The sequence below is a fragment of the Paenibacillus sp. FSL K6-1122 genome (genome assembly GCF_037977015.1).
In the GTDB taxonomy this organism is placed as follows: Bacteria; Bacillota; Bacilli; order Paenibacillales; family Paenibacillaceae; genus Paenibacillus; species Paenibacillus amylolyticus.
On sequence record NZ_CP150272.1, the window covers coordinates 230,685 to 288,355 of the forward strand.

The 57,671-nt window shown below is 47.5% G+C and carries 43 protein-coding genes and 1 riboswitch (2 of these 44 cut by a window edge); of the genes, 34 read left to right on the forward strand and 9 right to left on the reverse strand.

Translation table 11 applies throughout. The annotated features are described in order from the left end of the window. The 5 genes from NSQ20_RS01085 to NSQ20_RS01105 all read left to right on the forward strand — a co-directional run. Positions 1–547, forward strand: partial view of a TPM domain-containing protein gene (locus NSQ20_RS01085; protein ID WP_340031633.1) — the 3' portion only. 254 nt of this gene lie to the left of the window's left edge; the window shows 547 of its 801 coding nt (coding positions 255–801); its start codon lies beyond the left edge, outside the window; its stop codon occupies positions 545–547. 46 nt (positions 548–593) lie between these two features. Next, positions 594–1,637 (forward strand): SPFH domain-containing protein, encoded by a 1,044-nt coding sequence (locus tag NSQ20_RS01090; RefSeq protein WP_036674710.1) that lies wholly within the window; start codon positions 594–596, stop codon positions 1,635–1,637. Positions 1,638–1,826: 189 nt separating this feature from the next. Continuing rightward, entirely contained in the window at positions 1,827–2,054 is a 228-nt protein-coding gene (locus NSQ20_RS01095) for a DUF896 domain-containing protein (RefSeq protein ID WP_076254330.1), read from the forward strand. Between the two features lie 86 nt (positions 2,055–2,140). Beyond that, entirely contained in the window at positions 2,141–3,097 is a 957-nt protein-coding gene (locus tag NSQ20_RS01100) for a ring-cleaving dioxygenase (RefSeq protein ID WP_340031634.1), read from the forward strand. A 233-nt stretch (positions 3,098–3,330) separates the two neighbouring features. After that, on the forward strand, positions 3,331–4,419 hold the full coding sequence (locus NSQ20_RS01105; protein WP_340031635.1) for a low temperature requirement protein A: 1,089 nt from the start codon (positions 3,331–3,333) through the stop codon (positions 4,417–4,419). A gap of 121 nt (positions 4,420–4,540) precedes the next feature. Here NSQ20_RS01105 and NSQ20_RS01110 read toward each other — a convergent pair whose 3' ends face one another. Beyond that, on the reverse strand, positions 4,541–5,221 hold the full coding sequence (locus NSQ20_RS01110; protein ID WP_340031636.1) for a PBECR4 domain-containing protein: 681 nt from the start codon (positions 5,219–5,221) through the stop codon (positions 4,541–4,543). Between the two features lie 674 nt (positions 5,222–5,895). Here NSQ20_RS01110 and NSQ20_RS01115 point away from each other — a divergent pair. The 16 genes from NSQ20_RS01115 (at position 5,896) to NSQ20_RS01190 (ending at position 31,842) form a co-directional block, all read left to right on the forward strand. Then, positions 5,896–8,679 (forward strand): glycoside hydrolase family 3 C-terminal domain-containing protein, encoded by a 2,784-nt coding sequence (locus tag NSQ20_RS01115; protein WP_340031637.1) that lies wholly within the window; start codon positions 5,896–5,898, stop codon positions 8,677–8,679. Positions 8,680–8,868: 189 nt separating this feature from the next. After that, positions 8,869–9,060 (forward strand): hypothetical protein, encoded by a 192-nt coding sequence (locus NSQ20_RS01120; RefSeq protein ID WP_017691199.1) that lies wholly within the window; start codon positions 8,869–8,871, stop codon positions 9,058–9,060. A 450-nt stretch (positions 9,061–9,510) separates the two neighbouring features. Beyond that, positions 9,511–10,275, forward strand: a complete 765-nt coding sequence (locus NSQ20_RS01125; RefSeq protein ID WP_340031638.1) for a copper homeostasis protein CutC — start codon at positions 9,511–9,513, stop codon at positions 10,273–10,275. Between the two features lie 30 nt (positions 10,276–10,305). Then, positions 10,306–11,766, forward strand: coding sequence for an alpha-L-fucosidase (locus NSQ20_RS01130; RefSeq protein WP_340031639.1), 1,461 nt, complete (start codon positions 10,306–10,308; stop codon positions 11,764–11,766). Between the two features lies 1 nt (position 11,767). Then, positions 11,768–13,537: a beta-galactosidase gene (locus NSQ20_RS01135; RefSeq protein ID WP_340031641.1), complete on the forward strand. Its 1,770-nt coding sequence runs from the start codon at positions 11,768–11,770 to the stop codon at positions 13,535–13,537. Between the two features lie 105 nt (positions 13,538–13,642). Continuing rightward, positions 13,643–14,509: a sugar phosphate isomerase/epimerase family protein gene (locus NSQ20_RS01140; protein ID WP_036616325.1), complete on the forward strand. Its 867-nt coding sequence runs from the start codon at positions 13,643–13,645 to the stop codon at positions 14,507–14,509. Between the two features lie 293 nt (positions 14,510–14,802). Continuing rightward, positions 14,803–15,861 (forward strand): Gfo/Idh/MocA family oxidoreductase, encoded by a 1,059-nt coding sequence (locus NSQ20_RS01145; protein ID WP_338707511.1) that lies wholly within the window; start codon positions 14,803–14,805, stop codon positions 15,859–15,861. Between the two features lie 887 nt (positions 15,862–16,748). Beyond that, positions 16,749–18,161 carry an alpha-L-fucosidase gene (locus NSQ20_RS01150; protein ID WP_340031643.1) on the forward strand — a complete coding sequence of 471 codons (1,413 nt, stop codon included), beginning with the start codon at positions 16,749–16,751 and terminating at the stop codon, positions 18,159–18,161. Between the two features lie 347 nt (positions 18,162–18,508). Continuing rightward, positions 18,509–19,453: an ABC transporter permease subunit gene (locus tag NSQ20_RS01155; protein ID WP_143781513.1), complete on the forward strand. Its 945-nt coding sequence runs from the start codon at positions 18,509–18,511 to the stop codon at positions 19,451–19,453. 15 nt (positions 19,454–19,468) lie between these two features. After that, positions 19,469–20,377 carry a carbohydrate ABC transporter permease gene (locus tag NSQ20_RS01160; RefSeq protein ID WP_017691189.1) on the forward strand — a complete coding sequence of 303 codons (909 nt, stop codon included), beginning with the start codon at positions 19,469–19,471 and terminating at the stop codon, positions 20,375–20,377. Between the two features lie 129 nt (positions 20,378–20,506). Beyond that, positions 20,507–22,144 (forward strand): extracellular solute-binding protein, encoded by a 1,638-nt coding sequence (locus NSQ20_RS01165; RefSeq protein ID WP_017691188.1) that lies wholly within the window; start codon positions 20,507–20,509, stop codon positions 22,142–22,144. A 179-nt stretch (positions 22,145–22,323) separates the two neighbouring features. Beyond that, complete coding sequence (locus NSQ20_RS01170; RefSeq protein WP_340031645.1) at positions 22,324–24,543, forward strand: helix-turn-helix domain-containing protein; 2,220 nt, start codon at positions 22,324–22,326, stop codon at positions 24,541–24,543. A gap of 45 nt (positions 24,544–24,588) precedes the next feature. Next, positions 24,589–26,901, forward strand: a complete 2,313-nt coding sequence (locus tag NSQ20_RS01175; protein WP_340031646.1) for a glycoside hydrolase family 3 N-terminal domain-containing protein — start codon at positions 24,589–24,591, stop codon at positions 26,899–26,901. After that, entirely contained in the window at positions 26,898–30,044 is a 3,147-nt protein-coding gene (locus NSQ20_RS01180; protein ID WP_340031647.1) for an alpha-mannosidase, read from the forward strand. The genes NSQ20_RS01175 and NSQ20_RS01180 overlap by 4 nt, the downstream gene beginning before the upstream one ends. Positions 30,045–30,081: 37 nt before the next feature. Continuing rightward, positions 30,082–30,957, forward strand: coding sequence for a sugar phosphate isomerase/epimerase family protein (locus tag NSQ20_RS01185; protein ID WP_340031648.1), 876 nt, complete (start codon positions 30,082–30,084; stop codon positions 30,955–30,957). Between the two features lie 12 nt (positions 30,958–30,969). Next, positions 30,970–31,842, forward strand: coding sequence for a sugar phosphate isomerase/epimerase (locus tag NSQ20_RS01190; protein WP_340031649.1), 873 nt, complete (start codon positions 30,970–30,972; stop codon positions 31,840–31,842). Between the two features lie 58 nt (positions 31,843–31,900). Here NSQ20_RS01190 and NSQ20_RS01195 read toward each other — a convergent pair whose 3' ends face one another. Continuing rightward, entirely contained in the window at positions 31,901–32,662 is a 762-nt protein-coding gene (locus tag NSQ20_RS01195; RefSeq protein ID WP_036616348.1) for a MerR family transcriptional regulator, read from the reverse strand. A 16-nt stretch (positions 32,663–32,678) separates the two neighbouring features. Further along, complete coding sequence (locus NSQ20_RS01200; protein ID WP_340031650.1) at positions 32,679–33,554, reverse strand: CPBP family glutamic-type intramembrane protease; 876 nt, start codon at positions 33,552–33,554, stop codon at positions 32,679–32,681. Positions 33,555–33,731: 177 nt separating this feature from the next. Here NSQ20_RS01200 and NSQ20_RS01205 point away from each other — a divergent pair, with 177 nt between their 5' ends. The 3 genes from NSQ20_RS01205 to NSQ20_RS01215 all read left to right on the forward strand — a co-directional run bounded on the left by NSQ20_RS01205 (position 33,732) and on the right by NSQ20_RS01215 (position 35,194). Next, positions 33,732–33,959 carry a hypothetical protein gene (locus NSQ20_RS01205; protein ID WP_017691180.1) on the forward strand — a complete coding sequence of 76 codons (228 nt, stop codon included), beginning with the start codon at positions 33,732–33,734 and terminating at the stop codon, positions 33,957–33,959. Positions 33,960–34,038: 79 nt separating this feature from the next. Beyond that, on the forward strand, positions 34,039–34,599 hold the full coding sequence (locus NSQ20_RS01210; protein WP_282319709.1) for a hypothetical protein: 561 nt from the start codon (positions 34,039–34,041) through the stop codon (positions 34,597–34,599). Between the two features lie 166 nt (positions 34,600–34,765). Continuing rightward, positions 34,766–35,194 carry a VOC family protein gene (locus tag NSQ20_RS01215; protein WP_047841503.1) on the forward strand — a complete coding sequence of 143 codons (429 nt, stop codon included), beginning with the start codon at positions 34,766–34,768 and terminating at the stop codon, positions 35,192–35,194. Positions 35,195–35,296: 102 nt separating this feature from the next. Here the strand turns inward: NSQ20_RS01215 and NSQ20_RS01220 are convergent, their stop codons facing one another. Beyond that, positions 35,297–36,154, reverse strand: a complete 858-nt coding sequence (locus NSQ20_RS01220; protein WP_127546473.1) for a hypothetical protein — start codon at positions 36,152–36,154, stop codon at positions 35,297–35,299. Between the two features lie 454 nt (positions 36,155–36,608). On the opposite strand from NSQ20_RS01220, the gene ytxJ reads away from it, so the two are divergent. From ytxJ to NSQ20_RS01255, 7 genes are all read left to right on the forward strand, one after another. Beyond that, the gene (gene ytxJ, locus NSQ20_RS01225) at positions 36,609–37,148 is read left to right on the forward strand and encodes a bacillithiol system redox-active protein YtxJ (protein WP_340031652.1); all 540 of its coding nucleotides are present in this window, start codon (positions 36,609–36,611) and stop codon (positions 37,146–37,148) included. Positions 37,149–37,571: 423 nt separating this feature from the next. Then, entirely contained in the window at positions 37,572–39,245 is a 1,674-nt protein-coding gene (gene kdpA, locus NSQ20_RS01230) for a potassium-transporting ATPase subunit KdpA (protein ID WP_340032975.1), read from the forward strand. Between the two features lie 208 nt (positions 39,246–39,453). After that, complete coding sequence (gene kdpB / locus NSQ20_RS01235) at positions 39,454–41,454, forward strand: potassium-transporting ATPase subunit KdpB (RefSeq protein WP_340032976.1); 2,001 nt, start codon at positions 39,454–39,456, stop codon at positions 41,452–41,454. A 61-nt stretch (positions 41,455–41,515) separates the two neighbouring features. Beyond that, the gene (kdpC, locus tag NSQ20_RS01240) at positions 41,516–42,076 is read left to right on the forward strand and encodes a potassium-transporting ATPase subunit KdpC (protein WP_340018917.1); all 561 of its coding nucleotides are present in this window, start codon (positions 41,516–41,518) and stop codon (positions 42,074–42,076) included. Positions 42,077–42,166: 90 nt separating this feature from the next. After that, complete coding sequence (locus NSQ20_RS01245) at positions 42,167–44,506, forward strand: histidine kinase (RefSeq protein ID WP_340031653.1); 2,340 nt, start codon at positions 42,167–42,169, stop codon at positions 44,504–44,506. Between the two features lie 7 nt (positions 44,507–44,513). Next, positions 44,514–46,106 (forward strand): ATP-binding protein, encoded by a 1,593-nt coding sequence (locus tag NSQ20_RS01250; RefSeq protein WP_340031654.1) that lies wholly within the window; start codon positions 44,514–44,516, stop codon positions 46,104–46,106. Position 46,107: 1 nt separating this feature from the next. Then, entirely contained in the window at positions 46,108–46,809 is a 702-nt protein-coding gene (locus NSQ20_RS01255) for a response regulator (protein WP_340031656.1), read from the forward strand. A 117-nt stretch (positions 46,810–46,926) separates the two neighbouring features. Here the strand turns inward: NSQ20_RS01255 and NSQ20_RS01260 are convergent, their stop codons facing one another. After that, positions 46,927–48,228, reverse strand: coding sequence for an alpha-glucosidase/alpha-galactosidase (locus NSQ20_RS01260; RefSeq protein ID WP_036616368.1), 1,302 nt, complete (start codon positions 48,226–48,228; stop codon positions 46,927–46,929). 203 nt (positions 48,229–48,431) lie between these two features. On the opposite strand from NSQ20_RS01260, the gene NSQ20_RS01265 reads away from it, so the two are divergent. After that, on the forward strand, positions 48,432–49,259 hold the full coding sequence (locus NSQ20_RS01265) for an AraC family transcriptional regulator (RefSeq protein ID WP_091038719.1): 828 nt from the start codon (positions 48,432–48,434) through the stop codon (positions 49,257–49,259). Positions 49,260–49,336: 77 nt separating this feature from the next. After that, positions 49,337–49,530, forward strand: a riboswitch (cobalamin riboswitch). 691 nt (positions 49,531–50,221) lie between these two features. Here NSQ20_RS01265 and NSQ20_RS01270 read toward each other — a convergent pair. The 4 genes from NSQ20_RS01270 to udk all read right to left on the reverse strand — a co-directional run bounded on the left by NSQ20_RS01270 (position 50,222) and on the right by udk (position 56,292). After that, entirely contained in the window at positions 50,222–53,125 is a 2,904-nt protein-coding gene (locus NSQ20_RS01270) for a DUF5704 domain-containing protein (RefSeq protein WP_340031657.1), read from the reverse strand. A 478-nt stretch (positions 53,126–53,603) separates the two neighbouring features. Beyond that, a complete protein-coding gene (locus NSQ20_RS01275) occupies positions 53,604–54,884 on the reverse strand; it encodes an S-layer homology domain-containing protein (RefSeq protein WP_340031659.1) in 1,281 nt (426 codons plus the stop codon). 334 nt (positions 54,885–55,218) lie between these two features. Beyond that, positions 55,219–55,548, reverse strand: a complete 330-nt coding sequence (gene csaA, locus NSQ20_RS01280; RefSeq protein ID WP_062837691.1) for a chaperone CsaA — start codon at positions 55,546–55,548, stop codon at positions 55,219–55,221. A gap of 111 nt (positions 55,549–55,659) precedes the next feature. Next, positions 55,660–56,292, reverse strand: coding sequence for a uridine kinase (gene udk / locus NSQ20_RS01285; protein WP_017691162.1), 633 nt, complete (start codon positions 56,290–56,292; stop codon positions 55,660–55,662). 312 nt (positions 56,293–56,604) lie between these two features. Between udk and NSQ20_RS01290 the strand changes: the two genes are divergently transcribed. Together NSQ20_RS01290 and NSQ20_RS01295 are read left to right on the forward strand one after the other, a co-directional pair. Next, complete coding sequence (locus tag NSQ20_RS01290) at positions 56,605–57,450, forward strand: PRD domain-containing protein (protein WP_340031660.1); 846 nt, start codon at positions 56,605–56,607, stop codon at positions 57,448–57,450. Positions 57,451–57,589: 139 nt separating this feature from the next. Then, positions 57,590–57,671: the 5' portion of a beta-glucoside-specific PTS transporter subunit IIABC gene (locus NSQ20_RS01295; RefSeq protein ID WP_340031661.1), read on the forward strand. The gene runs 1,847 nt beyond the window's last position; the window shows 82 of its 1,929 coding nt (coding positions 1–82); it begins with the start codon at positions 57,590–57,592; its stop codon lies beyond the right edge, outside the window.

Genomic DNA, 57,671 nt, shown 5'->3' on the forward strand with positions numbered 1-57,671 from the left:
AACTGAAGATTTTTATGATGAGCAGAGGCTAGGATACGATAAAGAACATGGTAATGCTGTCATATTGACGATGGATATGAATAATCGTGAAGTGTATCTGGCTGGATTTTATAAGGCAAAAGAATATCTGAGCGATCAGCGGCTTGATGCTATCCGTACCCGAATTACCTCTGAATTGTCCAGTGGGGATTATAAACTCGCATTTGAGAAATATATTGAGCTCTCTTACAAATATATGGGGTATGAACCTGGTGTGAATCCAAACAATATTTTGTTCAACGGTTGGTTTCAGTTGGGAGTATCTGTAGTTCTTGGCGGTATTGTTGTTGGTATTATGACCTATCGATCCGGGGGACGTGTCACGGTCAATCGTGCGACTTATGAGGATTCAAGCAATTCCAGTGTAATTGATCGTCAGGATCGTTATATCCGTACAACCGTAACCAAGCGCAAAATCGAGAAGAACAATAACAACGGTGGCGGAGGAGGAGGCGGGGGTACCTCGCGAGGTGGTCACTCACACAGTGGAAGTAGAGGGTCGTTTTAGTAACTGAGTAATCGGATTACGTTAAATAGAAGGGATGGAAACGAATATGGGATTTTTCAGAAATCAGTTTTCGAATGTGGTGGAATGGGAAGAGTTTAGAGATGACATGATATTTTGGAAGTGGAGCAACCGGGAGATCAAGAAGGGGAGTAAACTGATCATCCGTTCGGGTCAGGACGCCATTTTCCTGAATAACGGTAAAGTGGAAGGGATTTTCGAGGACGAAGGATCATTTAATATCGATTCCGAGATCATTCCGTTTCTTTCTACATTAAAAGGATTCAAATTTGGATTCAACAGCGGCATGCGGGTCGAAGTCTTGTTTGTAAATACAAAAGAGTTCACCGTGCGGTGGGGCACACAAAGTCCGGTGTTGATTCCAACACCACAACTGCCGGGCGGGATGCCGATTCGGGCCAACGGTACATTTAATTTTAAAGTAAGTGACTATGTCACCCTGATTGATAAGATTGCAGGGATCAAGCAGAGTTATCTGGTGGAGGATGTCAAAATCCGAATCACTTCCGTGCTGGATCAGCTTCTAATGAAGTGGATTAGCCGCGAAGGGAAGGATATGTTCAACCTGCAGGCCAATGCATCGGATATTGCCAAAGGGATTCAGGAAGATCTGGATATGCAGATGATGGACATCGGCATTGGGATTACCGGTTTCCAGGTGATGAGCTTCAACTATCCAAAAGAGATTCAGGATATGATTACAAAGACCGCTTCGCATGAGATGATTGGTAATCTGCAAAAGTATCAACAGGTCAGCATGACAGACGGCATCTCATCCGGTAAAGTACAGGGCGGCGGCGCGGCTTCGGATATGGCGGGCATGATGATGGGTATGAACATGGCCAATGAAATGATGAAAAACATGAACCAGAATCAAGGCCAAAACCAGAACAATAATTCCAATTCGTCTCAGAATCAGAATAACGATCAGAAACCAGCGGGAAATAGCAACGGTGATTCAGGTAACTCTTCATCTACAGAAGGCAACAAGAAGCCAAACTTCTGCCCGAACTGTGGAGCCAAAAATGAAGGAGCCAACTTCTGTCCGAATTGTGGTCAAAAGCTGGGCTAATCAAATAAATAAATGTTGGGCTAGGTTCGTAGTAAGTGAAATTACTGCGGAGCTAGCCCTTTTTACTTTTGATAAAAGAGTTGACAACAGATCACAAATCATTTATCTTTAACTTAAGATATTTAATTTGAATATAAATAACAATCAAACAAATATCTTTAATCCATTACACAAGGAGAGATCAAGATGATGATCCCAACATTGACCAGAATAAATGAACTTTCAAGAAAAGCCAAAGAGGGCGGATTGACGGAGATGGAGAAAGAGGAACAGGTTCGTCTTCGCCAGGAATATCTGCAAACTTTTCGCGGTTCGGTCAACGACATTCTGCTGAATGCAACCATCTATGATCCAAACGGCGATGACGTGACTCCTGATAAATTGAAACAAGAACAGGCCAATCAAAATAACAACTAGAATATAATTCGCTAGATCATATATCTTAATTTAAAGATAATACAAACTTACTATAAATCACTTACCAAACCAAGGAGGAATTAATCATGACTATTCAAACAGCAGGTATTCACCATATTACAGCTTTCGCAGGAGATCCACAGGCCAACGTTGATTTTTATGCCGGAGTTCTGGGACTTCGTCTGGTGAAAAAAACAATCAATTTCGATGCACCTGATGTATATCATCTGTATTTTGGAGATGAACACGGAAGCCCAGGTACCATCATTACCTTCTTCCCATCGGCTGGATCACCACGGGGCAAAATTGGCGGAGGTCAGGTCGGCATCACTTCCTATGTCATTCCTCCTGGGTCGATTGGCTTCTGGCAGAATCGGCTGGAACAGTATAACATTGAGGTAACCAAAACAAGTCGCTTCAATGAAGACCTGCTTCAATTCGAAGATGGCGAAGGCTTGCGGCTTGAGCTTGTTGAACGGGAAGAGGGAGCAACCAGCACTTGGGCGCACGAGGGCATTCCAACAGATAAAGCAATCAAAGGCTTCGGTGGTGCTGTCCTGTTCAGTGTTAACCCGCAAAGAACGATGGATGCTCTTGAGAAAATTTTGGGATTTGTCAGAGTGAGTGAAGATGAAGAGTATGCCCGTTTCCGGTCCAGCGGGGATATCGGTAATGTCGTAGATGTTCCAGTGACCCGTATGGCTCTGGGTATGGGCGGGGCAGGAACCGTGCACCATATTGCATGGCGCGCTACAGACGATGAGGAGCATGCACAGTGGAGCGAAGCTGTACGTGATTACGGGTACCAACCGACTCCAGTGCGGGATCGTCAGTACTTTAACGCAATCTACTTCAGAGAAGCTGGCGGCATTCTGTTTGAAATTGCTACAGATCCTCCGGGCTTTGCCAAAGATGAACCTGCTGATTCGCTTGGACAAAAATTGATGCTGCCTGAGTGGTTTGAGAAATACCGCCCTCAAATTGAGGACAATCTGCAACCAATCGTGGTAAGAACGCTCGTACCTGCTACAGCTGCGAACTAATAAGAGTTCTAGAAAAAACCTGAAAAAGCGAAGCGTTCGCCTAAAAGCTTTCTGAAAGAAAGCTACATCGGAAGTATACGCTATCCCCTGATTTTCCCTTAGGAAAAGGGAAAATCAGGGGATAACAGCGATTGGAGGGTTATTCGGTCATCGAAGTGTATGTGTGAATCATCTTTAGTTCAACTTATATAGCTGACGTTAGATTATGAGAAAAACCAAAGGAGCAACGAAGGATGATGGAGAAAAAGGTTACCTGGCTGGAGCTGTTTTACGATCTGCTCTTTGTAGCAGCGGTCGCCAAAGCGGGTCATGTCTTGTTACATGCCGAACATGGAGTAATTACGTTTGAATATTTAATGAAGTTTGTGCTTATTTTTATCCCTGTTTGGTGGGCATGGGTCGGTCAGACCTTGTTTATTAACCGTTATGGTCAAGACATCCTGATCCATCGAATATTCCTCATCCTTCAGCTTCTGTCCGTTATGGTCATGACGGCGAGCCTCTCTACCCATTTTGACCAATACTATCTGTCCTTCTTCATTGGATATATCGGCTCACGGGCATTTACGGCGATTCAGTATCTGACGGCTCACAAGTCAAAAGGCGAGCATCAGCAGCAAGCGGCTCGTTACTTGGGTATCTGTTTCCTTATTGGCATATTGATCTCATCGGGTTCTTTGTTCTTCGATTCCTGGTTACGCTACGTGATTTTGTATGCGGGGATTGCTGTGGACATCATACTTCCGTTGATCGGACGCAAAAACCTGGTAAAGGTACCGGTTCAGACCCATCACTTGTTGGAACGTTTCGCGCTCTTTACACTTATCCTGCTGGGTGAATCGGTGGTAAGCATTATCGCTGTGCTGCAAGCCGATCATTGGGATATGAAATCCATCTTGTTTGCCGCCTTTACGTCCATCTTTGTCATTGCGATATGGTGGCAATACTTCGACAACGTAGAGAAAAAGGTCAGCAAAGAGATTCAGACTGCCGGGCAAGCGATCATATACGGCCATCTGTTCATCTACATCTCCATGAGTATGATCGCTGCCTCAATTCAGCTGTTATATCAGAATCAGTTAAACTATGTGTTCATGCTGGGGTTTGTATTTGGATCAGCGTTACTGTATTTCTTGTCGACATCACTTGTGTTCCACCGTTACAGACACGCACATCTACGACTCCGGCCACGTCATCTGGCAGTCATGGTGGGCTTACTGGTGGCATTTGTCCTTGTTGATCTGGTCTACCGGGTTCCTGCTTATGTGATCATGGGCGAAGACATGTTATTCTTCTTGGTGTATGCGAAACTTACGACTTAATATATCAAAGGAATTCTATAACCTTCTAGGTAGCAAAACCAACTAAATAACCGTTTTCCAGTAGTATACCGGAGAACGGTTATTTAGTTTATACCTGAAATTGATCCCAGATGAGCCACCATTAATAGTTATCTGATGATTCAGAGATGGTGATAGCAGTAGAGGCTGCTACTTGTGTATCTGGTCTTAACATTTTTAAAGTCTTAACAATGGGTATGGGTCCTTTTTGACCATCAATGAACGTAGTGCCCGAATTTTTTTGTGTTATCGGTTCGATAAGAAACGTTCTTGCTACATATGTTCCTTCCACTATTTTATCTATTCCAAGATGGATGTAAGCATTGTGATACACATCAAATATCAACAGGGCACAATTAATACTATTAACCGGTTGAGTGTAGTAAACGACTTGTGTTGAAGACATAAGTAGCTTGGGAATGAGATGGAAATTAACTAATTTACTTTTTACACTATTGAATCCACCCTTGTTTTTCTTTTTTAAATCGTCAAACGTAATTATACCGTTCATAACACCATTGAAACCTGGCATGCCCCTATATTTTGAAGCTGCGCGTTCCTTCAAAGTTTTATTGACAATACTTTGTAAGCCTACAAGATGACAAAAGTTTTCTTTGTTAAAATCTAAGTGAAGTACGGAGCCGTCTTCCAAGTGGTATGTAAATCGATATGGTAATAGATAGCTGATGTAGTAGTCGAGGAGCAATTTTAGGTTAATCTGATCTATTCTTGGTTTTACATCTAGTGAGTGTAAGTCCTGGACATGTGATATCCTTTCGAGCATATAGGTTCCCTCACAGTTTCTATTTACAAACTAAAAAAGACGCTAGGTAGATAGAACCAGCGCCTTCACAATTAAAATATGGTGGCGACTAAAAGCTCTGTTCCGCATCTTGTTTAAAGTCCACCGCGGAGTGGAACTAGGGGTCGCCTTCCCCAGTGACCCTAGGGGTCCAAATATAGTATATTCCGTATTACCTTGTGTTATGCAACTAATTACTCTATTCCGCATCTTATTTAAAGTCCACTGCGGAGTGGAACCAAGGGTTGCAACCCTGGTGAGCACAGTACGCTCCAAATTTGTTGATATCACTAGTATACCACAAAAGCCTTTTAGTTCAACGAAATAGGAGGTATTATCCATACGTTTATCGGAAATAATTCCCTAAATATTATCCTTGAATCATTGTATTCTTAACGAATAATTGATTGAATGAGCGTGTTCTTACATCGTGGAACGGCGTAATTGTGTCTGCAACTTTTGACGTTAGGGTAATTTCTTCTCAAAAGCACAAATCTAATTTAATTTCTTCTATAGAATCTGTTAATATGAGACTATGAACAAGTGAATCTACCAGATCATAGAATATCTTTTATATCAAATGAGCGCACGTTTTGTTAGTTCATTTTGTATATAGCGATTCGTAGATATGGGGATGACAATCAGGAGGGAAATCATTGAGCACACATCAAATCGGAGTTCCATTGGAAGGGTTTGCAGAGTTTAGTCGTACGGTTGCCGCTGAAGGAGCCGTTTTACTCAGAAATGAAGGCCAAGTGCTTCCACTTCGTGAAAACGAAAACGTTTCAGTTTTTGGACGGATTCAAGTCAATTATTATCGTAGCGGTACAGGTTCAGGCGGTAGTGTACATGTGGCTTATACAACGAATCTATTGGATGGTCTTCGCAGCAAAAAGAATATAACGGTCAATGAAGAGCTGGCAGCTGTCTATGAGAAGTGGATCGAGGAAAATCCATTTGATGATGGCGGAAAAGTATGGGCGGCCGAGCCATGGAATCAGAAAGAAATGCCTTTGACGGATGAACTGGTTGCACAGGCTAGAAGCAAATCCAGCAAAGCCATTATCGTGATTGGACGTACAGCAGGAGAAGACCAGGATAATGCGGATGCGCCAGGAAGTTACCAACTGACAGAAGATGAGAAAGCGATGTTGAAGCAAGTTACTTCGCAATTTGAACACACAATCGTTGTGTTGAATGTCTCAAATATCATCGACATGAGCTGGTTAAACGAAACGTATCTACATCCGATCCAAGGCGTAATTTACTCATGGCATGGCGGTATGGAGGGTGGTAATGCGATTGCCGATGTGCTGGCGGGGGACGTTACACCAAGCGGTAAACTGACAGATACGATTGCATATTCCATTGAAGATTACCCTTCGACAAGCAACTACGGCAATGAGTTCAAGAACCTGTATCAGGAAGATATCTATGTAGGTTATCGTTATTTCGAAACGTTTCGACCTGAGCGCGTTCAGTTTGAATTCGGTTACGGCCTGTCTTATACGACGTTTTTGGCCCAACACGAAGAAGCAAAATCAGTGTCCAAAGACGGCGAAACCTACATTGAAGTTCGTGTAAATGTGACCAACTCAGGTACAACATATGCGGGCAAAGAGGTTGTGCAAGTCTATTATGAAGCACCACAAGGCAAACTGGGACAACCGGTGAAGGCTTTGGTGGCTTTTGGTAAAACAGGATTGTTGCAGCCGGGCGAGTCAGAACTTCTGACGATCAGCTTCCCGATCCATGCCATGGCATCTTACGATGATGCAGGCGTTACAGGTTTTGCTTCCGCATATGTTCTGGAAGAAGGCACATACCGACTGCATGTAGGAACCAGTGTGAAACAAGTGCAGCATATCAGCATTGATGGCCAGGATGGCTATAGTATTGAATCTCTTCAATTGGTGGAGCAATTGCAAGAAGCGATGGCCCCAACTGAAGATTTTACACGGATGAAACCAGGTAAGCGCAAGGAAGATGGATCTTATGAACTGACTTATGCAGAAGTACCGAAACGTAAGATATCCATGGCGAACCGGATCGAGCAGAATCTCCCGCAAACGCTGGAGCAGACAGGTAACCAGGGCCACAAGCTGAGTGACGTTAAGGCTGGCAAAGTAAGTCTGGAAACCTTCATCGCTCAACTGAGTGATCAGGATCTGGCGGCGATTGTCCGTGGCGAAGGCATGAGCAGTCCGCTCGTTACTTCGGGGACGGCATCTGCATTTGGTGGTGTCAGCGACAGCCTGTTTAACTACGGTATTCCGGTAGCATGTACGGCAGATGGCCCGTCCGGTATTCGTATGGATAGTGGCGAGAAGGCAACACAGGTATCCATTGGTACGTTGCTTGCCGCGACATGGAACAAGGATCTTGTTGAAGAGTTGTATGTGATGGAAGGACAGGAATTGCTGAGAAATCAGGTAGATACCCTGCTCGGACCTGGACTCAATATCCGCCGGAGCCCGCTCAATGGCCGGAACTTTGAATACTTCTCCGAAGATCCACTGATCTCGGGTGTATTTGCCGCAGCATGTACGAAAGGTATCATGAAGGGTGGTTCCAATGCCACACTGAAACACTTTGCCTGCAACAACCAGGAGAAACACCGCAGTAAAGTAGATGCTGTTGTGTCCGAACGTGCACTGCGTGAAATTTACCTGAAAGGGTTCGAAATCGCTGTAAAAGAAGGCGGAGCAAACTCCATCATGACTTCCTACAACCCGGTTAACGGACACTGGGCGGCATCCAACTACGACCTGAACACCACGATTTTGCGTGGCGAATGGAATTTCGAGGGAATCGTAATGACCGACTGGTGGGCGATTATGAATGATGTGACCGAAGGTGGAGAAGCTGATCGCAAATACACCAACTGGATGATTCGTGCGCAGAATGATCTCTACATGGTTGTACCGAACTACGGCGCAGAGATTAATGGCTGGGACGATAACACGATTGAATCCTTGGAAAATGGAACACTCACGCGCGGAGAACTGCAACGCTCGGCGATCAACATCTGCAAGTTCATCATGAATGCACCGGTGTCCGGCAGAAAACACGAGATAGTGGAGAACGTCGCTTCGTTCCAAGCGAATGCATCCCTATCTGCTGCACAAGCTCAGGCGCTGGTTGAGAACGCACAGGTGAAACCTGCGGTAGCTGAACCCGTCTACATGAAAGTGGACGAGGCAGGTCATTATCGGATTATCGTACAGATCATGTCCCCTGAGCCGGAACTCGCTCAAAGTGCATGTAACCTGCTCCTGAATGATCAGTTGGTAACCACCATTCAAACAAATGGTACGGAAGGTAAATGGATCAGACAGAAACTTGTTAAAGTAGATCTTGAAGCAGGACTGTATGAATTGAAACTGGACTTCACGAAACCAGGCCTCCAGATTGACTGGATCGAATTCAAGCAGGTGTAGAAGATAATCGGAAATATCAGGTGGTAAGAGCAATCGAAAGGTTGTTCTGTCATCCAAAGCAGAATACGTGGGTATATGACAAAGGACACTGTACGCAGGTGTCCTTTGTTGTAACACAGAATAGCTACTGTTATGATAGTGTTATGAGATTCGTAGTTCTGAACAATGGGGTCAGGGGTGTTGCGAGGAATGAGAAATTATAATTTTTTGAGTCCAATCTTGCTGGTTGTGGTGGCGCTGATTGTAAGAGGCCTGGTGACTAACCTGGGAGTTCTTTTCGGATTATCACAAGAAGTGGCGAGTAATATTGCCATGATAGCCATGATTATTGCTGCGCTGATCATGTTTAATCGAATGACGAAGGCTCGGCGTAGAAAATAGAAAAAGCTCGGATAACCAGAAGGTTATCCAAGACACGAAGACATCCTCCGGGTGTCTTTTTTGTATTGACGTTCTGATCCTAACGTTTTAGACTATTGCTAATAAATGATAACATTATAAATAACAAAAATAACAAAACTCATCAAACAAAGTATATGATATCCGTTGCACTCTCTATTTGCTAGCCCATTCCGGTCCCCAAAGGAGAATCCAATCATGAAGATCATTGCCTACAAAAAATATATCTTTCAGGAAGGTCAGCCTATTCGGATTGAGTTCCAGGAAGCTGACCGTCGCCCATAATGATGAAGAAGGACCGCAGGAGCGCTGATGAAGTGTTCAGTCGGTCCTTTATGTCATGGATCAGGCTGTGTGCAGTTCGAGTGATGTCTATCGATAAGGGTTAACGGTTCTGGAATAATCTACGATGAAGTGAAGGGAGCGATCCTTATGAAGAGACAGCCTGTATTGGAAGTCATTGCTGTGGATGTGGAAGATGCCAAGGCAGCTGAGGAGGGAGGGGCTGATCGGATTGAGCTGGTGTCTGCGATGTCTGAAGGAGGGCTTACTCCCAGTTATGGCGTCATGGAGCATGTGCTGTCTCAAGTCTCCATCCCAGTGTATGTCATGATCCGCCCGCATAGCCGCTCGTTCCGCTATAGCGCAGATGACATCCACGCCATGACCCGGGATGTACGCGTGGCGAGGGAACTTGGAGCCACTGGCATCGTAATCGGCGCCCTCACTGGAGATGGTGAAGTCGACCTCATATCCTTGCAATCATGTATGGCCGAAGCTCAGGGTTTGGGGGTTACGTTTCATCGTGCAATGGATGTGAGCGCAAGTCTGACTGAGGCGCTCAAGGCCATTAACACATTGGGAAACGTGGAGCGTGTGCTTACATCGGGAGGGAAACAGACAGCGCCTGAAGCCATACTGGAACTGAAACAGCTTCAGGAACTTGGGCAAACCTTGAACATCGCTGTCATGGCAGGGTCGGGGGTCACCATAGAGGGAATTCAAACGCTAGTGAGTCAGACGGGTATCACAGAGATACATATGGGATCAGGCGTGAGGTACAAAGGCAGCTTTAATTATCCCATTAATCCACATTTGGTTGAAGAAGCTAAGCAGCAGTTATTGCTTGCATCACAGCCATTCATGGACAGTAGTGTACTGAGTAGCGGTCCAAGCAAGGGTGGTCCAATGATATAGGGATGCGCTAAATAAAAGGAGTGATACGCCATGAATTATGAACTGCAACCAGCCGAATGGATTAAGTCCGCAGCACAGGTCAGCCCATCCGAACACCAGCTGAGATGGCAGGAGATGGAGTTCTACGCGTTTATTCATTTTACGGTAAATACATTTACGTATCAGGAATGGGGCACTGGGGAGGAAGACCCAGCGATTTTCAATCCTTCTGAACTGAGCGCAGCGCAATGGGTGCAGGCGTGCAAGGCTGCGGGGATGAAGGGGCTGATTCTGACATGTAAGCATCATGATGGATTTTGTTTGTGGCCAAGTCAGTTTACAGCGCATACGGTCGCGGCTAGTCCGTGGAGGAACGGTACGGGGGATTTGGTTCGGGAAGTCGCCGATGCCTGCCGTGAGGGTGGATTGAAGTTTGGCGTGTACCTGTCTCCTTGGGATCGGCATGAAGCCACTTATGGAGATTCCGAGAGGTATAACGAGTTTTTCCTCCATCAGTTGCGCGAGCTACTCACGAATTATGGCGACATCTTCTGTGTATGGTTCGATGGTGCATGTGGTGAGGGTCCGAATGGCAAAAGGCAGGTCTATGACTGGGACACCTATTATGCGCTTATTCGTGAACTTCAGCCCGAAGCTGTCATCTCGGTATGTGGCCCGGATGTACGTTGGTGTGGCAATGAAGCGGGACACACACGGGAATCGGAATGGAGCGTTGTGCCAGCGCATATGCAGGATAATGAGAAGATTCAGGAGCAATCGCAACAGGTGGATGATGGTGAGTTTGCCACAAGGATCAATACGCAGGACAGTGATTTGGGAAGCCGAGAGGTCATTCGTTCCCAAGGTGACCAACTGATCTGGTACCCTGCCGAGGTGAATACCTCAATTCGCCCGGGATGGTTCTATCATGCCAGTGAAGATGATCAGGTCAAAACACTGGAAGAACTGCTCGCCGTCTATTACGGCGCAGTTGGGGGCAACGCCACCTTTTTGCTCAATCTGCCACCGGATACGCGTGGTCTCATTCACGAAACGGATGTCGAGCGACTACAGGAATTGGGAGATTCGCTGCGTACCATTTTTCAGGAAAATTTCGCCTTGCAGGCGCTGGTAAAAGCATCGCAGACGATGGATGAACAACATGCTGTATCGGAAGTGCTGACGGAACGACGGGATACGTATTGGTGTCCTCACGAAGGAACAGAGCAGGCTTGGATCGAGCTGGATTTGCAGGAAGAAAGATCGTTTGACCGGGTGGTGCTGATGGAACATATCCAGACAGGCCAACGGATTGAACGTTTTACACTGGAGTCGCAGAGGGCAGATGGTGGTTGGGAAGAGTTTTACAAGGGGACGGTGGTGGGGCATAAGCGAATTTGCTGTTTCTCACAGGTTACATCGAGAAAGATGCGTTTAAGCATTCATGAATCCAGATGGTGCCCTACGTTGTCCGGGTTAGGCATATATCTGAGCGAGCGGGGAGGGTTGTAATATGGCCGTGCTAACGTATAAAGGTTCACAATTTATGTATGATGGCGAGCCCATTCAGATTTTGTCGGGTGCCATTCATTATTTCAGAGTGGTCCCCGACTATTGGGAGGATCGGTTACTCAAGCTGAAAGCCTGCGGTTTCAATACGGTGGAAACGTATGTGCCGTGGAATGTTCATGAGCCCCAGCCGGGCCAGTATTGTTTTGAAGGCATGGCTGATCTGGAACGTTTTATTCGCATTGCGGGAGATGTGGGTCTGCATGTGATTGTTCGTCCAAGTCCTTATATATGTGCCGAGTGGGAGTTTGGCGGATTACCTGCCTGGCTGCTTGCCGATGATGAAATTCGTCTGCGGTGTAGTGATGCAAAATCTCTGGAGAATGTGGATCGTTATTATGATGTGCTTTTGCCCAAGTTGAAACCTCTTCTGAGCACCCATGGCGGGCCGATCATTGCAATGCAGATTGAAAATGAGTACGGCAGCTTCGGGAACGACGCGAGTTACCTGCAATATTTACGTGATGGCATGGTGGAGCGCGGTATGGATGTGTTGTTATTTACCTCGGACGGACCGACAGACCACATGCTGCAAGCAGGATCGGTACCGGGGCATCTGGCTACGGTCAATTTTGGATCAGGGACGCAGGGAGCGTTCGCCAAGTTGCGTGAATATCAGGCGGACGAACCTTTGATGTGCATGGAGTACTGGAACGGCTGGTTCGATCACTGGGGTGAGTCACATCACACCCGAGAAGCCACAGATGTGGCTGGTGTGTTTGAGGAGATGCTTCGAACAGGAGCTTCAGTCAACTTTTATATGTTCCACGGCGGAACGAACTTTGGATTTTATAACGGGGCGAACTGTCAGCAGAAGGATCAATACGAACCCACAATTACAAGTTACGACTATGATTCACTGCTCAGTGAATCCGGGGAGCCGACAGCGAAGTTCCATGCGGTGAGGGACCTTATTGCTCAGTATAGCGGCGAAGATCTAGGTGAGCTTGTGCTACCAAAATCGAAGGGGACTATCGCCTATGGGCGAGTGGAGTTGAACCAGCAGGCGCCATTACTGGCGCAGTTGGACCGGATATCAGCCCCGGTGCAGCGTACGAATCCGGAACCGATGGAGAAGCTGGGTCAGGATTATGGCTTTATTTGTTATCAAACCCGAATATCCGGGCCAAGGGAGCGACAGGAACTGGTGGTTCAGGAGGTTCGTGACCGTGCGCTTGTGTTTGTTGATGGGCAATTTCAGGGCGTGCTGGAACGGGGGAATACGGCATTATCGGTTTCCTTTGCAGTGCCGCCTGAGGGCGCAGATCTATTGATCCTTGTTGAAAATATGGGGCGAATCAACTATGGTCCGTACCTGAGAGATCCGAAGGGCATCACCGAAGGTGTGCGACATGGCTTTCAATTTTTATATGATTGGACGATTCATTGTCTGCCATTAACTGATCTGTCGGGTTTACAATTTAGTGATGTGATTAGCGAAACAATTAATGAAGTACAGGGACCAGCATTTTATCGAGGAGAGTTTAATATCACGGATGTAAGAGATACTTTTCTGCGACTGGATAGCTGGACCAAGGGGGTTGTATTTGTAAACGGATTCAATCTGGGGCGCTACTGGTATAAAGGACCGCAAAAAACGTTATATGTACCAGCCCCGCTTCTTCGTGAAGGTGAGAATGAAATCATCGTATTCGAGCTTCATCAGACGTCTGAACTGGCCGTAACGTTTGTAGATACACCGGATTTGGGCTAGAAAAAGGAAAATTGGTGAGCCAAACGATTAATGAGAATTGTCGTGTCCGCCAGAAAAAGGTATACGTTGGGTATGGACATTGACTACAAGAGAGGATGAGGAAAAATGAAAGTTGGACTCAGCACCTACAGTCTGCAACAAGCATTGGATCGTAAAGAATTAACCGTACCAGATGCCATTCGTTGGATCGCCGATCAGGGCGGGGAACATGTGGAGATTGTACCGATGGGATTCAGTCTGATCGATAATCCGGAGTTGATTGATGAGATTAAAGCTGTGGCAAAAGAGGTTGGGATCGACATTTCCAATTACGCCATCGGCGCTAACTTTGCTGTGCAGGAGGACGCCGAAGCGTTGGAGCAAGAGATCCAGAATGTGATGCGACATGTGGATGTGGCTGCTGCGCTCGGCGTGAAGCTGATGCGTCATGACGTGGCTTTCCGCCCTGCACCAGAGGGAACCGTAGCACAGTTCGAGATTGACCTAACGGTACTGGTGAAAGCCTGTCAGCGGATAGCCGATTATGCAGCGGATTTTGGAATCACAACAAGCGTTGAGAACCATGGGTACTATGTGCAGTCGAGTGAGCGAATTCAGCGTTTGTTACACGAAACGGCGCGGAGTAACTTTAAGACCACGCTGGATGTCGGCAATTTCCTCTGTGTGGACGAAGACCCGGTGAGTGCCGTGAAAAATAACATTCCGTACGCGTCGATCGTGCACGCCAAAGACTTCTACTGGAGACCTTCCTACCGGAACCCCGGTGAAGGCTGGTTTCAAACCTCGCATGGCAATTACCTGCGCGGTGCCATTGTGGGCCATGGCGATATCGACATGCCTGAGGTATTCCGTGTATTGAAAAAATCCGGGTATGACGGATATATCTCGGTTGAATTTGAAGGCATGGAGGATTGCAAAACCGCCTCACGCATTGCCATGGATAACGTCCGCCGCCTATGGGAAGAGGCATAGAGCTGAGTACTTGTTTTAAATGAAATATGGCTTGTTACGTATGGCTCAAACAGAAAGTTAGTTCAGTCAGAAAAAGTAGTGGAGGGGGCGAAATCGATTCTGAAGAAACGAAGCTAAAAGCTTTCTGCAAGAAAGCTACTTCGTAAGCATTAACTCGCCTTTATCACCGGATTTCCCCTTTTGAGAAAGGGGATTAAAGAAATCTGGAGACAAGAGCGATCGGAAGAACGATTCGCAACCGGAACGTCTACCTGCTGGACGTTAATTATTTTATATATGGAGGAATCAGCACTATGCCCAAATTGAAAGTCGCCGTTATCGGTGCCGGATCCATATCCGATTGCCATTTGCAAGCGTACGCCAGTAACCCGGAGGTTGAAATATACGCCATCTGTGACCTGAATGCAGTACGTGCCACTGAAGTCGCGAAGCAATATAATGCACCTCATGTGTTTACCGATTATAAAGAACTGCTCGCAATGCCCGAAATTCATTCCGTCAGCATCTGTACATGGAACGACTCCCATGCGGAGATTAGTATTGCTGCTCTGGACGCGGGCAAAAACGTGCTGTGTGAGAAACCACTCTGCCAAACGGTAGAGGATGCCCTCGAAGTAGAGAAGGCGGTTCATCGCAGCGGAAAGCTGCTTCAGGTCGGTTTTGTTCGCCGCTATAGCGACAATGCACAAATTCTGAAGAAGTTTATCGACGAGGGTGAACTGGGCGAGATCTATTATGCCAAAGCCTCCAGTCTGCGTCGTCTGGGCAATCCGGGTGGCTGGTTCTCGGATATCAACCGTTCCGGCGGAGGCCCGCTGATCGATATCGGGGTGCATGTAATCGACATTTGCTGGTATCTGATGGGCAGACCAAAGGTGAAATCCGTCTCCGCCAACGTGTCCAATCGATTGGGAAACCGCTCGAATATTAACAATCTGTCGTTCTACAAGGCAGCGGACTATGACGCGGGGCAGAACACCGTTGAGGACATGGCGAATGCACTGATTCGTTTCGAGAACGGTGCGAGCCTGCTCGTGGATGTCAGCTTCACGCTCCATGCCAAAGCGGATGAGACTTCGGTCAAACTATATGGCGACAAAGGCGGTGCCGAGTTGGAGCCGGAAATTTCGATCATTGGCGAGAAATTTAACACTATTTTGAACATGACCCCACAGGTAGATTTTAAATCATTCGATTTCATGGGCTCGTTCCGTAATGAAATCAACCATTTTATCGATAGTACACAGGGCCGCAAAGAAACACTTAGCCCCGTCGAAGACGGCGTCGAGGTAATGAAGATGCTCTGCGCCATCTACGAATCAGCCCGTCAGTGCCGCGAAATCACGCTGTAAAGGTAGGGTTGTATTGCGTTGATACACTACGTTGATACTTTACTACTCCCGTTTCATTGAAGGTTATGAGCACTTCGCTCCTTTTCAATGAAAAGCTCCGCTCGGGGCTGGATTCGGAGTCGGCTTCTTGGCCCGCGGTTGGAGTAGAGCAGGGAGCGAGTGCTAACGAATCTCAGGCGTCTTATTTAAGGATTCGAAGCGCTGGCAGGAATCTAAGGAACCTGACACATGCTATATCAGAATAAGCAGCAGTTTACAGCGTTTTTATCAGCTAATTTCGGGAAATAACGTGTCTGATCTTCCTTACAATTTAAAGAGAGGACCAAAAGGCTAAATAAGACGCCTTGTGTTCCTTTGAAAATTCTCTACCATTCACCAGGATCAGCCGCTTGGATTTCAAGACGTTATAAACGCACTGACATCCATCATCGTAAATCTTCCCTGAACTGAAGTTGAAGACACACCCTATAGAAGACTTACCGTTTACGCTATAACAGAGAGTGCAGAACTAATCCAAAACAACGAATCGCATTCTCTCTGCTCTTGTATTTCCCTATAGAAACGAAGTGAATATGGGGTTCCATGGTAATTGAAGATGGCACCGCACTCGAAATAACAGAGTTACTAAGCCCCTTAATAGTCACATTAAAAATGACAGGATTTGCGATGTCCTTCTTAGTTGAATTAAACATTACACGATAACGGAGAGGGCAGAAGAAATCTGAAGAAGCGAAGCGCTCGCCTTTATCCCCGGATTTCCCCTCTAGGGAAATAATCAAAAAAATCTGGGGATAACAGCGATCGGAAGATTATTCTGACCGCGCAGTGGCCGAGTGTAAACCTATGTGTTCAGCGTTTGACATGAAATCCAAAGGAGATGAAACAGGATGAGCGAAACCAAAGAAACCGTATTGGAGCAGGAAGAGCAGATTGTCGAAGCCGGCGTGCACAATTTTAGCAAAGAGGAAGAGTGGATCAAACCGGAAGATCCGCTGCTGAATGAGCGGCTGGAGTGGTTCAAGGATCAGAAGCTGGGGCTGATGATGCACTGGGGGCCGTATTCACAGCTTGGTCTCGTGGAATCCTGGGCGCTGAGCGACGAGGACGGCGATTGGTCACGCGATGACATCGACTGGACGGATGACATGGAAGACTTCAAGCGGGAATACTTTGATCTGAACAAAACCTTTAATCCGATTCGTTTCCAGCCTGAGGAATGGGCGCAGATGGCGGCAGATAACGGGTTCAAATATTTCCTGTTCACCACCAAGCACCATGACGGTTTCTGCATGTGGGATACCAAAACGACGGATTATCGAATTACGGGTAAGGACACTCCTTTTCATACCCATAAGTATGCGGACATCTGTCGAGCACTGTTTGACGCTTTCCGGGCCAAAGGACTCGGCATCTCAGCGTATTTCTCCAAAGCGGACTGGCATACCCCTTATTACTGGGCACCGGGCATGGAGCGTGGACGTCATATGTGGCGCGGCCCTTCGTATGATCCCCATAAGTATCCGTGGCTGTGGGAGAGATTCGTGGAGTTTACACATGAGCAGATCATGGAGCTGCTGACGAATTACGGGCGAATCGAATGTCTGTGGCTGGATGCTGGATGGGTGCGCGAAGGTCGCCATGGTCAGGATATCAGGCTTGGAGAAGTCGTGGAACGGGCGCGTCAGACCACACAACCTTGGCTCCTGTCCGCAGATCGCACTGTCGGTGGACCGTATGAGAATATCGTTACCCCCGAGCAGACCATACCGGAACATCCGATGAACATTCCATGGGAGAGCTGTATTACGGTGGGGAACTCCTTTGCCTTCGGATTCGATGATCAGTATAAAACGGGAAGACAGCTGGCACATATTCTACTCGAAGTTGTGTCCAAGGGTGGTAACCTGGCGCTGAATGTAGGTCCACAACCCGATGGCCGTCTGCCAAAAGGGGCAATTCGAGGCATCAAGGGCCTCGGTGAATGGCTGAGTACTCATGGAGAAGGCGTCTATGGAACCCGGATCTGCGGGCCATATTTCACGGAAGATTGGGCTTTCACTCAGAAAGAAGAGATCAACACCGTGTATGCCTTCCGTATATACCGAAACGAGAATGAGACCGTACAACCACAGTTAATCATTCCTTATCTGGAAAAGGTAGAGCGGATCGAACTCATTGGTAGCGATGACGTACTTTCGTATCAGCAGACAGAAGACGGACTTCTTGTGGATCTACCACAATCCGCTGCAACGAGTGGTACACCCATCACACATACGTTCAGGCTGCTCACAAACGCATAGAATGCCATGTCAATTCCGGGGGAGATATAACCACCTCCGGAATTTTTTTATTCATACATAAGGGACACAATTCCCAATAGAAACGGCTCGCAATCGCTTGTCACACAAGGGTTTGTGGAATAAAGAGAAGTCGGAGAAAATTGCAAATTGATAAAAGTTTATCGGGCGATGTACTATCAAATCAAGAAAGCGCTACCTGATATGAATGTTTACATCATGTTTGTTAAACAAGGAACTAGGAACAGAAAAAAGGATGTTTAAGGGATGTAAATGTAATGTATTATTACACTTGAGGTGTAGAAGGAGTGACGCAAATGAGTCGAGCTACGGAAAGCATACCCGCCAAGATGGAACTCCAACAGAGGAAACATGTGGAGCCCAAGCGGCAGCATCCATTCATCAAAAGCCTCAAGAAACACTGGGAACTCTACCTGCTCGTGTTGCCCCCGGTATTGTATCTGTTGATCTTCAAGTACATCCCTATGGTGGGTGTCCAAATCGCCTTCAAGGACTTCAGTGTAGTCAAAGGAATCTGGGGAAGCCCGTGGGTCGGATTCAAACACTTTGAAGCCTTCTTCCAATCTCCAAACTTCTGGCTGTTAATCAAAAACACGATAGGCATCAGCTTTTATTCCTTAATTGCTGGTTTCCCCATTCCGATCCTTCTGGCGCTGGCGCTGAATGAGATTCGAACGGGTTACTTCAAAAAGACCGTGCAGATGGTCACTTACGCTCCGCATTTTATCTCAACGGTTGTTATGGTATCCATTATCATTCTGATGCTCTCCCCGCATGTGGGCGTAGTAGACAAGCTGTTCACACTGCTCGGCTTCCCGATGACGAACTTCATGGGCATACCGGAATACTTCAAATCGATCTATGTCTGGTCAGGTGTGTGGCAGGGCATGGGGTATTCATCAATTATATATATCGCAGCTCTTGCTGGTGTTGATCCATCTCTCTATGAAGCAGCGAAGATGGACGGCGCATCAAGGCTTCGGAAAATATGGCACATCGACCTCCCATCGCTCATTCCAGTCACCGTTATCATGCTGATTCTGAGTCTGGGCAGCATTATGGGCGTGGGCTTCGAGAAAATATACCTGATGCAGAATCCGCTCAACACAAGCGCTTCGGAGGTCATCTCCACGTATGTGTACAAGGTGGGTCTGATCGGGGCAAATTTCAGCTTCTCCTCGGCAGTAGGGTTCTTCAACTCCATTATCAACCTGATCCTGCTGGTTATCGTCAACGGCATATCGCGCAAAGTATCCCAGAACAGCTTGTGGTAAAGGAGGAGTTTATCCATGTTCAACCTGATTAATCGTAACCGGATCAAGGACCCACTCGGTGACCGCATTTTCATGACATTCAACTATATCTTTCTGTTCGCCATACTGCTAACAGTGTTTTATCCGCTCTTGTATATCATCAGTTCTTCGTTCAGCTCTTCACGAGCCGTGACATCCGGTCAGGTGTGGCTGTTCCCGGTAGACTTTAACATCAAGGCGTACATCTCCATTTTCAAAAGCCAACAGCTTATGCTCGGTTTCTATAACACGATCATTTACACCGTGGTGGGCACGTTCATTAACGTGGTGCTGACCGTCATGCTGGCGTATCCTTTGTCACGAAAATCGTTTTATGGACGAGGGGCCATCATTATTTTCATGATGATCACGATGTTCTTTGATGGCGGTCTGATTCCCACCTACCTCTTGATGAAGGATTTGCACCTGCTCGATACACGTTGGGCGATGTGGCTGCCCGGGGCGCTCGCAGTATTCCAGGTCATCGTGGCAAGAACTTTCTTCCAATCTTCCATTCCGGAAGAACTCGGGGAGGCCGCGGAAATGGATGGTTGCCGGGATATCCGGTATCTGATCAGCGTAGTTCTTCCCTTATCAAAGCCCATTCTGGCAGTCATGACACTCATGTATGCCGTAGGTCACTGGAATGCGTACTTTGATGCATTGATCTACCTGCGTTCCGAGAAATTGTTCCCTCTACAATACGTGCTTCGCAATCTGCTTATCCTGAACGCGGCTGATCCGGCGATGCTCGCCAATACCAGCCAACAGATGCGGGACCAAGGGTTCGAGCAGGTGTTGAAATATGCACTGATTGTTGTCGCGAGCATTCCAATTCTGATCATGTATCCATTTGTACAGAAACATTTTGTTAAAGGGGTCATGGTTGGTTCCCTGAAAGGTTAATCCTTGTGAGTTAAGCCTGGTTGTCTCTTGAAAGGAGGTGGAAGGAACACGCCGGCTTCCGGGGTCGATTTTATACACGTGCAGTACAAGTCAATAATTTGCCGTTATGAACAAAAAGGAGGAGTCAGATTGAGAAAATCTTGGATTTCGATGTTGTTTCTGGTCTTTGCTTCGATGGCTTTGTTGTCCGCATGCAGTTCATCCGAGGAATCGGGTGGAAGTAGCGACGGTAGCGGGGAGAGCGGCGGTCCTGTAACCATGACCCTCTTTGCTCCGCAAGGCAAAGCGTCCATGGAAGAGAATGAATTTACCCAATTTATCGAAGACAAGTTCGACGTTACCCTAAAATGGGATCTGGCCCCAACGGACGCTTTGCAGGATCGCAGACAATTGCTGCTGGCTAGTGGTGATTATCCGGAAGTATTTCTTCACGGCAAGTTCACCACCTCAGACCTTCAAACCTATGGAAAACAGGGCGTGTTCCTTCCGCTACAAGATCTGATTCAGAAGTATGGTCCGAATCTGACCAAGATTATGGAAGAGAAACCATACTTCAAAGAAGCCATTACGGCACCGGACGGCAACATCTATGCGCTGCCTATCTTCAATGAATGTTACCACTGTACGTATGCACAGAAATACTGGATCAACACGGAATGGCTTGATAATTTGGGTCTGAAAATGCCAACCACAACTGATGAACTGTATACCGTTCTGAAGGCGTTTAAGACACAAGATCCAAACGGTAACGGGAAAGCGGACGAGATTCCACTCACGGGCGCACCGAACAAGTATGTATGGAATGGCAACATTGATGCCTACCTGATGAATAGCTTTATATACAATGATAACGACAAGTACTTGATCGTGAACGATGGCAAGGTGAGTTTTGCCGCCAATCAGGAAGGTTGGAAGAAAGGGCTGGAGTACATGAACAAGCTGTATGCAGATGGCCTGATTGATCCGGCTTCCTTTACACAGAATGATCAGGCGATTGGACAGCTGGGGAACAAGGAAGGAGATGAAGTGGTCGGCTCCATTACAACGGCGCTGGTCAGTTATCTCGTGAATACTTATGACAAAGACATCACCCGTCACCAACACTGGGAGATCGTTCCTCCATTGAAAGGACCAGATGGAGTGCAGACGACAGGCGCCACGCAGAGCGTAGGTGAGTTTGAGTTTGCCATCACGAACAAAGCGACAGAAGCACAGCAGATTGCCGCCATCAAGATCGTAGACTACATGTTCAGTGAAGAAGGTGCGCTGTACGCGGAGTATGGACCAACTGAAGGCAAGGGCTGGAAGAAGGCAGATGCCGATGAGAAAAACATCAATGGCGAGCCGGCCAAATACAGCTACTACAACCTGCCTGAGCGTGATCCAAACGTTGTTGTGAACGAGAGTTGGTCACAGATCGGAGCACATGACTTGTCCAACACGTTCCGTAATTTGTTTGCGGAAGGACAGAATCCTTTAGAAGCAGAGGGTTATGGTACACGTCTGGCTCAAGCTACCAATGTGTATGAACCTTATGCACCCAAAGAAGTATACCCTGCGAACGTATTTATTCGTCCAGAGGATACGGAATCAGCTGCACAACTGACTACGGCCATCAAGGATTATGTGCAGACGAATATGGCACAGTTCATTATTGGCAGCAAGAGCATTGAAAAGGAATGGGATTCGTATGTCAAAGGCTTTGATGGTCTCGGACTGAGTAATTACCTTGAGATCTACCAGCGTGCCATTGAGAAGAATCAATAATTGAAGGTTTCAATATAGAGGCTGTCCCGTCTGTCACCCGTGACCGGGACGGTCTTCTCCTATGACAACCCCACGTCATCCGATATAATGTACTGAATATTTATGGGAATTTAGCGATCAGCACAGATGTTTGTTTGTCGTCATTCAGCATGAACAGTAATGGTGGGGGGATCTCGGAGATGAACAACAATTGGTTTAGGCGTTTGCTGTTATCGTATCTGCCTGTTTTCTTTATTGTGACGACCATTCTATTCTTCATTTTCTTTCAAGTGTTCAATGAACAGAACCGTAGAGAAGCGCTCAAGGCCAATGAATTTCTGGCCTCACAGGTTACGCAATATCTGGACAACTCCCTACGTTCCATCGACTTCAAGGTACTGCGTGAGATTTTGACCAACCCTAACTTGAAGAATTATTTCTCGGTATCTGGCAGCGATGATGTGTATGCCGGCATTCAGGCGGTCCAGGTGGTTGATGAATTGAAAATAGAGTATCCGCTGATTGATTCGATTTATCTCGTTCGATACGGGGATGGCACGGTCTTCAGTAACGGGAAGGCTGTTCCGATTGAAGAGTTCCCGGATGCAGACTTTATTGCAGACAGCCGGACGAGGGATGAACAGAAATGGGCAGGAGCACGAGCGTTCCGGGCTTTTCCATCGCAAGCGACTGAGCAAGTGATTACGATTGTGCGCAGTGTAGGAAACGGCAAAGGACTTGTGGTCACAAACGTGGACCTGAGTACCCTGAGAAAATCCATTATGCAGATGTATGATCCGGAATTTACGTTTGTGAACATCTTCAACCGTTCGGGCGGCAATCTGTGGGATAGCAGCATGCCAGGAGGGGCTGCAGCTTCTACTAAAACCGCATCGGGAGAAGTCTTCTCCGAATTTACGTCGAGTTATAGTGGTTGGAAGGTGCAGACAGGTCTCAACAATGGAAAAATCGTCAAGTGGACGCTGCAATTTTATAATATCTGGTTTGCCTTTGCTGTAGTGGTTGTGTTGATTGGTGTGGTGTGGGTGATCTATGTTACCCGCAGAAACTACAAGCCGATTCAGCAGATTGTCACGTTAATTCAGACCGTCTCTTCGCAGAAGCAATCCGGACTGAACTATGGCAAAGAGAATGAGTTCCGATTCATCCATACAACGCTGGAACGTATGATTGATCAGACGAGACAATATCAGGAGGAGCATGAAGAGAATCTGATTTTGCAGAAAAAAATGTTCTTTCAGGAGTTGCTGGAGGGCACACGAGACTTTACGAGCACGGAGCTGACAGCGGAAATGAAGAAGTTCAAACTGCCTGAGCTGGAGTACCGTTGGGCCGTCATGGTAGTTGAAATGGATCGGTATGATGCATTTGTGACGGAGTATCATGATCAGGACCAATCCCTCCTGAAATTTGTGTTATCCAGTATCCTGCAGGAGAGTGCGCGTCATGAAGGAACGGAAGTATGGGCTGAATGGATCTCCGATCAGCGTCTTTACGCCATCCTCTGGATTCCGGCAATGGAACAGGCTGAGGAGACCGAGCATCGATTGCTTGCTGGTTATCTGGAAAGAATCGATCAGTATCTGAACTTCACCGTGACCATTGGTGTTGGTCGGGTTGCTGTTGATATTCGGGGGCTGAGAGCTTCATTGAAAGAAGCTGTGCACGCGCTGGACTATAAGGCTGTACTGGGCATGAATCGCATCATTCCCTGTAGCGATGTACCGAATTCGACCAATGATGTGTATGAGTTTCTGAAGACCATCTCACTGCTCGTGCAGGCAATGCGCTTGTCGGACGATATCTGGGAAAAACATTTTGAAAGACTGTTTGAACAGATTAGTGAGTCCGTTCTGTCCCGTCAGGAGATTATGAATACGATCCAATTGTTATTTCAACATTACAATCGGGAATTCGCCGAACTTCCACGGGAGTATCAGGAGTCATGGGCTGCTATATTCACCCCGCTTCTTCCAAGGCTTGAGGGCTGGGAGACGTTAGACGATCTGCGTGAGCTGTGCTGGGAAGGGTTCAGGGAACTGGCGCTGCAGATGCAGACGCTGCATTGTTCCCGAAAACACAGATCAAATATTCTGGAGATTCGCAAATACATCGAAGAGCATTACAACAATCCTGATCTGTCTCTGAACTACCTTAGTGATCTATTCGATATTAATCCGAAGTATCTGAGCAAGCTTTTCAAGGATGAGATTGGGGAGAAGTTTGTGGATCTGCTCATTAGTCATCGCATCGAAAAAGCCAAGCTGCTCATGCAGGAGACGGATAAGGCTATTCAGGAGATCAGTGAAGAAGTGGGATACACGAACTATAATTCCTTCAACCGGGCTTTCAAAAACGTGGTGGGTGTGGCACCAAGTGACTACCGCAAAGCCATGTGAGTGCATGCGCCTAACTAATTCCGAACGCATAAGGAGAATGTGCATATGGACTATAAAGATGCTTCGCTTCCCATTCAGGAACGGGTTCAGGATCTGATCGGACGGATGACAACGGCAGAGAAGATTGGACAACTCATTCAGCCGATGGGATGGAAGACGTATGATAAAGCAGATGATGGTACAGTACAGGTGACGGAAGAGTTCAAAGCGGACATGGAACAGGGTGGTGTCGGTTCTCTGTACGGTGTGCTTCGGGCCGATCCATGGACCGAAGTGACGCTGGAAACGGGGCTTACTCCACGGCAGGGAGCCGTTGCCACAAATGTCATTCAGCGGTATGCCATGGAGCATTCCCGGCTGGGCATACCCATTTTGTTTGGGGAAGAGTGTTCCCACGGGCATATGGCGATCGGGGCAACAGTTTTTCCGGTACCGTTAATGGTGGGAAGTACGTGGAATATGGAACTGTACCGCAAGATGTGTGAAGCCATCGCTGTGGAGACCCGGAGCCAAGGGGGAGCGGCAACGTATTCCCCGGTGCTTGATGTCGTACGTGACCCGAGATGGGGACGGACGGAGGAATGTTTTGCCGAAGATCCTTACTTGATTGGTGAATTTGCAGTGGAAGCCATGAAGGGACTACAGGGTGAAGGCCTCGATTCCAACCAGACGATTGTCGCTACACTTAAGCATTTTGCGGCTTATGGCAGCTCGGAGGGTGGGCGTAATGCAGCACCTGTGCATATGGGATTACGTGAATTGCATGAAATAGACCTGTTGCCGTTCAAAAAAGCAGTGGAAGCCGGGGCTTGCTCCGTGATGACCGCATATAACGAAATTGATGGCGTACCATGCACGTCCAGTACGTATCTGCTGAATGACCTTCTGCGTGAGCAGTGGGGTTTTGATGGGTTTGTGATTACTGATTTTGGTGCCATTCAGATGCTGGTTCATGGACATAACACCGCCGAGAACGGGGAGCAGGCCGTGGCACAGTCCCTTCAGGCAGGTGTAGACATGGAGATGTCCGGGTACATGTACCGCAAACATCTTGGTCAGGCGCTTGAGCAGGGATTGATCGAAGAGAAGGATCTGGACTTGGCTGTGTGGCGGGTACTGGAGATGAAATTCAGACTTGGGTTATTTGAAAAGCCTTTCGTTGATCCAGAGTTTGCAGAACAGGTCATCGGATGTGAAGACCATACTCAGCTGGCGAGGGAAGTTGCACAAGAGGGGATTGTTTTACTGAAAAATGAGGGAAATACTCTTCCGCTTGCCAAAACAGGTACAAAGCTAGCTGTCATTGGTCCGAACGCGAACCATATCTATAACCAGCTTGGGGACTATACCTCGCCACAGCCGAGAGAACAGATCGTCACCGTACTGGATGGCATTACACGCAAGCTTGGCGCGGATTCGGGTCAGGTGCTGTACGCACCCGGCTGCCGGATTAAGGGTGACTCCAGAGAAGGTTTTGCGCAAGCGCTCGCCTGTGCGGAACAGGCGGATGTCATCGTGATGGTGATGGGTGGTTCCAGCGCCCGCGATTTTGGTGAAGGTACGATAGACTTGCGGACAGGTGCTTCAGTGGTGACCGATGATCCATGGAACGACATGGAGTGTGGCGAGGGCATTGACCGGGCTTCCCTGAATCTCATGGGTGTTCAATTGGAGCTGGTGCAGGAGGTACATAAGCTCGGGAAACCCGTTATCGTGGTGTATATTAACGGCCGCCCCATTGCTGAACCTTGGATTGATGAGCATGTCCATGCCATTGTGGAAGCGTGGTACCCCGGACAGGAAGGTGGTAATGCCATTGCAGATATTCTGTTTGGCGATGTGAATCCATCGGGGCGCCTTACCGTCTCCATTCCCAAGCATGTTGGGCAACTTCCGGTCTACTATCATGCCAAACGCACTCGTGGAAAGCGTTATCTAGAGATGGATCTGGCGCCGCAGTATCCGTTCGGACACGGACTGAGCTATACCGAATTCAAATACGAGAATGTAAGAGTAATGCCAGAAGTCCTCGGCCCGGATGATGAAGCTCAGGTGATGGTTGAAGTCACGAATACCGGAGCGGTTGCGGGAAGTGAGGTTGTGCAGTTGTATATCACGGATATATCAGCTTCGGTCACGCGGGCTGAAATGTCACTGAAAGGTTTTCGTAAAATCCACCTGGAGCCAGGACAGACCCAGACCGTTACATTCCCTGTGCAAAAAGAACACCTCGCACTGATCGACTCTCGTCTCCAGTCTGTCGTAGAACCGGGTGAATTCAGGCTCATGGTTGGTCGCAATTCGGCTGACTGGACCGCTTGCAGTCTGCAGATCCAGAAGGTGGGGGTGGAGGTATGATTCGAATTCAGCGATTCATCGAAGATCTGAAGCACCGACAATGGCTGGATACGATCGAGCTTCCAGCGTGGGAGATGCAGAGGGCCAGATACATTCGGCCAGGGGAATACGAGTACGAACAGGCAGAAGTAAATGAAGATGAGCAGGCAGACAAGGCCATGCAAAGCTTGAATCCGCTGAACAGCGTACATGGAACGACGTATTTTCTGAGCAAACGTGTGGAGATTCCGGCGGAATGGCAGGATCAGGCTGTTGGGCTGATCTTCGAGGCCGGAGGAGAAGGGCTGCTGAAGGTGAATGGCATGCCGTATCACGGACTGGACCGGAATCATGGGTTCGTCCCCCTTCCGAGAAGTCGGGTAGGAAATACGCCACAGTTGGAGATTGAACTCTATGATCCGATTCCAGAGCCGGATGACCCACTCAACCGACAAGCTGTTATTCAGCCGCCTATTCAGGGCATTCGGGCAGCATTGGTTCATGTTAATCAGCCACTGCAGAGCCTAATGTACAGCGTTACGGTACTCGCCGAGTCGCTCCGGGCATATAACGAGAAGGAGCCCAAGCGGATGGCACTTGTTCAGGCCATTCATCAGGTGATGGATAACATGTACAATGACCCGGAACGCTGGAGTGATGCAGCCTGGATACAGAACTTCGAATATGCATTAGCACAGTCGGTACAGCAGGAAGACCCGGAGGAATATCGAAGTGGCTTCATGCATCTGGTTGGACAATCCCACATTGATATTGCCTGGCTGTGGCCTGTACGTGAGACGGTTCGCAAGTCCAGTCGCACGTTCTCGACCATGTGTACCTTGATGGATACGTACCCGGATTTTGTGTATTCCCAGAGCCAGCCGCAGTTGTATGCCTTCGTGAAGGATCATTACCCGGAGTTGTATGAGCGAGTTAAAGCCCGTATTGCCGAAGGACGCTGGGAGCTGGTCGGAGGCATGTGGGTGGAGCCGGATCTGAATATTCCGAGTGGTGAGTCGTTGGTTCGGCAAATTCTGTATGGGCAGAACTTCTACCAGGCGGAGTTTGGCAAACGCTCCAACATCGAGTGGCTGCCGGATACCTTTGGCTACTGTGCTTCCTTGCCGCAGATGCTGAAACTCGCGGATATTCCTTATTTTATGACCACCAAGCTGAATTGGAATGATACCAATGCGTTTCCGTATGACCTCTTCGACTGGGTAGGCATTGATGGTACTTCGGTGCTTGCGTATCTGAACCATGGGGTGAATGAGCATACGCGTCCCAAAGATGTGGATGAACATTGGCAATCATTTAAACAAAAGGATGTTCACCCTGAGCAAATGTTGCTTTACGGACATGGCGATGGTGGTGGTGGAGTGACGAATGAGATGGTGGAGTTTGCGGAGCGATCCCATTTGATGGTTGGACAGCCAATCAGCAAATTCAGCACAGCAGGGGCTTTTTTTGAAGACATATCATTAAATAATCCGACGTTGCCGAAATGGCACGGGGACTTGTATCTGGAACTGCATCGCGGAACGTATACAACTCATGCGAGGAACAAACGTAGCAACCGTAAGGCAGAGGTATTATATCGGGAAGCGGAAATCTGGGGGCAATTTGCCGGGGCTTACGGCGCGCACACGAAGAATGATCTGGATGAAGGCTGGAAGTTGATCATGCTCAACCAATTCCATGACATTATTCCGGGAACGTCGATTCCTGAAGTATACGTAACGTCCACCGAGGAATACACGAAAGTATTTGCACTGGGTACATCCGCACTGCGGGAAACGCTGGATACCCTTGCGGAGAACATTGCAACAGATGAAGTCGATGGTCTTTCTTACATTATATTCAACAGCCTCGGCTGGAAACGCGGAGAAAATATCACCCTTACAGGGGATGCTCACCTCGCCAGGATGGCAGCATTTGATCGTCAAGGAAACCGTCTGGCCTGTGATCTTGAGCAAAAGGAAGACAAGTATACGTTGCTCGTGCATGTTCCGTCGATTCCTGCTTTTGGGTATACAACCATATGGCTGCGCGAGGCATCGGATGTTATCCTTCCAGTAAGGGAAGAAGAATCTTTCCCTTCCACATGGGAAACGGAATTTTACACGCTTGAGTTTAATGATTTGGGAGAGATCACCCGATGGTATGACAAAACGGTAGGACGCGACTGGCTGAAGCCCGGTGATCGGGCGAATGAGTGGCAGTTTTTCCACGACAAACCGACGTACTGGGATGCCTGGGATATCGATCCGCGGTTTGAATCCCAGCGAGCAGGTGCGGTGCAGTTGATCTCCAGAGAGGTTGTACAGCGCGGGGCTACGCGAGATGTACTACGTTTTGTCTGGAAGCTGAATCAATCGGAGATCAGCCAGGATATCATTTTGCATCGCCACCAGCGGCGTGTTGATTTCCATACCAAAGTGAACTGGAATGAGAGCCATAAGCTGCTCAAGGTGGCCTTTCCAGTGGATCTGGTGGCAGCCAAAGCAGCCTATGAAATCCCGTTTGGAGCGTTGGAGCGTCCAACCCATAACAACACCAGTTGGGAGCAGGCGCAGTTCGAGGTCTGTGGACATCGTTGGGCGGATATCTCGGAGGGCAACAGCGGTGTGAGTTTGCTGAATGATTGCAAGTACGGGTATGACATCAAGGATCGGACGATCCGCCTGTCTCTGCTTCGTGCTCCGAAATGGCCGGATGAACATGCCGATCAGGGCGATCATGAATTCACGTATTCAATCCTGCCACACCAGGGCGATTGGCGACAAGCTACCGTCGTTCGCCGGGCGATGGAGCTGAATCATCCGGTGGAGGTTGTTGCAGCGAGTCAGTCTTCGGGTCACTTGCCAGCTGAACATGTTTGGGTTCAGTTCAACAGTGAGCATGTCATTCTGGATGCAATCAAGCCAGCGGAAGACGGTTCCGGAACAGTACTACGTTTCTACGAATCATCCGGAGGTCGGGAAACGGTGCAGGTTCAGTGGGCTGAAAAGGAAATCAAAGCGTCCATCATTAATCTTCTGGAGGATGAGATCCATCCGTTGGCTTGTTCAAACGGCACAATTGAACTGACATTCAAACCGTATGAGATCAAGTCGGTGAAACTTGTTGATATCAGTAATGAGTCGAACCTTACATTTACATGAGAACGTAGAGTACTCACTCAATCACAGGAGGTATGACATGAAATTAACGAATAAGATCGGTGTCATCGTGGATAGCTTTGGCGTAGGTGTACGGGAAGGGTTGAACAAAGCCAAAGACGTAGGTGCAGAAGGTGTGCAGATCTACGCCGTCAAGGGAGAGATGGACCCTGAAAATTTGTCACCTGCGGCGCGCAAGGAGCTAAAGAGTTACATCGATTCGCTAGGTCTCGAAATTTCAGCATTGGTTGGCGATTTGGGCGGACATGGATTTCAGGTCAAGGAAGATAATCCGTGGAAAGTGGAGAAGTCGAAGCGGATCGTGGATCTGGCTCTCGATCTGGGTACCAACATCGTCACAACACATATCGGCATTGTTCCACATGACCCTTCATCGGAAGTCTATGCTACGCTGCACGCTGCTTGTGAGGAACTGGGTCAATACGCCAAAAGTGTTGGCGCATACTTTGCCATTGAGACAGGACCGGAAACGGCTACTGACTTGAAAGGATTCCTGGATACGTTATCGACCAACGGAGTATCGGTGAATTTTGATCCGGCGAATATGGTGATGGTGACCGGAGATGATCCAGCGCGGGGCGTTCATCTGCTCAAGGATTACATCGTACATACTCATGTGAAGGATGGTGTGCGGCTGAAGGAAGTTGACCCACGAGACGTATACGGAGCGGTCGGTTATGCCCCTATGGATCACGATAAGATTGCCGAGATGGTCTCTTCCGGGACTTTCTTCCGTGAGGTGCCGCTGGGCGAGGGTGGCGTTGATTTTGATGGATACTTTGCAGCGCTTCAGGAGATTGGTTACACCGGTTATCTGACGATTGAACGTGAAGTAGGCCATCAACCGGAGCAGGACATTCGCAAAGCGGTTCAATTTATCCAACAATATCGATAGGGAGCTGAGCAGATGAAAGTGGGCCTGAGCACGTATAGTTTGTTGAACGATTTGAATTCGGGTGAGATGACGGTGCTGGATGTGATCGACTGGATTGCGGCGAACGGCGGCGAGCATATGGAGATGGTGCCTTACGGTTATACCGTGGAGGATAATCACGATCTGGCGGATGCGATTCGGGAGCGGGCGGCGTCTAAGGGTATTGCACTGTCCAACTACTCGCTACCAGCGAACTTCGTGCAGGAGACGGAAGAGGCGTTTGAAGAGGAGATGGCTCGGGTCAAAAGACATGTGGATGTCGTACACCGGATGGGTGTAAAACATCTGCGTCATGACGTCACGGCGTTTACCCTGCCAAAGGAAAAGATGGCCATCGCCTGGTTCGAGCAAAATCTGCCGCTGATGGTGCGGGGAAGCCAGATCATTGCGGACTATGCCGCGCAGTTTGGCATCACGACAACCATTGAAAATCACGGGTTCAGCGTGCAGGCGAGTGATCGGGTGCAGCGTGTTCTGCATGCTGTAGATCGTCCGAACTTCAAAACAACACTCGATATTGGCAATTTCATGTGTGTGGATGAGAACCCGATCGTCGGTGTCATGAAAAATCTGCCGTACGCTTCTCTGGTCCACTTCAAAGATTTCTACTTCCGTCCTTATGATGAGCATCCGGGTGAGGGTGAATGGTTTACGACAGCCTACGGTAACTTCCTGCGAGGAGCGATCGTTGGACAAGGTGACATTCCAATTCGTAAAATTGTAAAGCTGATCAAAGACTCCGGCTATGATGGAAACATTACGGTGGAGTTCGAAGGCATGGAGGAATGTAAATCCGCATCCAAAATCGCCATGGACAACCTGCGCCGCTTCTGGGAAGAGGCGTAACGAAGCATGATGAAACATAATAAGGGAATGGATCAAGGGCCACTTTTCGAAGTGGCTCTTATTTTTGATCATTAGGATTCTGGACTGTCCATCGGTCCAGGATCATTTCGATGTAACGCATGGTTTCCGTTGTCATACCATATACACGAGCTGACCGATCATCCCCTGGGGTGATATAATCCCAATATTTTTCTGCCAATTCTGCATTCCCTTGAAAAGCCCTTTCAGCATAATCAGAGATTCGGATGGCCAGTAACCGTGAGGCTTCGGAATCCGGAGGTTCCATCTTGCATGTATGAACATCTTTAAGAATATCAGCCCATTCCATGGATATTGAATTGTTCTGATTATTCAGAGGTAACGATTCCATTTCTTCAGGTGTAAAAACATCTTGACGGAACTTGCCCGGAGGTTGATCCAGTTCACGGATGAAACCCAGCATCTCATCCAGACTGATTTTACCGGAGGCTCTGATGGCATATATAGTTGAAAAAAGAAGATGCTCGACCTTGCTTAATCTCTCCTGCTGTTCCTTAACGACGGCCAGTTGTTGTTCCAACGTATTATTCCATAAAGTGAGATTACTCTCTGGTTCAGAGCGAGTAGCATCCTGATCAAGGAATTCTCCAATCTCATTCAATTTAAAATGCATTTTCTTCAGAATGGTAATCTGCTGAAGCCGTAAAATATCCTTTTCACCATATAAGCGATACTGATTGTTCTCATTACGGGCCGGTCGCAGTAAACCCAGCTTCTCATAATAATGCAGTGTTCGGATGGATACTCCGGTATGTTTGGATAGTTGTCCAACGGTATACAACAGGCAGATCCCTCCCTCATGATTTATGTATTCTCCACCAGCGCCATGCATTGAGCACCGCCAGAATGATCCCACCGACGAAGATTATCATCATATACAAAATAAATATTTCGGCCAACCCGTTATCTTGCGCGGTATAGCTTAACAATGCCGGTCTATCACCTGGCATAACAACGAATCTGGCTACTTCCAGGTAAGCGACATGAAATCCGATGGAGGCCCATAGAGAACCGGTCAAACTGCGCAGAAGCTGTAACGTAATTCCATAGGTCAAGAGTAGGATCATATAATCCAAGGTTATCCGGTTTCCGGCATCCATACCGACGAGCTCTTGCAATAGGCTGACACTCATCGGAACCAGCAGAAAGAGTATGATTTGAGTTACATAAGCGAAAAACACAGGAAGTCGCAGTCTGGAGCGTAATCCATCATAGACCATGCCTCGCATGGATAGTTCCTCTGGCAAAGCTTCATACAAGAAAGCAATACAACTATTAAGTGCAACAGCAAGCAAGAACTCGGCTGAGAAGTGCCACTCCGTAATCGTAATCCAGTTGTTCATACTAGCTATCGCTAACCCGATGAAGGCCAGAGAAGTGGCAAATAATGCGCCAAAGAGCAAGTGAATTATGCTTTTTCCTGTCAGAGGAAGAAGAATGGACTTCATATGGAAGTGTCTTCGAATGACGAATAGTACGGGCAAGACGATACTAATAATGACAACAGCCTGGATGAGATGAACCATCCATTCAGCAACACCAATAGTGCTGACAAACTCCCCTGCGAGTGTAGCAAAAAACAGACCCAATGTCATCGTCAACCAACTCATTCCAATAATGGATATTCCACTGCTGCGTCGTTTCTTGGTTACATGTTCAGGTGACATACTCATGCTAATCCCCTCCTGAAGCCAGTATAAACCCTCGAGTTAACGTCAGGGTCAAGCAGGAAATATGCCTATCAGAATATGGTTCTGCGCAAGGATTAAGTTACGAGCAGCACAAGTGTGGTATACTGGATATATTCAGCCTGATAATAACTGGCTATGGATAGGAGATGTCACTGATCTATGCAGGTATTCGAGGACTGGAATCAGAAAGTAAAGAGGACGTTTAATGCTACGAACCCAGAGGTAGTGTTGACGGTATCGGAAGCTGGAAGTTTGCTTGGTTTGACCAAAGACCAGATGAAACTGTACGTGGACAAGAACAAACTAACGAAGGTCCCGATCATGAGAAGTGTTCACCGATACCTCTTATTGAAAAGTGAAATAGATAACATCGTTCAAGCTCGATAACTTCATAGGATTGAACACAACCATTTTACCGACAGGATTCGGGAGAGTGGTCTTTTTTTTATCTGAAAGGGGACAGAACGTGCTGAAAAAAGTGTCCAATTGGTTCTATCAGTGGGTGAATTGGAAATGGGTTGCAGCTGCGGTTGTTGTATTTGCTTGTTTTATTGCATTCATTCTGCCCTGGCAGGCGGCAAAGTCGGAGGAGGCCACAGGTGGTGGGCAGTCCCCGGATTCCTCTTTTCTGTACACTGCAAATGATCTTTATCAGATGGCTGAGCAGTATGGTGAAGCAGGGCGGAGCGCCTATATTCAGGCACGATTCACATTTGACCTCATATGGCCCTTGGCATATCTGTTCCTCTTGGTTGTTCTGTTATCGATACTCTATCGCGTGCTTCCGGTAAAGAGTCGTTGGCGCTGGGTGAATCTGATTCCGGTCTTAGGTTGGGTTATGGACATGCTTGAAAATATAGGTGCGTCCCTGTTCATGTATCGTTATCCTGAACGTACGCCTGTGCTTGCTGAACTCACTCCGATATGTACCCTGTTGAAATGGTGTCTGATCTATGCCAGTTTTGCAGCACTGGTTCCTGGTGTTCTGATCGCTGTTCTCTACTATATACGCAGGCGCAAGAAGTAGTGGGAGAGGGATGGATTAAGAATATGTTGGTAACCCTAATCGTGTAAAGGTCCGCAGAGATGAGTGTAGAAATATACGCTTGTCAAAGGACAACCTGTTCATATATACTCATGTCGCAAGTGGCGTGAATCGTATAATTACAAGAGCCCAAGGAGATGAAGAACGCATGTCGATCAGCTTGAATGTGTATCTGGTTACAGACGGTAATGGACGTGAAGCGGTAGATTTTTATCAAAAGGCATTTGGAGCCGAAGTGCTCGCGCTTCAAACATTTGGCGACGGTCCATCTGACCCGAATCACCCCATCCCGCCAGAAGCGAAAGACCGTATTATGCATGCTTCTTTGCAGATTGGCAGCTCGGTATTAATGTTGTCTGATACGTTTCCAGGTATGCCGTACACTGTAGGTAATCATGTTACGGTTACTGTGAACACGGATACGGCGGATGAAGCCAAAGCGATTTTCAACCAGTTGCAAGACGGTGGCGAAGTGAAAATGCCGATACAAGAAACGTTCTGGAGTCCAGCCTACGGCTCGGTTGTCGACAAGTTTGGCGTACAGTTTCAGATTAGTGCTACACCGGGACAAGCTTAAGAGTGTATTCTTCACTAATATAAACTTCAAATGGCAAAAACCTCCGCAATCTGCTTTGAGTAGTTGTGGAGGTTTTTTTGCTTTTTTTGTAATGACTCGTGATTAGTCTTCCTTCTGAATCTTGGAAGGATTGTTGATTTTATAGGGAACCGGGTTACGTGTCAGCTTCTTCTTGATAATTTTCGCTTCAAACGTGATAACGTCGCCCACTTCCAGTTCCTGTTTCTTAACGGTGGCACTGTGGCTAGACCAGGCTTCCCCAACATCAATGACGTCTGGCTCCGTAATGGTAACTGCTTCATAGATGATGACTTCATCGTCATTGTCAGAGAAGTGATTCGGTACGGTGGTGAACTCTTTGACAACGGCACTCATCTTCACTTTACCTTCTGGCAGATCAATCTTGAGGCTCTTAGCTTTGCTCGCTGTTTTGGCTTTAGGTTTGGCATCACTGGCTGCCCCAGACTGAGGTCCAACATACTCTTCTACTAGCCCATCTGGATCACCCTTCAGCCCAGAGGAGAATTCATCTGTGTCCGTATCGTCTGAATCATCCAGATCCACCGGAATTTCATCCAGGTTAACCAAGGCATCTGGAGTTTGCGTAAGTTCAGCAGGGGTAACTGGTACGACTGTATCCGAAATTGAGGGTTCTGTGCTTCGATCTGAACCGGCATTACTTATGCTTCTGGCACTGTAACTGGACGCTTGCATTTCCTTCAGATAAGACGGGTGAATACAATGCTTTTGTCCATTATCCAGTTGAATAACGGCTGCCATGTGATCGACATATCCAATGATGGTGCACGGCATGTTTAATCCGTTTCCTTTATAATAGAACGTTTTGAGTTTGGTCGCTTTACCAGAAAGCAGGCCCCACTCCTGACATTTCTCAATCAGTTCATCTTCGTTATCCAGCGCAATAAAATCCTGCGGTTCAATCATAAATGCGTATGTCATATGGAATTTCCGCCCTTCCAATCCATTCTTCATGTTCATCGTTTCCAAATTACAACCAGTGTATCACAAATGAGCATTTTGCATAAATCGAAACGCTGAAATCTGTACTCGGAGATGAAGATTATCAACGCCTGCTAACAGAGGCCTATGCTATAATTTGATCAGAATGTAAGGGTAGAAGTTGTTGCTATATAAGTTGAACTAAAGATTATTTACACAGACACTACGATGACAGAACAACCTTCCAACCGCTGTGATCCCCAGATTTTTTCGATTCCCTTTTACAAAGGGAAAATCCGGCGATAGCGTATGCTTCCGATGTAGCTTTCTTTCAGAAAGGTTTTAGGCGGCCACTTCGCTTTTTCAGGTTTTTTCTGTCCTCTCCGTTACCGTGTAAATGATTAGTTCAACTTATATAACCTTGATATACATAGTTTAAGAAGGGAAGATCTGTATGGATAAAAAAGTAAATCATCAAGCCGTATGGCTTGCTATAGGTGTTGCCATGGGAGTTAGTATTGGTACAGCTACACAGCAGCTTGGACTCGGGATTGCTTTTGGCTTGGCGCTTGGCATTGTGATTGGTTCGGTGGTTAGCAAACGTGCGGGGGCAGACTCGGAACATATGCTCAGCGAACATGTCCGTGAATTGCACAAACTTGGTGACTGGGAAGACGCGCTTCATCGCTCGCAGGATCATCCGGTACTTATTCTGAAACACAGCACGACGTGTCCAATCAGTGCGAGAGCGTACAGAGAGTTTATAGCTTTTGTCGGCACCAATGCATCAGATTCCAAACAACCCATGGATTACCGCGTTGTCAAAGTGATTGAAAATCGCTCGTTATCCCGTCACATTGCGGAAGAGACAGAGGTTCTCCATGAGTCACCGCAGGTACTTCTGCTCGATCAGGGGCAAGTCGTCAAGCATACCTCCCATGGCAAAATCACGAAAAAGAGATTATTGCAGTGGGCACAGAATCCATTTGGATGAATAATACACCTTCATAGACCCGTTCTTCTCAGCCCATATCTGAGGAGAGCGGGTCTTTTTTACGCTTTTTTTACACCTGTGACGGCATTTCTTTACCCCTTTTTTACAGCGTTTCATATTACGATTTTATATGTAGCAGGTGCAGAGAACGGTAGAGAGAGGGAGGAAGGGCGCATGGTGAATGATGCCACGATGATTGGATTGGTTGTGCTGCTGTTTGCGGTGTTTTGGGGATTCTTGAAATTCTGCGAAAAGGCTTGAGGGTAGAGAGGGGGAGCGGAATGATTGTCATCGGCATGATTGTACTCTCACTGGTGATTTATCTCGGTTATGTGCTGGTGAAGCCGGAGAAATTCTGATGCTGACAATGTGCGTAATGCGGGAACAAGGGACGTTGAATAGGGAGGAAATGCGGATATGGGTATCGGTGTAGTGCAAGTAGCGGTGACGCTACTGATCATCCTGCTACTGGTGAAACCGGTGGGAAAATATATAGTGAACGTGTTTGATGGACAGCGAACGGGGTTGGATCGGATTTTTGGTGGACCGGAGCGACTGCTCTATCGAGTAATGGGAGTACGCGAGAACGAATCCATGGGGTGGAAAAAGTACCTAACGGCTGTTCTCCTCTCCAACTTTGTAATGTTGGTATTGATGTTTCTGGTGCTGCGACTACAAAAATATTTACCGCTCAATCCGGATGGAATCGGCAATATGCCAGCGGCGCAGGCATTTAATACGGCCGTTTCCTTCATGACCAACACGAACTGGCAGTCGTATACGGGCGAGAACGCCCTGTCGTATCTGTCACAGATGCTGGCCGTGACGTTCCCGATGTTTACGTCAGCAGCGACAGGATTTGCAGTGGCTATTGCATTCATTCGCGGATTGATAGGCCGCCGGGATGAACTGGGGAACTTTTACGTCGACCTTGTACGGTCGATTACGAGAATTTTTTTACCGCTGAGCTTCATCGTGGCCTTGTTCCTCGTGTTCCAGGGGGTGCCTCAGACACTCGCGGGAGCGGTGAACGCAACCACGCTGGAAAGCGCGCAGCAGACGATCACACGTGGACTGGTCGCTTCACTGGAGTCGATCAAACACATCGGAACGAATGGTGGCGGCTGGTTTGGAACCAATGCTGCACATCCATTCGAGAATCCGACGGCCCTGAGCAATCTGGTGCATATCGTCTGTATGATGCTGTTACCCACTGCACTGGTATACGCCTTCGGCTTGATGGTCAATAACCGGAAGCAGGGTTGGGCATTGTTCGTAGCGATAAGTTTTCTTTTCCTAGTGATGTTGACCACCGTATTTGTCTCCGAATATCGCGGTGTACCCGCGCTGGATGCAGTAGGTCTTCAAGGCAATATGGAGGGGAAAGAGGTCAGGTTCGGCATACCCGAATCGGCTTTATTCACAGCGGTCACGACGGCGGCTACAACAGGTTCAGTCAACAATATGCACGAGTCGCTCACTCCGCTTGGAGGTCTTGTGTCACTGGCTCAGATGATGCTCAATAACGTGTTTGGGGGCAAAGGGGTAGGGCTGATCAACGGACTGCTGTATGTGATTCTGGCTGTGTTTATCTGTGGATTAATGGTGGGACGGACACCTGAGTTTCTGGGCAAAAAAATCGAGGGCAAAGAAGTGAAGCTCGCATCCATCGCCTTGCTCATTCATCCTTTGATTATTCTGGCGCCAACGGCAATCGCGCTTATGCGTCCCGAAGCCATTGCGTCCATCTCAAACGGGGGAATGCATGGCCTGACCGAGGTTCTCTATGCTTTTGCCTCGGGTGCAGCCAATAATGGATCGGCCTTTGCCGGACTGAATGCCAATACAGACTTTTATAACATCGCGATTGGTATCGTTATGCTGCTGGGAAGGTACGTTTCGATGATCGCCATGCTGGCTATTGCGGGTTCGCTCGCTACGAAACGGGTTGTACCGGTAACTACAGGTACGCTACGTACGCACACGCCTCTATTTGCTGGCATTCTGGTTATGATGATCGTTGTTGTCGGCGCGCTCACGTTCTTCCCATCACTTGCCCTTGGACCGATTGCAGAGCATCTGGCGATGATTCAATGAGAGATATGACAGGGAAACGACAGATGGGTCAGCACAAGGACGTAACGTATGGAGGTGGCAGTGCACGATGAATGCAGTCGAACGAAAGAAGGAACAGACGATGCAACACATGGATACAGAAATGTTTAGAACGAAGGGCAATGAGCCGGATAACAACCGCGGTAATATTCAACGTGATCCCGGATCAAAACGTTCGTTAAGCAAGGATATGATAGTTCAGGCTTCACTGGATGCAGTGAAAAAGCTAAATCCGGTGGTCATGATCAAAAATCCGGTCATGTTTATTGTCGAGGTGGGTACATTCATTACGCTCTTATTATGCATCAACCCCGATCTGTTCACCGCATCCGAGGCTGGGCGCGGATATAATATCGCCGTGTTTTTCATTTTGCTGTTCACGTTGCTGTTCGCCAACTTCGCAGAAGCACTTGCAGAAGGAAGAGGTAAGGCGCAGGCGGATACGTTACGCAAGACGAAGTCGGACACCCTGGCCAATCTGGTGCAGAAGGATGGAACAATCCGGCAAGTGTCTTCGACCCAGTTGAAAAAAGGTGATATGGTCCGTGTGGAAGTTGGTGAACTGATCCCGACGGACGGTGAGATTATGGAAGGCTTGGCCTCCATTGATGAATCGGCCATTACGGGAGAATCCGCCCCGGTTATCAAGGAGGCAGGGGGAGATTTCTCCTCCGTTACCGGGGGGACACGTGTCGTGTCCGATTACATCGTCATGCGTGTTCAGACTGATCCGGGTGAGTCATTTCTTGACCGGATGATCTCTCTGGTTGAGGGGGCACAGCGCCAGAAAACACCAAACGAAATCGCGCTGACAACCCTGCTCGCCGTATTAACTCTGATTTTTCTGATTGTCATACTCACGATGGTTCCAATGGCGAATTACCTGGGTATTCGACTGGATCTGGCGACATTGATCGCACTGCTTGTCTGCCTGATCCCAACCACAATTGGTGGATTGTTATCGGCCATTGGTATTGCCGGGATGGACCGTGTTACGCAGTTTAATGTGCTCGCCATGTCGGGTAAAGCGGTGGAAGCAGCCGGGGATATCGATACGTTGATTCTGGACAAAACGGGGACGATCACATACGGAAACCGTATGGCATCTGAATTCATTCCAGTTCAGGGCATTACTTCATCAGAGATGACGCGGGCTGCTTTACAGGCTTCTGTGCGAGATGAGACCCCGGAAGGGCGTTCTGTTGTGGAATTGGCAGGCAAACAAGGCCAAAGTTGGTCTGAGACGGAGTATGCGAATGCGGAAAATGTGGAATTCACGGCAGAGACCCGGATGTCTGGTCTGAATCTGATCAGCGGAATGAAGATCCGCAAAGGAGCGGTGGATGCAATCAAACGTCATATTGCTTCCGAAGGAGGCCGCATACCTGGTGATCTGGATGAGATTGCAAATCGTATTGCGAAGGCCGGAGGCACGCCGCTTGCTGTGGCCATCGATGAACGAATCTACGGTGTGATCTATCTGAAAGACACTGTGAAGCCAGGGCTGAAGGAGAAGTTTGCTGAGATGCGCGCCATGGGCATCAAGACCATTATGTGTACAGGTGATAATCCGCTAACCGCAGCGACCATAGCGCTGGAAGCGGGCGTGGATGATTTTATTGCCGAAGCGAAGCCCGAGGACAAGATTGCGGCGATCAAAAAAGAGCAGCAGGAGGGCAAACTCGTCGCCATGACGGGCGATGGTACGAACGATGCTCCTGCTCTGGCGCAGGCCGATGTAGGCCTGGCGATGAATTCGGGCACCATGGCGGCCAAGGAAGCGGCAAACATGATTGACTTGGATTCAGACCCGACCAAGTTATTGTCGGTTGTCTCCATTGGCAAGCAGCTACTGATTACACGCGGCGCACTCACAACCTTTTCGATATCCAATGATATTGCGAAGTATTTTGCTATCATTCCAGCTATGTTTATTCTCGCCATGCCGCAGCTTCAGGCGCTTAATATTATGAATCTGGCTTCACCACAGTCTGCGATCCTGTCGGCGCTGATCTTCAACGCCATTATTATTCCGCTGCTTATTCCCATCGCGATGAAAGGGGTTAAGTATCGGGCGATGTCAGCCGAAAGGTTGCTTGGCCGCAATGTGTTCATTTATGGCGTAGGCGGTGTGATTGTGCCTTTTATCGGGATTAAGCTGATTGATATGGTTCTGTCGGGGATTCTTTAACGAGATAACAACACTTATCAAAACTGTTCTTTTATCCTAATGAATTCAGGAAGTGATCTGTATGAACATGTTCTTGCCCGCCATACGGTTATCCGTTGTGCTTATGCTGATATGCGGCCTAATCTATCCCCTCGTAACGACTGGCGTAGCTCAACTTCTCTTTCCTGCGCAGGCGAATGGAAGTTTGATTACGCAAGATGAGAAAATCATCGGCTCGTCCCTGCTGGCGCAGGAAATCCAATCGCCGGGGCTGTTCCAGCCCCGGGCATCAAATGCTAATTATGATCCAACGGCTTCAGCCGGTTCGAATCGCGCCGTAGCCTCGGAGGAGTATATCGGCGAGATGAAAGAAAAGATTGCTCAGCTCCAGCAGGAAAACCCGGGATTGAAGCAGATCCCTGCTGATCTCGTGACGGGTTCAGGCTCTGGACTTGACCCGGATCTCTCTCCCGAAGCCGCTGAGGCACAGATCCCGCGCATTAGTGAAGCTACAGGGCTTAGTGAACAGCAGCTTGTGCAACTTGTAAATGAGCATACGGAAGGCCGTCAGATGGGTATATTCGGGGAACCACGTGTGAATGTAACGGCTCTGAATCTGGCGCTGACAGCAGAACTGAACTAACGAACGAACATATTAGCCTGCTCACGATTATCGGGAGGGGCTTTCTCCATTTTTTCTTCATATTTTTAAAGGAAAGGGGGAGTGGGACGGATGGAAGACAGCTTCAAGCGCAAGTCACCGGAAGAGATGTTGAAGATGATTACGAAGCTGCAACAGGGTACGCTCAAAATCTACATCGGCCCAGTCAGTGGATCGGGCAAAACATATCACATGCTGCGGGAAGGGAACACATTACGCCAACAGGGCATTGATGTGGTCATCTGCGCCGTCTCCACAATGCGCAGACCGGAAACGGTGGAACAGCTTGGCGCACTCGAACGGATTCCAAGCATCCACTGGTTACGCGAGAGTGATGATGTAGAGATGAAGGATCTGAACTTGGATGCACTATTGGCACGTAATCCGGAGGTTGTGCTGGTGGATGGTTTGGCACATCGTAACAGAGAAGGTGCTCGGTATGCTACCCGGCTGGAGGATATTCAGTTTTTGCTCCGAAACAACATCAGTGTCATGACAACGGTGAATGTGTATGAGCTGGAAGGCTATACAGAGCTGGCACGACAACTTACGGGGATCGCAGCAGAATATACGGCGCCTGCCGATACATTGGAGCTTGCGGATGAAGTGAAGCTGATAGACGTCACACCAGAAACCATACTGAGCCGTCTGGCAGAAGGTCATCTGAAGGGGCATGAGGGAGAAGCAGTTTTTCGTCAAGGCAATCTGGGTATTCTGCGCGAACTGGCCCTGAGATTGGTTGCAGAAGGGGTGAATGAATCCCTGCGTGAGCATCGGGAGGAGATGGGAATTACCGTCACAACAGGCATCATGGAACGGATTCTGGTGTCCACGCAATATCATTGGAATGGCTCCATCTATATCCGGCGTGGGCAACAGATTGCCAAACGGCTGAATGGTGATTTGTGCGCCGTTGTTTTCCGGAATATGAAGCATCCATTAACCAAGGAGGCAATCGTATTTCGGCGAAATATGATCAAGTTGGTAGAGAAGTTTGGCGGCCATATGGAGGAGCTGTCTATATTAAACCGTCGTAACATCCCGTCTACGCTGGCGCGTTACGCCATGGAGCACCAGATTACCCGGATTGTGATGGGACACTCCCGGCGTACACGCTGGCAGGAACTGTTGCAAGGGTCCGTTGTTAACTCGCTGCTGCGCAGATTACGTGGCGTCGATCTGTTTCTGGTTGCTGATCGAGCTGCCCGGGAGGGTGAACGTGTGGTTCCGGCCAAGGTAAACGATGTGGAGTCACTGACATACCGCAGACTAAGCGAGCAGGAAATGAAGGAACAGATTGGCCAGATTCAGCGCGGTACATTCAAAATATATATCGGAGCCGCACCAGGTGTAGGCAAAACCTACATGATGCTTCGGGAAGGCAATGATTTGCTCCGTAAGGGCATCGATGTGCAAATCGGTTTGCTGGAGACACATGGACGGGCGGAAACCGTGGAGCAGATGGGTCACCTGTCTGTGATCCCTCGCGCGCAGCACGTTTATCAGGAAACTCGTCTGGAAGAGATGGACACGGAGACCATTCTGCGTCTTTGTCCGGAAGTGGTGCTTGTGGATGAACTGGCGCATACGAATGTACCCGGAAGTATCCGGCAAAAGCGTTATGAAGATGTCCTGATCCTGCTGAATGCAGGCATTTCGGTGATTACCACAATGAATGTACAGCATCTCGAAAGTCTGAATGATGCCGTTGAACATATTACAGGTGTTCGTGTCCGCGAGACCGTACCCGATCGGATTATTCAGATGGCGGATGAGGTGCAGTTGATTGATGTGGCGCCTCAGGCCTTGCGGCAGCGCATGAGGGAGGGTAAAATCTATGCAACTGCCAAGGTCGAGCAAGCCCTTGCGAATTTCTTCAAAATCGGCAATCTGATTGCCTTGCGAGAACTTGCCCTGCGTGAACTGGCGGACGATGTGGATGAACGGCTTGAAGCACAGGAGGCCAAAATCGCACTTCGAGGACCTTGGCGCAGACAGGAAGCAGTCTTTGTATGTGTAAGCAGTGATCGTCATGCCGAGCGGCTGATCCGACGTGGATTCCGCATGGCTTTTCGTCTAAAAGCCATCTGGCATGTACATCATATCCACATCGGTGAGTCCATGAGTGACGAAGTGAAATGCCATCTGGAGGCGTTGGAGCAGCTGACGATTCGGCTTGGTGGTCAATTTCATATTCATCACAGTCCAAGGCTGCGGGATATACCTGAGATTTTGGCAAGAAAGGCATTGGGGGCAAGAGCAACCCAGCTGGTGGTCGGGCAGGCAAGACGGGTGTGGTGGCTGAATGGCTACCGCGGCTCAGGGTCGGTGGTCAACCGACTTGTACGCTTGTCGCGGCATCTGGATGTATTAATCGTTGCAGATTATGATTATGAACTGAGCGGGATGTGAATGGATATTGTCTGAACGAATAAAAAAAGAAACGCAGGCAGCCCACGGGAAACAGGTTCCGGCATATGTATGGGTGACCCTCGGGGTGACGCTGCTAACTTTACTGCTTCATGCCATCGGCATGAGTGGTGATTTGGTTAATGTAGCGCTTATATACCTGTTTCCCGTCTTGGTGAGTGCTGTGTATTGGGGAATGGGGCCAGCTGTATATGCTGCGAGTTTTAGTGTCACTATGTTTGACTTCTTTTTTGTCCCGCCATATCTGAGCTTCACGGTTGAGGATTTGAGATATCTCATCTCCTTTGTTGTGTATCTTGCGGTGGCGATCCTGACAGCCAGTCTTGCAGGTCGATTGCGACAACAGCTGGAGATGGTAAAAGCACGTGAGGCCACGACTAACTCTCTGTACGCATTGAGTCGTCAGATGACAGCCATTACGGATCTGAATACCTTACTGGTTAACATTGCAACCCAGGTTTCGCTCACCTTGGGCAAACCAGCAGCTGTGTATCTTCCGGATGGGCAGGGGGATCTGCTGGTTACAAGCTCTTCTGCACCCGCATCAGAAGGGGAAAAGGATGGCTGGGGAGATGGAGAGTCGGAGATTGCCATTGCCAAATGGGTGTATCATCACGGACAGATCGCGGGTAAAGGATCATCCGCTTTACGGGAATCTCCCGGACTTTACGTGCCGCTACGCACAGAGGAGCAGATTCATGGCGTGCTCGCTGTGAGCATGGACGCTGGTGAGGTTCATGAGCAGCAAGAACAGCTTCGTTTGCTGGAAGCATGCGGAGGACTGGCCGCAGGTGCTATTGCCCGAGTGAAGCTGGCGGAAGAGGCCAGATTGGCGCAGATTACTGCTGAATCAGAGCGCATACGCACAGCGCTGCTGGATTCTGTCTCTCATGAATTGCGTACGCCCCTAACCGCCATTATCGGCTCGGCTACAGGATTGTTGGAGAATGATACGCTTTTTACACCCGAGGATCGGAGAGAATTAACAGGCAACATTCGGGATGGAGCCTTGCGTATGAATCGTCTCGTCACGAATCTGCTGGGTATGGTTCGGCTGGAGAGCGGCATGTTGCAATTGAATCGGAAATGGTGTGACGTAGGGGACATGATCAGCGTTGTACTGACACAGGTTCGGGAATTCAGTCCGCATCGTAACATTCAAGTTGAACTTCCTGATGATCCGGTGTTCATTTATGGAGATGAAGTATTGCTGGAGCAGGTGCTGGTCAATATCGTCAGCAACGCCATCAAATATTCGCCCGATGAGACCCAGATTGTCATCATTGTGGCGAGTGACAGAAGTCCGAATCAATTGACGATCATGGTTGCTGATCAAGGCATCGGTATACCGGAAGCAGAAAGAATACGTATATTTGATAAGTTCTATCGCTCAGAGTCGACTCAGCATGTCACAGGGACGGGGCTTGGTCTGGCGATCTGCAAAGGTATTGTGGAAGTCCACGGAGGTACCATTGTGGCAGAGCCGAATCCGGGCGGGGGAACGAGAATGCGCATAGATATCCCCATGGAGGCTCACGGATCACGGTTTCCCTATTCAGAACAAGGAGAGGTTGAAGAATAACATGAACGCACCACTAGGGGCTCGCATACTGGTGATCGATGATGAGCCGCAGATTCGCAAATTGCTCAAGGTCACCCTTCAGGCACACCAATTCGAACTCTACGAGTGTGGGGATGGCGAAGAGGGCGTTATTCAGGCCAGTATTGTACATCCGGATCTGATCATCCTTGATCTTGGTTTGCCGGGCATGTCTGGCATGGAGGTACTTCGCCGGATTCGCGAATGGTCACAGGTACCGATTATTGTGCTGACAGCGAAGGATCAGGAGGGAGACAAAATTGCCGCTCTGGATGGTGGTGCAGATGATTATGTAACTAAACCATTCGGGATGGGTGAGTTGGTCGCCCGTATTCGGGTGGCGCTGCGTCATGTAGCCAAAACGACGGATGAGCCAATACTGCGCTTCGGATCACTAACGGTTGATCTGGCCCAAAGGCAGGTCGAACTGGAGGGGACTTTGGTCAAATTAACCCCGACGGAATATGAGATGCTGAAGGTGCTCGCCTCGAATGCGGGGAAAATCATCACTCAGCGTCAGCTTTTGCAGCAAGTATGGGGAGGGCATCATCATGAGTCTGACAGCCATTATCTTCGGGTATATGTGGGACATCTCCGTAAAAAATTAAATGAAGATCCAACGAATCCGCGGTATATTCAGACGGAGCCTGGCATTGGTTATCGCTTTTTGCTCCCTGCCGAATAACGTTTAAGAGAGCGGGACATTTATTAACAATGATGTGATGCACCATTCAGCGGGTAAGCGCTATGGAAAGAACAAAACACCGTCCCCTTTAGCTGCAAAGGAAACGGTGCTTTTATATTATGACGTGTATTTTGGCAACCAGTCGCCGTGAGCCTCAATCAACTCATCACACATCGCTACGATGTCATCGATAGACAGTTCGGCAGCCGTGTGTGGATCAAGCATCGCGGCATGATAGATATGTTCTTTTTTGCCAGTGATTGCTGCTTCAATCGTCAGCAGTTGCGTGTTGATGTTTGTCCGGTTCAATGCCGCGAGTTGTGGAGGCAGATCCCCAATATACGTAGGGCTGATTCCTGATCCATCCACCAAACAAGGTACCTCGACACATGCTTCACGAGGCAGGTTCGTAATCAGTCCGTTGTTCATGACGTTGCCGCCAATCTTGTACGGGTTATTTGTCTCCATCGCTTCGATAATATGCGATGCGTATTCACGGCTGCGGGTATGTTCAATATTTTCGCTGGCAAACAGCTTGGTACGCATTTCTTTCCAGCCCTCAATCTGGTTCACACAGCGACGTGGATACTCATCCAGTGGAATGTTGAAGCGTTCAATCAGCTCCGGGTAATTCCGCTTGATGAAGTAAGGGTGGTACTCAGCATTGTGTTCGGAGGATTCTGTTACATAATAGCCAAATCGCTGCATCAACTCAAAACGAACCATGTCGTCATGCTGTTCCTTCTGTTTTTCCTTCGCCAGACGTTTAATCTCGGGGTACAGATCCTGCCCGTCTTTGGTAACTTCGAGCAGCCACGCCATGTGGTTGATCCCTGCAATCTTAGCCACGACACCTGTCTGATCGATCCCCAGTGCATCAAACAGATGCGGTACACATACCTGCACACTATGACACAATCCTACCGTTTTGATCCCACCATGCACATTCATGACGTTGGTAAGCACGGCCATCGGGTTGGTGTAGTTCAGGAACCACGCATCCGGACATACTTCCTGCATATCCCGGGCAAAATCCAGCATAACCGGAATCGTCCGCAGATTACGGAAAATTCCGCCGATACCGAGTGTATCTGCAATCGTTTGACGCAATCCGTATTTCTTCGGAATCTCGAAGTCCGTAATGGTACATGGATCATATCCACCGACCTGGATAGCGTTGATGACATATTTGGCCCCGCGCAGCGCTTCTTTGCGGTCATGATATACGTTCACAACGCAACGACTTCCGAGTGAACGGGCCAGACTGGTTAGTAATCGCTCTGAGTCGCTCAAACGTTCAGCATCGATATCGAACAATGCTAATTCAAAATCTTGCAGTGCTTCGGTCATCATGACATCACCCAATACATTTTTAACAAAGACGGTGCTGCCTGCACCGAGAAAAGTAATTTTGTTCATCTTAAGTTCAGCCTCCCTGAAAAATGTTGTACCCCAACTATAGGCCGATTCGGCACATATAACTATGGCTCAACCCCTTTAAAACATGTCATAATCCCATTTTTGTTCCCGCTTTCAACTAATATGGAAGCACTTTAGCTGTTATAATATAAATGGACTAAATGAAGAGGTAAGCGGAACGAAGTCAGGATGGAGGGCGAAAAATGAGTCGCATTGAGATGAATGTGGTTCCCGCAGGCTGGACACAGATGGAGCTGATGTTGTTGTTTTTTGGGTGGGAGTCATGTGACCCTGCGCATTATTGGGGACCGGGTGTACGTGATTCTTACATTGTGCACTACATCCATGAAGGACGGGGCACCGTGTACATGGGGGATCAGGAATACAAACTTAGCGAGGGACAGGGTTTTGTCATTCTCCCGGACACACTTATTCATTATGAGGCAGATCCGCAGGAGCCCTGGACGTATTCGTGGTTTGGTTTTAAAGGCGTACAAGCCAAAGCATTCATGCAACGTGCCCAATTAAGCCCGGAGCGTCCGATATATGATGCCCAGGATACAAATACGATGGAACAGTTGTATACGGAGTTGGTCCAGGCTTCTACGCGTCCAGGAGGCGATGTGATGAATCAGAGTCTCTTGTATCGCTTGGTGGCAGAATTAATCTCTTCTTCGCCTGTGAAGGAAGAAATAGGGCAACTCCTTTCGAACAAAGAGACGTACATCCGGCAGGCGGTGCAGTTTATGGAGAACAGGTACAGCCAGCGAACTTCCATTCTGGATATTGCCCAAGCTGTGGGGCTGGATCGCACGTATCTATCGGGATTGTTCAAAGAGCGATATGGCATGTCGCTACAGTCCTTTTTCCTGGAGTATCGTATGAATCGGGCTGCCGAACTTCTTCAGAATCCAGGGCTGTCGGTCAGCGAAGTGGCCCATTCTGTCGGCTATACAGACCCATTACTGTTTTCCAAGATGTTCAAGCGAGTGACGGGTGTGTCTCCAAAGGGTTCGAGAAATCGAGATTAGATGCACCTATTGCTTCAAATTTAAAAGAAAAGTTTTGATCATTAATCGTCGTCCCGCTATTCTGATACAGAAGTGTAATTGAATATGTGGAACTTGGTGCTTTGCCCGTCAGGGTGAAAGCTTAATAGGGAAGTCCGGTGTAATACCGGCGCGGTCTCGCCACTGTAACAGAGGAGTCAAGTAGCGATAATCCACTGGTGTAAGCCGGGAAGGAGCTGCAAGTGACGATGATTCTGGAGCCAGGAGACCTGCCAGTTTTAACAAACACAGTAGTACCCTACGGGAGATAGGAAGGTTTTTAGAGAGCATGATTTTTTCTGAAAATCTGTTTATTTAAGGCGTTCTCATTCACTAATACGGAGAGGGACGCTTTTTTTGTTATGGACGAAGAACATCATGGCACATACATAAAGTTGTGGGGAAGGACGTTTGATCACTTGAGCAGATATATCGTGAAACGATTAGTACAACTGGTTGCCGTATTGTTCGGCATCATGTTCCTAACGTTCCTGCTAACCTACCTGTCTCCTGGAGAAAGTCTGTCAGGATAATACGGATGTGCGGGTTTTCTTAATAGTCTAAGTAAGGTTATAAAATGAGAATGATGCAAGAAGGGTTACCCCAGAAGTCCATAGATGACTTTCAGGGTAACCCTTTTGTTGTATAACAGGTATGTTGTTTGTAGTTGGAACGTGATACAGCAATAGCTTGTGAATGCTTCATCTTATGTCGTGCAGTTCACCTATGTCATTGAGTACACCGTAGTTTTGTGAAGGCTGCATAGTATTTTATCTGCCCCTCAAGTCTATTTCATCATATATTTATTGATTGCTTCATTGGGTGATTGTCGGTATACAGATATTCAGTCTTATTTTGGAGAGGCACTCCGCATATAGACTCTTCTGTCCACATGTAGTTGGCTACATATGCTTAGCCAGTCGTGCTGACATGAGAGATTCAAACTAGTGCGGTACTTGGGATTGGAAGTCATTCCGGCTGGACTGATCAGCATGGTAAAAGACAATATCGCCATCCTTCAGAGGCCAGGTTCTGCCTCGAGTGTCTGTTGGTTTTTTGTTGAAACCTTCCATCTGCCATTGATTCATCAGTGGTGCATGAATGTATTGCAGATGGGGCGCCTCTGTATTTCCATTCCGCAGGCTCTCCATGTTGAAGTTGACTACGATATAACCATTCTTTAGAAAAATCTTCGATTTCTCATCCAGCTGATTTTGTCGGGCGAGGGGTTCGAGATCCGTCCCTTTTGGTACGGCATATACATCGGCCGGCAAGCTGTACTCCCCGTACCAACGCTGGATTGCTGCATTGGCTCGGTCCGCGTTGACCCCGGAAGGAATGTCCGTTTTAGGTCCAATGAGTGTCCTAATCGGAGCGGAAAGGATCATCCAGTCATAACGACCTACCCATGTTTTTTGATGAGATGTCTGATCGACTAGGCGAACCATATATTCTGCCAACGTACGCTGATTACGTTCTTCAGCTGACAGTTCATAAGTGTACTGGTAACGCGCTGTATCGCCTAACTCTGTGCCGGGCACATTTCGAAGACGTGAGTTCAGGACAACAAAGCGTTTCTCCAGATCCTGCACCGATCCGATACGGATCAGGCGTTCCTGACCGCGATGGTAGTACAGATCCACTTCTTGATGGGAGGACCCGTCTTTACTCACAAAAGCAAAAGTGGGTGTAATTCGAATACCATCCTGTTTGCCAAACATATTGCCCTTGGTCTTCAGATCAAACTTGAAATGGTACCCTGTCTTCACAGTTGCGTTAGCAAATCCCTGTACCGGGTGGCTTCCCGGTCGAATGGGCAATACAAATGGAGCCAGGTTACCTCGCGGATCACCATCAATGCTATTCATCCCGGTCCAGTAGCTATAGCCCGTTGGTTCGGGACTACCCAACCGCTTGCGAAATACACTTTCCCAGTTGTAATCAGAGATATCAGTGACGTGAAAATCATATAACCTTCCGATAACATCTACCGGTACGGTGTCTGCTGCAACATGATGTGCCAGATTGGTATTGGCATCCTGTTGTTCGGTAAAGTTTGCAGGTGCATTCTCTGCAATATTGCGGAATACAATATGGTATTTGCCTTCGTCTACCCATACAGGGAGATAGAATGTGGTGTCCAGTTGATTGACCGGAATATCCACCCATGTTTTGGCAGGGAAAAACTGACTCCGATCTGCGTTATAGACATCAAATGGGAATTGCACCTGTTTGATTCGAAAATATTTGGCATAGTCCCGATTTCCATAACCGGGATAACTCGCTGCGTCCAAGTGCTGTCCCGATGTGGGAATTCGCACAATGAACGGACGTTCCAGAATGAGTGCAGCACTGGTTGGGTCTGGTACGGTTTTCTGATTATGCGGCTGATCATCCGATACCCAGGCGTAGTTGACGACAGGGGTGTGTACGGTGACCGTGTTGATGCCGTTAATCGGTAATATTTTATTGGCACCGCCATTCACGTTACCCGGTAGCAAATCATAATAGATCTCACCAGAGCTTGTGGTGTTTGCTTTATTCAGCAGGGAATTGCTGATCATATTACCCGGTTTGTACAGCACATCACGCCCAATCGTTGTTGGATTAGGAATATTGGATGGCGTTGGTCCATCTTTGGTTGCTTCCACATCATTCATAATGGTTGTGCTATTGAATTTTACTAGATCATTATTCACTTTACTTTGAGGTGTGTTGGACTCAGCCATCCCTTTTAACCGTGATGTATCATCTGGCACACTGGGAGGTTGGTTCAAACCACCTGTTAATTTGGGTGGAGTATATGAGATTGAAGTGGTTTGCCCTGGTCGTACATGGCTTTCTACGGATTCATCATTTTTAGACTCTAGTGTTGGTGGTGTGTATCCTGTTGGATTCATCGTAACGGTCTCACCGGGCAAAGCGTAATTATTCATGGTTGCTTTAGCGATCTTGTATACTTCCAGATTGTTAATTTTCCAGTAGGAGTAGTCTCTTGTGATCTGGAAGTTGTATGGCTTGGGTACCGTGTCGTTCGCGGGTACAGGTGGCCCTGGTGTACAACCATCATCATCACATTCCTCTGGTCCAGGTACTGTCCACTCTCTGTCGTACGAGATTGTGACATTACAGTTGTATGTAACTTTACCGCTCATTTTCGCCCAAGCTTGTTTAAACAGATAATTGTCAGCAAAGGCATTTGTGTAGAGTGACTCGGAAGTAGGGATTCCTCTTAACACATTGAATGTCTCATTATCTCTGTTATCTGACTTAATAACACCGTTGGCATTTGGATCGAGATCATTCATGCTCATGATGGTTCCAGCAGAAGGTGGTCCAATCGTTGGCGTGCAACCACCACCACCGCCCCCGTTACCGTCGCCCTCGCCAGTACCTGGGTTCTCTTCAACACCAATGTTTGTAGTGGTAGTTAACTGAAATCCATCTTTCTTCCACAGTACGGTGATGGTTGTTGTTCCTCTGCTGACGGCTTGGACTACTCCGGAGTTACTAACGGTAGCGACACCAGGATTGGATGATTCCCATGTAGTTGTACCACCGCTACCGGTGTTTACATTGGTCTCCGCTCCAAAGTTTCCATCTCCGTTTTTGGTTTTGACCGTTGCATTCAATTGTTTGGACTGGTTCAAGCTAAGTTGCCCGCCAGCGGTAAGATTGATCTCTTTGGTTATTTCAGCCAATGCCTTCCAATAAAGATCAGTTCTGAAAATATAGTCCGCTGACCATTTCGGAGGATTATACTCTCTTGATGCAGTAGGGGCGATTGCGCCCCCAACTTGCATTTGGAATTTGGTGCTCAATCCATCGAATTCATCTACAGAAATCAAAATTGGATCTCCAATTCTATAATAGCTAGTGTTGTCCATGTAGTGCGGTTTCTTTGATCTTTCAGTTATTGTAGATGAAGGGGGCTGCTCATTGTTTTTATCTTTGTACTCTGTTGGTTTGTATACATCTTTATCGAGATCTAATTTTACACATACTCTGGATGATCTAGGTAGGTTAGTTGAACTATCATTAAGTAAATCAATGCCGTTACACTGACCTTCTACCCTCCAATCCAAATTATCGAGTTGAAAGATATAGATACCAAGATTTGTTTTTGCTTCTCCTTCAAGAGGAATAACTTTCTTCTGGGACTTTGCTGGTCCTGAGGGTTCCATGTGAAATGGTTTAACTTCTTCTTTAGTGCCTGGCCCTCCGCCAGCTTCAATCGTTGAAAAGGGGGCTAATAATGCACTTATTGTAAAGGCTGCTAAAAGAAAGCGACTTAAATTACTTTTTAATGCCAAAATAATCCCATCCTTATTTATCATCGATTACACTAAATGTAACTCCCTCTTTAGTTGTGAGGGTAATTGCAGAAATCAGAGCTTTATCGAAATGTAGTAGTCCATCTCCCCAGAATACAGGATCTTTGACAGTGAAAAATCCTTTATTCCTTAGATATTCAATATTAGTCGGTATTCCGAATGAAGCACTAGTTTTTGTTTTTGGGGAAAGAAGAGGATCAACAGCACTTGAGTTTAATAGACTTCCAGCTTGTAACTGATTCATAGATGAACTTTTAATATTTAATTCAAATTCGACAAATGAGTGATAGGCACCTCGTAAAGTTGTAATAACTCCTTCATCAACAAATACGGGATAATAAATGCTCCGTTTTGCTCCTACTGCATAAGGACTAACAACAATCCAATTGTGGATTTTGAGATCGGAATAATTTGTTAGTGTTACGAGATTTTTATTTCTTATTTTTGAAAAATCCTCTGTTACAGAATCATATTCAATGTTAGGATTAACCTTTTTCTCAGGTGTTTTTTTGTACGATGGCGCAATAATATTCAAATTCGTCCCCGTCAAACCCACCGCCCGCAGCTCATTCAGACCCTGAAAATCGGCAGGTTTTGTCTTGGAAACTGCTGCATAACGGGCGATCAATACAGCAACTTCCGCCCGAGTGGTGGTACGATCAACGCCAAATGTTTTATCGTTTGCCACACTCATAAGTCCTGTTCCCAGGGCAACGGCTACTGCATTTTTTTGAGCGCTTGCGAGTTTACCTGTGAAATATTCCTTTGCAGGCACAACGGTGTTTGTCACATCAGAGAGTGCTTGTTTGTACTCAGGATCAACCACGGTTAGTCCTTGCGTCAGCCATGTAGCCATTTCACCTCGTTGAAGAGCGCCCTGTGCATCCAGTTTACCCTTGTAATTAGAAGGGCTGATAAAACCTTTTGCAATAGCAGTAGAGACACCGCTTTTTGCCCACTCGGGTATGTCCGTGAAATTGTTTTGTTCTTGTGTCGATGCATTAGGGTGATAGGATAGACGTCCCAGGATACTTGCCATTTCAGCTTTGGTGACCGGTGAGCTGGGTTTAAAAGTCCCGTCGGCATACCCCTTGAAATACCCCTGTTCTACGGCCAAATTAATCGCTGAAGATGCCCAGTGTGTAGCTGAAACGTCCTTGAATTTAGTTGTAGCTTGTGCGGCTTCTACAGAACTCCCAACACCTCCAAAACCTACGATACCCCCTGTTAATAAAGCCAATGCCGTTACGCCGGAAATCATCATTTTTCTCATGAATCTTACTCCTCTCAATTGTGAATTTCTCTCCTTGATATGTACTTTTCAGGCTGCTAGATACTAAATTTGTAATAATAATCAATATTCTACCATGTATAACTAGGCTGTTGGTATGATTTATCAACAAAACTCCTCCTCTCTGCTCAACCCTTACTACTTCTCCAGACCTATACTTCCTCAAAAAAACACAAAAAAAGGCCACGAATCCGTAGATTCATAGCCTTATGCTTTAAGGTCTCCAACATATGTAATTCCATCAACAATCAATAAATCAAGAATACTCGATTTCCAAACATTTGAAAAGCCCATATTCTTCTTACTCAAAATAAAGTCAGGCTATCGGTGTTCCATTAGGTAATGGACTATCCGGTGTGAGCAAGACAACATCGCCTTCACCAGGCACGCCGCCCAGCACAAGTACTTCAGAGACAAAACCGGCAATCCGCCGAGGTGGAAAATTAACTACAGCAACGACCTGTTTGCCAATGATCATGTCAGGCGTGTATCGCTGGGTAATTTGAGCACTGGAACGTTTCAGGCCAAGTGGTCCGAAGTCGATCGTCATTTTAATAGCGGGAATGCGAGCCTTGGGGAAGGGTTCGGCTTCCACCACAGTACCAACCCGGATGTCATGCTGCATGAACTCTTCAAAAGTAGCCATAGGGGAGATCTCCTTTCAACTATTGGGGATTATTATAAATGAAAAATCAACAAAAAATCCAGATTACGCTGTATCGTAACCTGGATTTCTATTGTGTTGCTTTGAAACAAACTAAGCGCCGTTCCAATTCTCTCCGGTGAGGTATTTCTCGGTGAGGATGGATAACATCTGAATACCTACTTCATTATGTCCGCCTTCTGGAATAATGATATCGGCATACTTTTTGGATGGCTCGATAAAAGCATCGTGCATTGGTTTTACCGTTTCGAGATATTGTTTGTACACGGATTGGATCGTGCGTCCGCGTTCTTCAATATCCCGCAGGACTCTCCGTAGAATCCGAACATCGGAATCAGTATCAACAAATACTTTAATGTCCATCAGACTGCGAAGATGTTCATCAATCAGCACATGCAATCCTTCTACAATGACAATATGGTTCGGTGCCAGTTCAACCGTCTCATTGGCAGCACGGTTATCTATGGTGAAGTCATATACGGGGGCATACGCCGCTTGGCCTTTTTTCAACAGGGTGAGATGCTCAATCAACAGATCATTATCGAATGCAAACGGGTGATCGTAATTGGTGAGTCGGCGTTGCTCAGGTGTGAGCTGCGACTGGTCTTTGTAATAATTGTCTTGGGATATAAACGTAACCTTACCTGATCCCAGACGGTCTATAACGGAGCGAGCTACCGTCGTTTTACCGGAGCCGGTTCCTCCGGCGATACCAATGATGAGCATGGTTGTTCCATAAGCCTCCCTAGAATGGCAGCATAATCATGAATAAAGGGCACTGATCCACAATCGATTCAGCACCTTTACCCACATGTCTGTCTGTGAATACACAATTCCTTCATTGTACCACAGCGCTTTGTTTTTTTCATCTGCTTTGCAGAGCCATGTTTCCCTAAGATTGGATGATTGACTTTTTCGAAAACAGCACTATAATAAACTTATATTCATAACACGGACTGTTACTGGGGAAACCAGGCATGACCGAATTCGATTGCTTTACTGTAATCGCTTTCGGTCTTTTTTTATTTTTGTTGGGGGGTGAGAACATTGAAGGTTATCAAGAAGGTAAACAATAACGTAGCCATCGCTATTAATGAACATAACGAAGAGGTTTTTGTCGTAGGTAAAGGGGTAGGATTTCTGAAAACGCCTTACGAGCTGACGGAGACGGACTTGGTGGAAAAAATATTTGTAGCACCAAAGAACATCCGTATGTATGACCTGCTGAACAGCATTCCGATTGATGATATTTATCTCGCGGAGGAAGTCATCAAGCTGGGCAGTCAGATCCTGAATAAAACATTTAACCCGAATCTGCTTCTCACCCTGTCCGACCATATCAGTTTTGCATTAACCCGAACCAGAGAAGGCATCCGTATCAAAAATCCACTTGAATGGGAAGTGCGGACACTCTATCCGGACGAGACCCGGGTGGGGGAGGCTGCGCTGAAGCTGATTCAAGAAAAAACGGATATCGCTCTGCCAACAGCTGAAACAACACTGATTGCTCTGCATTTTGTTAATGCACAGGTGGGCTCTGGAGAGATGACGGATACCACTAAGGTGACTACAGTTACGGGCGAGATCCTGTCCGTGATCAAATATGCGCTCAAAATTGACTTTCAGGAGGATTCCATCCATTTCATGCGCTTTGCCACACATATCCGGTATTTCATTCTGAGGCAGATGAGCGGTAAGTCGCTCAAGGATGAGAATGAATCTCTGTTCCTGATGGTGAAGGAGAAGTTTCCGAAGGAACTCGCTTGTGTGGAGAAGATTGCTGATTTCCTGAAAAATAATTATGGTTGGACCTGTTCTGATGATGAAAAGTTATATTTGATCTTGCATATTCAACGATTGATTTCGAATGAACCAACGGAATGAACCTAATGAAGGAACTAACCGAATAATCCATATTGGACTGTTACTGATTCGATCAGGCATGACCAAGCGTAGGGAATGACGATTCCCCGGCTTGGTCATTTTTTATATATCCAATTTATTCATATAGAGGAGAAGGGTCATGAACAACAAAGACTTGGCTAAAAACGTACTTGATCTCGTTGGCGGCGAGCAAAATATATCGGGTCTGACACACTGTGCAA

What these genes read in the sequence shown, in the direction of transcription:
- NSQ20_RS01090 (WP_036674710.1), top strand. Translation starts at nt 594, where the DNA reads ATGGGATTTTTCAGAAATCAGTTTTCGAATGTGGTGGAATGGGAAGAG.
- NSQ20_RS01095 (WP_076254330.1), top strand. Translation starts at nt 1,827, where the DNA reads ATGATCCCAACATTGACCAGAATAAATGAACTTTCAAGAAAAGCCAAA.
- NSQ20_RS01100 (WP_340031634.1), top strand. Translation starts at nt 2,141, where the DNA reads ATGACTATTCAAACAGCAGGTATTCACCATATTACAGCTTTCGCAGGA.
- NSQ20_RS01105 (WP_340031635.1), top strand. Translation starts at nt 3,331, where the DNA reads ATGATGGAGAAAAAGGTTACCTGGCTGGAGCTGTTTTACGATCTGCTC.
- NSQ20_RS01110 (WP_340031636.1), bottom strand. Translation starts at nt 5,221, where the DNA reads ATGCTCGAAAGGATATCACATGTCCAGGACTTACACTCACTAGATGTA.
- NSQ20_RS01120 (WP_017691199.1), top strand. Translation starts at nt 8,869, where the DNA reads ATGAGAAATTATAATTTTTTGAGTCCAATCTTGCTGGTTGTGGTGGCG.
- NSQ20_RS01125 (WP_340031638.1), top strand. Translation starts at nt 9,511, where the DNA reads ATGAAGAGACAGCCTGTATTGGAAGTCATTGCTGTGGATGTGGAAGAT.
- NSQ20_RS01130 (WP_340031639.1), top strand. Translation starts at nt 10,306, where the DNA reads ATGAATTATGAACTGCAACCAGCCGAATGGATTAAGTCCGCAGCACAG.
- NSQ20_RS01135 (WP_340031641.1), top strand. Translation starts at nt 11,768, where the DNA reads ATGGCCGTGCTAACGTATAAAGGTTCACAATTTATGTATGATGGCGAG.
- NSQ20_RS01140 (WP_036616325.1), top strand. Translation starts at nt 13,643, where the DNA reads ATGAAAGTTGGACTCAGCACCTACAGTCTGCAACAAGCATTGGATCGT.
- NSQ20_RS01145 (WP_338707511.1), top strand. Translation starts at nt 14,803, where the DNA reads ATGCCCAAATTGAAAGTCGCCGTTATCGGTGCCGGATCCATATCCGAT.
- NSQ20_RS01150 (WP_340031643.1), top strand. Translation starts at nt 16,749, where the DNA reads ATGAGCGAAACCAAAGAAACCGTATTGGAGCAGGAAGAGCAGATTGTC.
- NSQ20_RS01155 (WP_143781513.1), top strand. Translation starts at nt 18,509, where the DNA reads ATGGAACTCCAACAGAGGAAACATGTGGAGCCCAAGCGGCAGCATCCA.
- NSQ20_RS01160 (WP_017691189.1), top strand. Translation starts at nt 19,469, where the DNA reads ATGTTCAACCTGATTAATCGTAACCGGATCAAGGACCCACTCGGTGAC.
- NSQ20_RS01170 (WP_340031645.1), top strand. Translation starts at nt 22,324, where the DNA reads ATGAACAACAATTGGTTTAGGCGTTTGCTGTTATCGTATCTGCCTGTT.
- NSQ20_RS01175 (WP_340031646.1), top strand. Translation starts at nt 24,589, where the DNA reads ATGGACTATAAAGATGCTTCGCTTCCCATTCAGGAACGGGTTCAGGAT.
- NSQ20_RS01180 (WP_340031647.1), top strand. Translation starts at nt 26,898, where the DNA reads ATGATTCGAATTCAGCGATTCATCGAAGATCTGAAGCACCGACAATGG.
- NSQ20_RS01185 (WP_340031648.1), top strand. Translation starts at nt 30,082, where the DNA reads ATGAAATTAACGAATAAGATCGGTGTCATCGTGGATAGCTTTGGCGTA.
- NSQ20_RS01190 (WP_340031649.1), top strand. Translation starts at nt 30,970, where the DNA reads ATGAAAGTGGGCCTGAGCACGTATAGTTTGTTGAACGATTTGAATTCG.
- NSQ20_RS01200 (WP_340031650.1), bottom strand. Translation starts at nt 33,554, where the DNA reads ATGAGTATGTCACCTGAACATGTAACCAAGAAACGACGCAGCAGTGGA.
- NSQ20_RS01205 (WP_017691180.1), top strand. Translation starts at nt 33,732, where the DNA reads ATGCAGGTATTCGAGGACTGGAATCAGAAAGTAAAGAGGACGTTTAAT.
- NSQ20_RS01215 (WP_047841503.1), top strand. Translation starts at nt 34,766, where the DNA reads ATGTCGATCAGCTTGAATGTGTATCTGGTTACAGACGGTAATGGACGT.
- NSQ20_RS01220 (WP_127546473.1), bottom strand. Translation starts at nt 36,154, where the DNA reads ATGACATACGCATTTATGATTGAACCGCAGGATTTTATTGCGCTGGAT.
- ytxJ (WP_340031652.1), top strand. Translation starts at nt 36,609, where the DNA reads ATGGATAAAAAAGTAAATCATCAAGCCGTATGGCTTGCTATAGGTGTT.
- kdpB (WP_340032976.1), top strand. Translation starts at nt 39,454, where the DNA reads ATGATAGTTCAGGCTTCACTGGATGCAGTGAAAAAGCTAAATCCGGTG.
- kdpC (WP_340018917.1), top strand. Translation starts at nt 41,516, where the DNA reads ATGAACATGTTCTTGCCCGCCATACGGTTATCCGTTGTGCTTATGCTG.
- NSQ20_RS01245 (WP_340031653.1), top strand. Translation starts at nt 42,167, where the DNA reads ATGGAAGACAGCTTCAAGCGCAAGTCACCGGAAGAGATGTTGAAGATG.
- NSQ20_RS01255 (WP_340031656.1), top strand. Translation starts at nt 46,108, where the DNA reads ATGAACGCACCACTAGGGGCTCGCATACTGGTGATCGATGATGAGCCG.
- NSQ20_RS01260 (WP_036616368.1), bottom strand. Translation starts at nt 48,228, where the DNA reads ATGAACAAAATTACTTTTCTCGGTGCAGGCAGCACCGTCTTTGTTAAA.
- NSQ20_RS01265 (WP_091038719.1), top strand. Translation starts at nt 48,432, where the DNA reads ATGAGTCGCATTGAGATGAATGTGGTTCCCGCAGGCTGGACACAGATG.
- NSQ20_RS01275 (WP_340031659.1), bottom strand. Translation starts at nt 54,884, where the DNA reads ATGAGAAAAATGATGATTTCCGGCGTAACGGCATTGGCTTTATTAACA.
- csaA (WP_062837691.1), bottom strand. Translation starts at nt 55,548, where the DNA reads ATGGCTACTTTTGAAGAGTTCATGCAGCATGACATCCGGGTTGGTACT.
- udk (WP_017691162.1), bottom strand. Translation starts at nt 56,292, where the DNA reads ATGCTCATCATTGGTATCGCCGGAGGAACCGGCTCCGGTAAAACGACG.